52 protein-coding genes (1 of these 52 running past the window's edge) are annotated in these 57,671 nt (G+C 33.9%); 6 read left to right on the top strand and 46 right to left on the bottom strand.

Translation table 11 applies throughout. From position 1 onward, the window contains the following. Positions 1-211: the 3' end of a pyridoxamine kinase gene (locus HMPREF0446_RS00250; protein WP_006703770.1), read on the top strand. Its footprint begins 632 nt before the window's first position; only the last 211 of its 843 coding nucleotides appear in the window; its start codon lies beyond the left edge, outside the window; it ends in the stop codon at positions 209-211. A gap of 17 nt (positions 212-228) precedes the next feature. Continuing rightward, positions 229-768, top strand: coding sequence for an ECF transporter S component (locus HMPREF0446_RS00245; RefSeq protein WP_006703771.1), 540 nt, complete (start codon positions 229-231; stop codon positions 766-768). Positions 769-800: 32 nt separating this feature from the next. On the opposite strand, the gene HMPREF0446_RS00240 is transcribed toward HMPREF0446_RS00245, so the two are convergent. From HMPREF0446_RS00240 to HMPREF0446_RS00225, 4 genes are all read right to left on the bottom strand, one after another. Next, complete coding sequence (locus tag HMPREF0446_RS00240) at positions 801-1,871, bottom strand: competence protein CoiA (RefSeq protein ID WP_006703772.1); 1,071 nt, start codon at positions 1,869-1,871, stop codon at positions 801-803. Between the two features lie 137 nt (positions 1,872-2,008). Further along, entirely contained in the window at positions 2,009-2,887 is an 879-nt protein-coding gene (locus HMPREF0446_RS00235) for a DegV family protein (RefSeq protein ID WP_006703773.1), read from the bottom strand. Between the two features lie 131 nt (positions 2,888-3,018). Then, positions 3,019-8,823: a ZmpA/ZmpB/ZmpC family metallo-endopeptidase gene (locus HMPREF0446_RS00230; RefSeq protein ID WP_006703774.1), complete on the bottom strand. Its 5,805-nt coding sequence runs from the start codon at positions 8,821-8,823 to the stop codon at positions 3,019-3,021. Positions 8,824-8,904: 81 nt separating this feature from the next. Further along, on the bottom strand, positions 8,905-9,531 hold the full coding sequence (locus HMPREF0446_RS00225) for a PepSY domain-containing protein (RefSeq protein ID WP_006703775.1): 627 nt from the start codon (positions 9,529-9,531) through the stop codon (positions 8,905-8,907). Between the two features lie 150 nt (positions 9,532-9,681). Here HMPREF0446_RS00225 and HMPREF0446_RS00220 point away from each other — a divergent pair, with 150 nt between their 5' ends. Continuing rightward, positions 9,682-10,326 (top strand): YigZ family protein, encoded by a 645-nt coding sequence (locus HMPREF0446_RS00220; RefSeq protein WP_006703776.1) that lies wholly within the window; start codon positions 9,682-9,684, stop codon positions 10,324-10,326. A gap of 84 nt (positions 10,327-10,410) precedes the next feature. Here HMPREF0446_RS00220 and HMPREF0446_RS00215 read toward each other — a convergent pair whose 3' ends face one another. The 22 genes from HMPREF0446_RS00215 to HMPREF0446_RS00120 all read right to left on the bottom strand — a co-directional run bounded on the left by HMPREF0446_RS00215 (position 10,411) and on the right by HMPREF0446_RS00120 (position 37,410). Beyond that, complete coding sequence (locus HMPREF0446_RS00215; RefSeq protein ID WP_006703777.1) at positions 10,411-12,156, bottom strand: ABC transporter ATP-binding protein; 1,746 nt, start codon at positions 12,154-12,156, stop codon at positions 10,411-10,413. Next, on the bottom strand, positions 12,149-13,885 hold the full coding sequence (locus HMPREF0446_RS00210) for an ABC transporter ATP-binding protein (RefSeq protein ID WP_006703778.1): 1,737 nt from the start codon (positions 13,883-13,885) through the stop codon (positions 12,149-12,151). Before HMPREF0446_RS00210 ends, HMPREF0446_RS00215 begins: the two co-directional genes overlap by 8 nt. Next, a complete protein-coding gene (locus HMPREF0446_RS00205) occupies positions 13,882-14,358 on the bottom strand; it encodes a MarR family winged helix-turn-helix transcriptional regulator (RefSeq protein ID WP_006703779.1) in 477 nt (158 codons plus the stop codon). Before HMPREF0446_RS00205 ends, HMPREF0446_RS00210 begins: the two co-directional genes overlap by 4 nt. A 425-nt stretch (positions 14,359-14,783) precedes the next feature. Continuing rightward, positions 14,784-14,957, bottom strand: a complete 174-nt coding sequence (locus tag HMPREF0446_RS08420) for a DUF6903 family protein (RefSeq protein WP_006703780.1) — start codon at positions 14,955-14,957, stop codon at positions 14,784-14,786. Then, positions 14,957-17,188, bottom strand: coding sequence for a 1,3-beta-galactosyl-N-acetylhexosamine phosphorylase (gnpA, locus tag HMPREF0446_RS00200; RefSeq protein WP_006703781.1), 2,232 nt, complete (start codon positions 17,186-17,188; stop codon positions 14,957-14,959). Before gnpA ends, HMPREF0446_RS08420 begins: the two co-directional genes overlap by 1 nt. A gap of 15 nt (positions 17,189-17,203) precedes the next feature. After that, positions 17,204-18,085, bottom strand: a complete 882-nt coding sequence (locus HMPREF0446_RS00195; protein WP_006703782.1) for a carbohydrate ABC transporter permease — start codon at positions 18,083-18,085, stop codon at positions 17,204-17,206. A gap of 10 nt (positions 18,086-18,095) precedes the next feature. Further along, complete coding sequence (locus HMPREF0446_RS00190; RefSeq protein WP_020991217.1) at positions 18,096-18,980, bottom strand: carbohydrate ABC transporter permease; 885 nt, start codon at positions 18,978-18,980, stop codon at positions 18,096-18,098. 162 nt (positions 18,981-19,142) lie between these two features. Beyond that, the gene (locus HMPREF0446_RS00185; RefSeq protein WP_006703784.1) at positions 19,143-20,486 is read right to left on the bottom strand and encodes a carbohydrate ABC transporter substrate-binding protein; all 1,344 of its coding nucleotides are present in this window, start codon (positions 20,484-20,486) and stop codon (positions 19,143-19,145) included. 253 nt (positions 20,487-20,739) lie between these two features. Beyond that, on the bottom strand, positions 20,740-20,913 hold the full coding sequence (locus HMPREF0446_RS08530; protein ID WP_006703785.1) for a hypothetical protein: 174 nt from the start codon (positions 20,911-20,913) through the stop codon (positions 20,740-20,742). Then, the gene (locus tag HMPREF0446_RS00180; protein ID WP_006703786.1) at positions 20,903-21,583 is read right to left on the bottom strand and encodes an NAD(P)H-dependent oxidoreductase; all 681 of its coding nucleotides are present in this window, start codon (positions 21,581-21,583) and stop codon (positions 20,903-20,905) included. Before HMPREF0446_RS00180 ends, HMPREF0446_RS08530 begins: the two co-directional genes overlap by 11 nt. Before the next feature lie 5 nt (positions 21,584-21,588). Continuing rightward, entirely contained in the window at positions 21,589-22,725 is a 1,137-nt protein-coding gene (locus HMPREF0446_RS00175; RefSeq protein WP_020991216.1) for an amidohydrolase, read from the bottom strand. 355 nt (positions 22,726-23,080) lie between these two features. Next, the gene (locus tag HMPREF0446_RS00170) at positions 23,081-24,829 is read right to left on the bottom strand and encodes an ABC transporter ATP-binding protein (RefSeq protein WP_006703788.1); all 1,749 of its coding nucleotides are present in this window, start codon (positions 24,827-24,829) and stop codon (positions 23,081-23,083) included. After that, positions 24,823-26,574, bottom strand: coding sequence for an ABC transporter ATP-binding protein (locus HMPREF0446_RS00165; RefSeq protein ID WP_006703789.1), 1,752 nt, complete (start codon positions 26,572-26,574; stop codon positions 24,823-24,825). The genes HMPREF0446_RS00170 and HMPREF0446_RS00165 overlap by 7 nt, the downstream gene beginning before the upstream one ends. 330 nt (positions 26,575-26,904) lie before the next feature. After that, positions 26,905-27,975 (bottom strand): DUF6930 domain-containing protein, encoded by a 1,071-nt coding sequence (locus HMPREF0446_RS00160; RefSeq protein ID WP_006703790.1) that lies wholly within the window; start codon positions 27,973-27,975, stop codon positions 26,905-26,907. 142 nt (positions 27,976-28,117) lie between these two features. After that, positions 28,118-29,065: a carbamate kinase gene (gene arcC / locus HMPREF0446_RS00155; RefSeq protein WP_006703791.1), complete on the bottom strand. Its 948-nt coding sequence runs from the start codon at positions 29,063-29,065 to the stop codon at positions 28,118-28,120. Positions 29,066-29,103: 38 nt separating this feature from the next. Then, entirely contained in the window at positions 29,104-30,444 is a 1,341-nt protein-coding gene (locus tag HMPREF0446_RS00150; RefSeq protein ID WP_006703792.1) for a M20 family metallopeptidase, read from the bottom strand. A gap of 70 nt (positions 30,445-30,514) precedes the next feature. Next, a complete protein-coding gene (locus HMPREF0446_RS00145; RefSeq protein WP_006703793.1) occupies positions 30,515-32,056 on the bottom strand; it encodes a YfcC family protein in 1,542 nt (513 codons plus the stop codon). A gap of 90 nt (positions 32,057-32,146) precedes the next feature. Continuing rightward, the gene (gene argF, locus HMPREF0446_RS00140; RefSeq protein ID WP_006703794.1) at positions 32,147-33,160 is read right to left on the bottom strand and encodes an ornithine carbamoyltransferase; all 1,014 of its coding nucleotides are present in this window, start codon (positions 33,158-33,160) and stop codon (positions 32,147-32,149) included. Positions 33,161-33,227: 67 nt separating this feature from the next. Next, positions 33,228-34,445 (bottom strand): arginine deiminase, encoded by a 1,218-nt coding sequence (arcA, locus tag HMPREF0446_RS00135; protein ID WP_006703795.1) that lies wholly within the window; start codon positions 34,443-34,445, stop codon positions 33,228-33,230. 557 nt (positions 34,446-35,002) lie between these two features. Continuing rightward, positions 35,003-35,323, bottom strand: coding sequence for a hypothetical protein (locus HMPREF0446_RS00130; RefSeq protein ID WP_020991215.1), 321 nt, complete (start codon positions 35,321-35,323; stop codon positions 35,003-35,005). 87 nt (positions 35,324-35,410) lie between these two features. After that, positions 35,411-36,148: a prepilin peptidase gene (locus HMPREF0446_RS00125; protein ID WP_006703797.1), complete on the bottom strand. Its 738-nt coding sequence runs from the start codon at positions 36,146-36,148 to the stop codon at positions 35,411-35,413. Positions 36,149-36,234: 86 nt separating this feature from the next. Then, on the bottom strand, positions 36,235-37,410 hold the full coding sequence (locus HMPREF0446_RS00120; protein ID WP_006703798.1) for an AI-2E family transporter: 1,176 nt from the start codon (positions 37,408-37,410) through the stop codon (positions 36,235-36,237). A 139-nt stretch (positions 37,411-37,549) separates the two neighbouring features. On the opposite strand from HMPREF0446_RS00120, the gene HMPREF0446_RS00115 reads away from it, so the two are divergent. After that, the gene (locus tag HMPREF0446_RS00115) at positions 37,550-38,554 is read left to right on the top strand and encodes a lactonase family protein (protein WP_006703799.1); all 1,005 of its coding nucleotides are present in this window, start codon (positions 37,550-37,552) and stop codon (positions 38,552-38,554) included. 65 nt (positions 38,555-38,619) lie between these two features. Here the strand turns inward: HMPREF0446_RS00115 and HMPREF0446_RS00110 are convergent, their stop codons facing one another. Next, the gene (locus tag HMPREF0446_RS00110) at positions 38,620-39,120 is read right to left on the bottom strand and encodes a PTS sugar transporter subunit IIA (RefSeq protein WP_006703800.1); all 501 of its coding nucleotides are present in this window, start codon (positions 39,118-39,120) and stop codon (positions 38,620-38,622) included. Positions 39,121-39,279: 159 nt separating this feature from the next. On the opposite strand from HMPREF0446_RS00110, the gene HMPREF0446_RS00105 reads away from it, so the two are divergent. Beyond that, positions 39,280-40,104 carry an undecaprenyl-diphosphate phosphatase gene (locus HMPREF0446_RS00105; RefSeq protein WP_244875067.1) on the top strand — a complete coding sequence of 275 codons (825 nt, stop codon included), beginning with the start codon at positions 39,280-39,282 and terminating at the stop codon, positions 40,102-40,104. A 239-nt stretch (positions 40,105-40,343) separates the two neighbouring features. Here HMPREF0446_RS00105 and HMPREF0446_RS00100 read toward each other — a convergent pair whose 3' ends face one another. The 19 genes from HMPREF0446_RS00100 to HMPREF0446_RS00010 all read right to left on the bottom strand — a co-directional run bounded on the left by HMPREF0446_RS00100 (position 40,344) and on the right by HMPREF0446_RS00010 (position 56,775). Continuing rightward, positions 40,344-40,724 (bottom strand): RidA family protein, encoded by a 381-nt coding sequence (locus HMPREF0446_RS00100; RefSeq protein WP_006703802.1) that lies wholly within the window; start codon positions 40,722-40,724, stop codon positions 40,344-40,346. Between the two features lie 11 nt (positions 40,725-40,735). Further along, a complete protein-coding gene (locus HMPREF0446_RS00095) occupies positions 40,736-41,944 on the bottom strand; it encodes a MalY/PatB family protein (protein WP_006703803.1) in 1,209 nt (402 codons plus the stop codon). 153 nt (positions 41,945-42,097) lie between these two features. Then, on the bottom strand, positions 42,098-42,739 hold the full coding sequence (locus HMPREF0446_RS00090) for a CBS and ACT domain-containing protein (RefSeq protein ID WP_006703804.1): 642 nt from the start codon (positions 42,737-42,739) through the stop codon (positions 42,098-42,100). A gap of 2 nt (positions 42,740-42,741) precedes the next feature. Continuing rightward, a complete protein-coding gene (locus HMPREF0446_RS00085) occupies positions 42,742-43,446 on the bottom strand; it encodes an ABC transporter ATP-binding protein (RefSeq protein ID WP_006703805.1) in 705 nt (234 codons plus the stop codon). A 2-nt stretch (positions 43,447-43,448) separates the two neighbouring features. Beyond that, positions 43,449-44,222, bottom strand: a complete 774-nt coding sequence (locus tag HMPREF0446_RS00080) for an ABC transporter ATP-binding protein (RefSeq protein ID WP_006703806.1) — start codon at positions 44,220-44,222, stop codon at positions 43,449-43,451. Further along, the gene (locus HMPREF0446_RS00075) at positions 44,219-45,184 is read right to left on the bottom strand and encodes a branched-chain amino acid ABC transporter permease (RefSeq protein ID WP_020991214.1); all 966 of its coding nucleotides are present in this window, start codon (positions 45,182-45,184) and stop codon (positions 44,219-44,221) included. The genes HMPREF0446_RS00080 and HMPREF0446_RS00075 overlap by 4 nt, the downstream gene beginning before the upstream one ends. A 9-nt stretch (positions 45,185-45,193) precedes the next feature. Next, positions 45,194-46,066 carry a branched-chain amino acid ABC transporter permease gene (locus tag HMPREF0446_RS00070; RefSeq protein ID WP_211228170.1) on the bottom strand — a complete coding sequence of 291 codons (873 nt, stop codon included), beginning with the start codon at positions 46,064-46,066 and terminating at the stop codon, positions 45,194-45,196. A gap of 125 nt (positions 46,067-46,191) precedes the next feature. Then, positions 46,192-47,355, bottom strand: coding sequence for an ABC transporter substrate-binding protein (locus tag HMPREF0446_RS00065; RefSeq protein WP_020991213.1), 1,164 nt, complete (start codon positions 47,353-47,355; stop codon positions 46,192-46,194). 423 nt (positions 47,356-47,778) lie between these two features. Continuing rightward, complete coding sequence (locus HMPREF0446_RS00060; protein ID WP_006703810.1) at positions 47,779-48,963, bottom strand: class I SAM-dependent rRNA methyltransferase; 1,185 nt, start codon at positions 48,961-48,963, stop codon at positions 47,779-47,781. Then, positions 48,960-49,598: a VanZ family protein gene (locus HMPREF0446_RS00055; RefSeq protein ID WP_020991212.1), complete on the bottom strand. Its 639-nt coding sequence runs from the start codon at positions 49,596-49,598 to the stop codon at positions 48,960-48,962. Before HMPREF0446_RS00055 ends, HMPREF0446_RS00060 begins: the two co-directional genes overlap by 4 nt. Before the next feature lie 8 nt (positions 49,599-49,606). Beyond that, entirely contained in the window at positions 49,607-51,013 is a 1,407-nt protein-coding gene (locus tag HMPREF0446_RS00050) for a sensor histidine kinase (RefSeq protein WP_006703812.1), read from the bottom strand. Positions 51,014-51,016: 3 nt separating this feature from the next. After that, positions 51,017-51,727, bottom strand: coding sequence for a response regulator transcription factor (locus tag HMPREF0446_RS00045; RefSeq protein WP_006703813.1), 711 nt, complete (start codon positions 51,725-51,727; stop codon positions 51,017-51,019). A gap of 150 nt (positions 51,728-51,877) precedes the next feature. Continuing rightward, positions 51,878-52,084 carry a hypothetical protein gene (locus tag HMPREF0446_RS00040; protein WP_006703814.1) on the bottom strand — a complete coding sequence of 69 codons (207 nt, stop codon included), beginning with the start codon at positions 52,082-52,084 and terminating at the stop codon, positions 51,878-51,880. Positions 52,085-52,354: 270 nt separating this feature from the next. After that, the gene (locus HMPREF0446_RS00035; RefSeq protein WP_006703815.1) at positions 52,355-52,879 is read right to left on the bottom strand and encodes an NYN domain-containing protein; all 525 of its coding nucleotides are present in this window, start codon (positions 52,877-52,879) and stop codon (positions 52,355-52,357) included. A gap of 10 nt (positions 52,880-52,889) precedes the next feature. Next, on the bottom strand, positions 52,890-53,738 hold the full coding sequence (rlmB, locus tag HMPREF0446_RS00030) for a 23S rRNA (guanosine(2251)-2'-O)-methyltransferase RlmB (protein ID WP_006703816.1): 849 nt from the start codon (positions 53,736-53,738) through the stop codon (positions 52,890-52,892). Beyond that, positions 53,731-54,153: a Mini-ribonuclease 3 gene (locus HMPREF0446_RS00025; RefSeq protein ID WP_006703817.1), complete on the bottom strand. Its 423-nt coding sequence runs from the start codon at positions 54,151-54,153 to the stop codon at positions 53,731-53,733. The genes rlmB and HMPREF0446_RS00025 overlap by 8 nt, the downstream gene beginning before the upstream one ends. Beyond that, a complete protein-coding gene (cysS, locus tag HMPREF0446_RS00020; RefSeq protein WP_006703818.1) occupies positions 54,138-55,550 on the bottom strand; it encodes a cysteine--tRNA ligase in 1,413 nt (470 codons plus the stop codon). Before cysS ends, HMPREF0446_RS00025 begins: the two co-directional genes overlap by 16 nt. Next, positions 55,534-56,106 carry a serine O-acetyltransferase EpsC gene (gene epsC, locus HMPREF0446_RS00015; RefSeq protein ID WP_006703819.1) on the bottom strand — a complete coding sequence of 191 codons (573 nt, stop codon included), beginning with the start codon at positions 56,104-56,106 and terminating at the stop codon, positions 55,534-55,536. Before epsC ends, cysS begins: the two co-directional genes overlap by 17 nt. A gap of 150 nt (positions 56,107-56,256) precedes the next feature. After that, a complete protein-coding gene (locus HMPREF0446_RS00010) occupies positions 56,257-56,775 on the bottom strand; it encodes a ClbS/DfsB family four-helix bundle protein (protein ID WP_006703820.1) in 519 nt (172 codons plus the stop codon). 613 nt (positions 56,776-57,388) lie between these two features. On the opposite strand from HMPREF0446_RS00010, the gene HMPREF0446_RS08210 reads away from it, so the two are divergent. After that, the gene (locus HMPREF0446_RS08210) at positions 57,389-57,613 is read left to right on the top strand and encodes an IS110 family transposase (protein WP_020991210.1); all 225 of its coding nucleotides are present in this window, start codon (positions 57,389-57,391) and stop codon (positions 57,611-57,613) included. Positions 57,614-57,671: the final 58 nt, after the last annotated feature.

The following is a 57,671-nucleotide window of genomic DNA, read 5'->3' as shown; positions in this document are numbered from 1 at the left end:
TCCGCATCATTTTTTTGGAACTGGAGATATTGTTTCAGCTATTCTAAGCGCTTGTATTTTACAAGGTTTTTCTTTAGAAAAAGCTTTAGCGACAGCTACAACCTTTCTTGATGCTACTCTTCAAGAAACGATTACTCAAGAAAAAGATTTACAATACGGAGTTGCTTTCGAACCACAATTGCATCTCCTCACACAATTATTTCATTCATAGAAAGTAGGAATTATAATATGAAACATTATTCATTACGTGAATTAACACAAATTGCATTATTTGCCACTTTAATTTTCTTAGGAGTTCAGTTATTTAGAATTCAATTGGGACACCAATTTGTCCACTTTGGAAATGCCCTAGTCGTTGTTGGGTGCTTAGTATTCGGTAGTAAAAAAGGAGCCATTGCTGCCACTTTAGGATTAGGAATTTTCGATATTTTAAATGGATATGCAGCAGAAGTTTGGATTACGATTTTAGAATCTCTTATTGTTTGTTGGGGAATTCATCTTGTTTATGAAAAAACACTTCATCAAAATGACAAAGCTGCTAATATTATTGGAATTGGTATTTTAGCTGCTGTTATTAAAATCATTTTAAATTTAGTAAAATACACTTTCCTACGTGGAATGATTATGGGAGGACTAGCTTTTACTCCCTCATTCGTTGCAGCCTTCACTAAAATTTTAGGAACATTTGGTTCTGCTGCTTTCACAGTTATTACTGTTCCAATTTTATACCCAATTTTCAAAAAAATTCATCAAAAAATTAAAGCCTAATCCCTACTAGCAAGAGACTCAAACTTCTCTTGCTAGTTTTTTATTTTCTTCCACCTACCGTCTGGTAATAAATCCAGACCATTTGTTTCCTTCCTAATTTCTCTTAAAAATTGCTCTATCTCACATTTACAAACTTTCTCTTGATCATAACAAGAAGAAAAACGAATTTTCTTTTGGGTGACTAATTTTTTCAAATACGCATAACACTGCTGAAGCGAGAAAACTTGGTTTATTTTCAATCGTTCGATTCCCATCCATAAGTATCCCTGCCAAATAATGTTATAAGTTTTCATACTCCATGAATATTTTGGATAGTGACGGCATACCTCTAATTGATCAAACGTCCAACATTGATGATAAAGTTCTTCTAGAAATTGCCTGTTTTCTTTTTGAGTACTTAAAACAAATGCTTGCCACTCTTCTTTTGTCCATGACTGGTCTTTACTTACCTCTTGAGAAGTTTGTATCTTCTTCGACTCTTCAAAAATCTGAAAAAGTTTTTTCCAATCAAGCTTATGTAAGTTACATCGACTCTCCTGAAAAAGATACTTTCTTTTTTGAAGTTCCAATGCTAGATGATGATGGATGATCCATTCTTTATTCGTATAAAAGCATAAATAATTTCCTAATTGCGGATGATATCGAACACAATATAAACTCATCTCACACAAGTTTTTTTGTAAAAACTTCCTTCCAAGAATCCACGAGACACTTCTCCCTAAACTTTCTAAAGCTTTGGTGCGAGTCATCATTTCTTTTAGTGGAATGACACTACATTGATATTCCAATACCCATTCCTTTTCACCTACTTCAATAGTAATATCCGGAATTTGTCCAATCATAGCTTCATACCGTTCTAAGTCTACTGAATATCCTTGTTGAATAAGACTCTCTTGTAATTCTTCTTTTCCTTTTTGATGTGCCTCTGTTTCTCCATCATGCCTCGCTTGTGTTATATGCCTAAAAAAATACTCCCCATTTTTCTTTTGACAAATTTGCACAGGTTCTTCACAGGTCGGACAAGCATAATATTCTGACTTATCTAATTCAATTCCTTTATACGCATATACTAATTCTCCATTTGAATCTCGAGCAATTTTCATTCAAACCACCTCAACTATATATACGAAAAAAATCTCAAAAAATATTTTTTATTTTGAAAAATTTTTCAAATGAATACTAATGCATACAAAAAAAGATGAAAATAGAATTTAGCATTCTATTTCCACCTTACAAGTATTTAAATCATTTCTAAATTTTTCTCAATAACAATATCCCATGAACATCCTAGAGCGCCTTGCCCTAAATGTGTTCCAATAACTGGACCAAAATACGCTAGAGAAGTTCTCAATTTTGGGTATTTCTCTTGAATTTGAGCACGCCATGCTTCTCCTGCTTCTGGAGCATTTGCATGAATAATGACTAATTCATATCCATCTCCATCTGTCGTTTGAGTATCTTCTTCAAATAACTGCTCAATTCGTTTCATCGCTTTTTGTTGCGTACGAATTTTTTCCAACGCCACAATTTTCTTCTCTTCAAATGTTAAAATTGGTTTGATTTTCAACATAGAACCAACTAAGGCAGCACCAGCTGATAAACGTCCACCTCTTTGAAGATTATTCAAATCATCTACGATGAAGTAAGCTGTTGTACGATCTACTAATTGTTGAACACAAGCTACAATCTCTTTAGCAGTATATTGTTCATCTTTTGCCATCATTGCAGCAAGACGAACCGCACGGGCTTGAGGTGCACAGCTAATTCCTGAATCGATTGGATAAATCAATACTTCATCTTGTAATTCTTCAGCAACTGTCACAACTGTTTGATAAGTTCCGCTAATCCCACTGGATAAAAGAATTGGAATAATAGCATCATAATGATGGGATAATTCACGGAATAATTCAATTGTTTCACCAACTGCTGGTTGCGAACTAGTTGGAAATACCTCTGAGTTTTTTACTTTTTCATAGAAATCGGCAGTTGTCAAATCTTGTTCTTCACGATAACTTTCTTGTCCAAAAATAACTGATAGTGGCAATACATAAATATCCCACTCACGGCGTTCTTCTGGTGTCAAATACGCAGTACTATCCGTTACGATCGCAATTTTCATTTACTCGACTCCTTTTCTTAAAATTAGCAATCACGTTGCTTTCTGTAGTATACCAAAAATCCATATTTGGGGCAAACGAAGGAATTTAGAAGAGTAAAACAAAAAGACCCCGAAGGGTCTTTTCATTGAGTTTAAGGATTGAATAATTGTCCTGAGAATCCGTCTGTATTTTTAAGAAGTGCTTTGAAGACTTTTGATTTAAGCTCTACAGTTTTAGCTGTTCCTCCACCTGCTAGGTCAGCCTCAACAGCTTTATCAAATAAGGCTTTTAGTTCAGTATAATTTGTAATTTGTTTACCATCAATCTCAATTGCAGTAAATCCTTTTTCACCTTTTGCTTTCACTTCTTTGTAGTACTCTTTCTTCCAATCTTCAAGGTTAGTGAATCTTCCATTAGAAACTCTCTTGATAATGAAGTCATCACCTAATAGCTTATTATTTTCTTTATCGGCTGCACCTTGATATTTGCTAGAAGCATATCCAACAAATCCATTCTCATATCCGAAGTAACCCCACATACGGAATGTATTGTGTTTGAAGGATGCAGCACCAGGTGCACCTTGACTTGTATTACCGCCATAGATACCTGTCATCATATTCATATTGACATAAGCAGAGCTGAAGTCCGTTGGGTTATAAGTACCGTCACCAGGAGCTCCATGTTTCGTCATTAAGTTATTAGTAATTAAATCATCAATTGTATTAATTGCTAATTTTTTCTCATCCTCTGTCAACTCACGAATTTTATCGAACTGATGACCTGAATTTCCGCTACGGTATTGTCGATCCATTTTCTTGAACCAGCGACTTGTATTTCCTTTTAACTGCGGTAATACAGCATCAGCCTCAAGATGGTCTAACATCATAAGGGCATCATTATAGTTCTTCATATAGTGATCGATTTGTTCACGAGTTTGTAATTTATCAGGATCTGGGTTATACCATTGATCTCCATCATTTTGACGATGATAAGCCATGTTAATCCCTAAAGCGCCATACTCACCATTATATGTTGATTTATCAGGTGTTTGTAACATACCTTGCGCATATGCTTCAAGATCTGTGCCTTGACGATGTCTATGACCTCCAAGATATGCCATACGGTCATTTACGTGTGTTGTTTCATGTGTAAATGCTGAAATACCAAAGTCCTCTAACATATTTGTTACCATGAAGAAAACTTGTTCATCTTCATATGGATTTGCATAGACTTTAGCCATAGCTCCCATATTCCAATTAATTTGATGCCATCTATCTGTTGGACCAAATAACTCACGAATTGGTGTCGCTACCTTACCATCTGTACCATATCCACGACGACTAGCATCCTTAATACCCGCATAAGCTTGATTATCCCATACAGGTGTAGGAACCATATTTTGACTCTTAAGCAGTCTATCACGAACATTTGGAAGTGCTAGACGTGACCAGAAGTCTAAGTATGTTTGTTGAGCTTTAGCTACCTCATTGATACGTTGCTTGAATGCCTCACGATCAGCCTCAGTATTTTTACCATATTTTTCAAATGAACTATAAGCCATAGTATTATAGGTTGAAATCATAAAGATATGTGCTTTCTTCAAGTTCAATAATGGTAAAATCATACGTGCATGCATATTATTATTCAGACCATCAAAGACACGATGACGTTTATTTTTGAAATCTGGATTTGTTGTTTCTGGTTCTACAACATAAACATTTTTCGCTGAATGGATAAACCAGTCGTTAAGATCTGTATCATTTGTGAAGAGACGCATATTATACTCTAAGAAACTACGTAAATCACCTTTACCAGTATCTCCTGCAATAATTTCACGGTATGCATCTTGAGTTCTATCACCCTTTAAGTTCTTTTCTTGCGATCCAATTCGAATTAATCTGTCAATAACACTTGGTGTCTTACCATAGAAGTCTGGTTTAAACATCATCATGTTCTTAATATTCAAGTCACCGTATTCAATTCCATAATAACGATTGAGGTAAGTCAGTGCCATCATAATTTTAGCTTTATTATCTTCTACTTTCTTAAGAAGTGCTTTGATGGCTGCCTCATCACCATTTAACTGATGATCTTCATTTTCAACAAGAGCTTTTACTAATTTATCAAGATTTCCTTTTACTTCTGCAAAACTTTCTTCTAAGTATAATGCTCCAACATTACCTGTTATCGCACGAACTTCAGGAGATTCAAGAGTAATTGTATCTAATTTTGCTTTAATATCACTTAGTAATTGAGCACGGTCTTTCACCACCATATTTGGTGTGTAAACGACATCTCCTAAATCTGTAATACCATATTCTTTTACTTGTTCCACGTTTGATGTAGCCTTAGGTGACACAGCTTTTTCTTCTTTCGTACCATCAGCATAATGAATCATAATCTTATCAACATCTGATAAATCAGTTACAAATTGTCCATCTTTCATACCTGTTACTGATAATACTTCAGTCGTTAATAATTTAGAACCAGCAGGAATTTTGTTTCCTTGATTGATAATCCACTCTTTATTGTAGAACGGTTGAAGTTTTTCAACATTACGGTATGCAAGTTCACGTTCAGCATTATAATCTTGAATATCTTTATACGTATCAGCTTTTGGTTTAGTATTGTTCAGTGTATCTTCAACAAGAGGTTTAATTTCGAATTTATCAGCTGTAATTCCGAATGATTCTATTTTCTTATTGGCTTCTTCTAAACTGATTTCTTTGATTCGATTACTACGCGAACCGTTAAATGAGTGAGAACCTTCACTCACACCTGAAACAACGTAGTTTCTTTCAATCCAGTCTCTTGTATAATATCCACCTTCTACCTCTAAGTCTCTAGATCCATAGAATTCTTCACCATTTTTAACTTTCATCATTGAGACTGTATCAGCAACACGCCCCCATGTCCAGTTTTTACTAATGAATCCACCTACATCAACAGGATTTTTCACGTTAATAGTTCCTTTAGTAACAGCGTTACGAACAGATGCATACTTATCAATTCCATTAGGATCAGAACCATTATCTGTTCTAGCAACTAGTCCACCTACACGTGCTTTATCTGCAGTAATATCGGCATCTACATATGCATGATTAATATTCCCTCTCCAAAGTTCTCCGGCAATACCACCGATATCCCAAGGTCTATTACCAACTCCTGTTAGTTTACCAATAAAGGCAACATTTTTAAGAAGACCACCAACATCTCCCTTATTAACAATACCAGCAATGGCATCTTTACCTAGAATGCTACCTGTTACTTTAACATTTTCTACAGTACCATTTTTAAGGGTTCTTGATAATGCTGAAATATTATCAATCCAAGGCATATTAATATTAACGTTCCCTAAATTAATGTTTTTAACTGTACCGCCTTCAACATTATCAAACAACTGACGAGCCATATTATGAATAGTATAATGTTTACCATCAACACTTGTTAAAGTTCCACTGAATTTACCCGGTACGTATTGTTTACTTGGAGTTGGTACGTTAGCAGCATTAAGGTCTGCACCAAGTTTGAATGTACCAGAAGGATTAGCTTTCATAGCTGTTACTAAGTCGTTAAAACTATAATATACATCGCCTTCGTGAGCTTTTTGTTTTTCAAAGTAATGAACATACTCTTCACTGAAAGTATCATCTTCTCTACGTTGAACTAAGTCAGGAGCTTTCGCTACAACTTTGTACAATGTTTTTCCATCTACAACAACTTCTTCAACAGAACTTACTGCAAGTCTTGTCACTTTGTTATCGTGAGTTGTCACACGTAAGTAAAGTGGTGCAACGTTCCCTGGATTTTCATTAAGTAAGCTCTTATCTATTTCGTTTCCTGTATCATCTACACTCATTAAACTTGTTTCTTTAATGTTTTTGATTTCAACTTTTTTAAGGTCTAACTGAATTTGTTTATCTTCTAATTTTTCAGTTTCTTCTCCTTCTCCACGATCATAAATCATTGTTGTGGATAGAGTGTACCCTTGATAATATTTCAATTTATCTAAAGTAACGTTTAAATTATTTTCAGAAACCATTACTTCTTTGACAACTTTTCCATCTTTATCTTTTAACGCTAATTTGATTGATTTAATTTCTACCCCAGCTGGTTTATTCAATGTATAACTAGCTGTAGCGCTCTTCTTCAAGACATCTTTATCTGTTTTAGCCCATTCTAAAGTTGGTTTTTCTAATCCTTTTGTACCTTTTTTAATAATTTTATCTTGAGGTTGTTCGATTACTTTTTCAGTAACTGTTGGTGGTTCAGTAGTTTTTTCACCACGAATCGTTTTATACGTCTTAGTAATTTGTTTCTTGCCGTTTTTACCTTGTTGAGCAACTTCTTCTGTCCCGCGTTTTAAGGTGTCAACTTCTTGCGTTTTTGTTTCAAATGGAATCTCTACTTCTTCAGTTTCATCTACTGTTCCTTCAATCGGTTTTGTACCTTTTTTAATAATTTTAGAAATAGCAGGAGTTTTCACTTCTAGAGTTGTAGAAACAACTTTATCTGTTTCCACACCTTCTACTGTTTCATAAGTTGTTTTAGTAACTTGAATACCTGGAACACCTTGACGTTCAACCACTTCTTCATCCACATATTTTGTTTCATCCGGTACTACTTCTGTTGTGAAATCCAATTTACTTTCAGTAGATTTTTCAACTGTACTTGTTGTTACTTTATATTCTGGATTTGCTGGTTGCTCCGTAGCTTGTCCTTCTTTTCCTAGTTCTTGTGTTCCCTTAGTTGAAACTGGTTCTGTAAATTCAGGAAGTTCTGGTTGTACTAAAGCTTCACCTTGCTTCTCGCCTTCTTTTACTTCTTGAGCACCTTTTGCTTCAATTTTTTCAGTATGTTCTGGTAAAGCTGGTTGTGTTACTGCTTGGCCTTCTTTTCCTAGTTCTTGTGTACCTTTTGCTTCTACTTTTTCAGTATGTTCTGGTAAAGCTGGTTGCGTTAAGGCTTGCCCTTCTTTTCCTAGTTCCTGTGTGCCTTTTGTCACTTCTACTTTTGGTGTTTCAGGTTTCACTTCTGGAGTTGGTGTTGGCACTTCTTTTTCAACTACTGGAGCTGGTTTTGGTGTTTCCTTCTCAACTACTGGAGTTGGTTTCACTGGAGCTTCTTCTTTTGCCCCTACCCCAATAATTTGTGAAATTGGTTGTTTTGTTACTTCAGAACTTAAAACTTTTCTTGTTTCTACTCCATTCAGAACTATTATTTGAGTTTGAATTGTACGAACTCCTGCTTGTCCAGCATATAGAACACGACTCTTACCTTTTTCTAAAGTTGTATCTGCCTGTGTAATTGTCTCAAATGGAATTTCTTCAGTTGATGTTTCAATTCTTGTCTCTTCTTTTTTCGGTTCTACAGTTGTAGGAACATCTGGCGTAACTTCTTTAACAGAGGTTTGTGGTGCTTCTAATGTAGTTTTCGCTTGTTCTGGATGAGAAATTTGTTTTAGTTCTCTTTCACTTAAATAACCAACATAACGATAACCATCAATTTGTACTACTCCTTCATTAGAAGAAGTACGAATGACTTGGCTTAATTCCACTGCCACTGCTTGAGATGGAATAAATGTCGCTGCTCCTGAAGCAGTAATTAATAATGCTCCTAAAATTTTATGACGCTTTTTCTTAGAAACAACTAAAACAACACTACTAGCTGCTAATAATCCTGCAGCAGTAAATGCCATATTTTCTCTTACTCCTGTTTGAGGAAGTACTTGTTCGATTTTACGGTAAATTAAATAATATACTTCTTCATTCTGAGGTGGAACTTCCGTATGAAGAAGGGCTTTTTCTTGTTCTGTTAAATTTGCTTCGTCAACATAATGATAAGTCGATGGACTTGCAGCACTTACTGGAGTACCCATTCCAAATAATGCAGACCCAATCACAACTGACCCAGCAATTTTTTTGATTTTTCTAATAGAAAAAATTTCTTTTCTCATATTCTTTCCTTTCATTTTCTAAATAATGTGCAAACTAGCATAACATAAATACATACTGTTTCCTATTTAAGAATATACTTTTTAATCATCAATTTTTACAATTTGTTTTGTATTTGCATCTATCGTTACCTCGATTGATTTTCCATTATGATAAACTTCTACATTCCAATATAATTGACCATTATCACGTTCTAATGACCAATCTTTTAATTGTCCTCCAGAAATTTGTCCTAAAGCAATAGAAATCATCTCATCAACATCTGACAAAATAGATGTCTCAATCTTTTTATAAGCACGTTTATAAGAAATATCTCCTTTTTTACGATCCATTTCTGTTTGAACTAATTTTTGACTGTCTACTTGATAGATGAACTCATATTCTGTTGTATCATCCAATGCAGAAATTTCATAGACAATTGGCTGTACAGTCTTTAATTGAACTTTAGTGATATCTAATGAACTATATTGGCTTGTAAACACTTCTAACATTTTTTGTACGCTATCTTTATAAGAAGCTGAACTTTGAGAAGTAGACTGATTTGTATTCGTTGTTACTTGTTGGGTTGTTGAGTTTGTAATTGTTTGATTACTTTGAGTTGTTTGTACCGCTGAAGTTGTCGTTGTAGGCTGAGGTGCTGTATTAATTTGAACACAGGCACTTAATAAACTTGCAGAGACAATTGATAGAAATAATTTATTTTTTTTCATATTTTCCTCTTTCGAATTATTATTTTTAAAGCATATTAAATATATAAGAAAGCTTGTCATGTTGCAAATAAAACAGTCGAATTTCATAATATTTTTATCGTACACGTTTTATGGTACAATATGAATAAATCATCATTGAAAGGAGAGTCTATGTTAGAGCAATATAAAACTATTCATCAAGATGGGCAAAATGAAATTGAAATTAAAGGTTCACGTTTTATAGCTCATTTCAAACGTACAGAAACAGAAGAAGAAGCTCTCGAATTTATTAAAGCTATCAAGAAAGAACATTGGAAAGCTACTCATAATTGTTCAGCTTATTTAATTGGCGAAAGAGATGAATTTCAACGCGCAATGGACGATGGAGAACCAAGTGGAACAGCCGGCGTTCCAATGTTAGAAGTATTGAAGAAACAGGCACTAAAAAATACTACAGTTGTTGTAACACGATACTTTGGCGGTACAAAACTAGGCGCTGGAGGACTTGTTCGCGCTTATACCGGAGCTGTTGCAGAAGGACTTAAAGCTATTGGAATCGTTCAAGCTAGCTTAGAAACGATCTTAAAAGTGACGATCGATTATTCTACCGTTGGAAAACTAGAATACTATCTTGAAACAAATACTATTTCTGTAGTCGACAAGGAATTTACAGATGTAGTAGCAATTCATTGTAGTCTACCTGTTGAAGAAGTAGATTCTTTCCAAGAAGCTGTGATTGAACTATTACAAAACAAAGTCCAATTCGAAGAACTAGGACAACAATATATCGAAAGACTTATTTCATCAGAAGAATAAAAAAATGTGGAGCTGTTTGCTCCACATTTTTTTACTTTTCGCAGTAGCTACTGGCGTCCTCTACTACTTCAGGAAAATCAATTATTATTCAAACTGAGCTCGATATAAACCAGCATAGAATCCTTGTTTTGCTAACAATTCTTCATGAGTTCCTTGCTCAATCACATTCCCCTTCTGCATCACTAAAATCTTATCCGCATTACGAATTGTTGACAAACGGTGCGCAATGACAAACGAAGTTTTATGTTCCATAATATGATCCATCGCTTTTTGAATTTGCATTTCCGTTCTTGTATCTACGTTCGAAGTTGCTTCATCTAAAATGAATACAGAGGGTGAAGCTAAAATCGCACGAGCAATCGTTAATAATTGTTTTTGCCCTCCAGAAATATTATCCGTTTCTTCCGTAATATACGTATCATATCCATCTGGTAATTTACGAATAAAATCATCCGCAAAGGCTTGTTTTGCTGCCTGAACAACTTCTTCATCCGTTGCATCTGGACGACTATAACGAATATTTTCTCGAATCGTTCCTTTAAATAACCAAGTATCTTGTAATACCATTCCAACTTTTGAACGGAGAGAATCCACTTTATAATCTTGAATATTATGTCCATCAATTTCAATCGCTCCACTTGTAATATCATAGAAGCGCATTAATAAATTAATCACAGTTGTTTTACCTGCACCTGTTGGCCCTACAATCGCTACAGTTTCCCCTGCTTTAACATCAATATTCAAATCTTCCATTAATGTTACTTCTGGAGTATAACCAAATGAAACATGCTTAAATTGAACATCTCCAACGATAGCTGGAAGTTCTTTTTTATCGCCTTCTTCTTCCATTTCTTCTGCATCTAATAATTCAAAAATTCGCTCTGCTGCTGCTAACATAGATTGAGTTAATCCAATCATATTTGCTGCATCTCCCATTGGTTGGCTAATATTTCTCATATATTGCAAAATTGCTTGAATGCCACCGATGGTAATCATCCCTCCAGAGGCAAATAATCCACCGACAATCGCTACAAATACATAAATAATATTATTAATTAAACGAGAAATTGGGAACATCAATCCTGCAAAAAATTGCGCTTTCCAAGCATGTTCATATAACTCATCATTTAACGCTTGAAATTCTGCTTGAGAACGGTCTTCATAATTGAAGGCTTTTACAATCTCATGTCCGCCATAATATTCTTCAATATAACCATTTAAACGTCCTGTAGTTTCTTGACGATTGGCAAATGATGTCGAAGATTTCTTACCAATCATTCCAATAATAAAGAATGAAAGTGGAATCCCCAATACGCCAATAATCGCTAATGGAATATTTACCGTAAACATCATAATAATAATCCCAAAGAACGTCAAAACGGTTGTAAAAATTTGATTTGACACTTGTGAGAAAGAATCATCAATTGTTTGAATATCATTTGTTGCACGACTTAATAAGTCCCCTCTTGATTGCTCATCAAAATATCGAACTGGTAAACGTGTGAATTTTTCATCGATTTCTTTTTGTAATCGATAAATAATATCACTAGCAACACGAGACATAAAATATTTTCCTAAAAAGTTTAATCCAGCTGCTAAAAGATATAAAACCGCTAAAGTCTTCGCAATCGCAAAAACTCCTTCTAAATCAACTGAAGTATAATTAGAGGCAATATAACTTTCACTAATTAACGTCGTTGCGTCCCCTAAAATTTTAGGTAATTGTACATCTAAAATGACTGAAACAAGGGATACTACTAATACAATCGTAACAATCACACGATCAGGCTTTAAATAACTTAATAATCGTTTTAAGACAGTTTTATTCATCAGTATCCTCCATTTCTTCTAAGCTTGATTGAGAATTCATAATTTCTTGATAAATTTGGTTACTTTCTTTCAATTCATCATGAGTTCCAATTCCAACAACATTTCCTTCATGTAATACAATAATTTTTGTAGCATCTGTTACAGATGAAATTCTTTGTGCAACTACAAAAATAATAGATTGTTGATTAATTTCTGCTAAATTGGCACGAAGTTTTGCTTCTGTTTTCGCATCTAATGCTGAGAAGCTATCATCATAAACGTAGATGGAAGCGTGTTTAACTAATGCACGGGCAATCGATAATCTTTGTTTTTGCCCTCCAGAGAAATTATCTCCTTTTTGCTCTACGTGAGCATCTAGTCCTTCTTCTAAACTAGAAACAAATTCCCATGCTTCTGCTTGTTTTAATGCTTGAATCATTTCTTCATCTATTGCATGTTCATTCCCAAATCTTAAATTATCTCGAATACTTCCTTCAAATAACATACGATTTTGAGGTACAAATGCGATTTGCTCGCGTAGTTCTTTTTCGGTAAATTCTTTAATATTTACACCATTCATTAACAACTCTCCAGAAGTTGTATCTAAGAATCGCATTAATAAATTCACTAGTGTTGATTTTCCTGCTCCTGTTGAACCAATAATTGCAATTTTTTCTCCAACTTTTGCCGTGAAGTTCACATGGTTTAACATCGCTTTTTCTGCTCCTTCATATTTGAAAGAAACATCTTTAAATTCTACTGTATCAATTTTTTCTAAACCATAATCTTCGCTCACAAATGTTTGAATATTTTCTTGCTCTAATACTTCATTAATCCTTTTTGCAGCTACAAGCCCTTGAGGAATCATAATGAAAATAAAAGATAGCAATAATAACGCTATTAATACAAGAACAGAATATTGAATAACTGCCATCAAAGCTCCCACTTCTAATTGAGACGCTTGAATTAAATGAGCTCCTACAAGAACAACTGCTAAATTCGCAAAATTAATCGTAATCATCATTAATGGCATAATTAAACTAAATTTAATATACATACCGAAGATTAATTTACGATACTTTTCATTCACTTGATCAAAACGTTCTACTTCATACTCGCTCTTATTAAAAGCACGAATCACACGGATACCCGTTAATGAATCACGAATAATTTGTGTTAATGTATCCGTCATTTGACGCATAATGGTAAAGTCTTTTGAGACTGCTTTGACTAATAGTGCTCCTACAATTCCTAAAAATGGAATGGATCCTAATAATACTAATGACAATGTAAAATTCATACGAACAGCAAGAATAATAGAACCCACTAACAATAATGGAGCCATTAATACCATACTCATTGAAAATCCTAATGTTTGAGCTAAACTTTGGATATCTCTTGTTGTACGATTAATATAAGAAGATGTTCCAAACTTTTGGAAATCTTGCGTTGAGAAATGTTGAATTTTTGTAAACATACTCAAACGTAAATCTTTTGATAATCCCGCAGAGAATTTTCCGATAAATCGAACGACTAAAATTGATAACACTAAATCTAAAGTCGAAGTCAGTAACATGAATCCCCCCTGTTGTAAAATCACCGCTTGGTTTTGTTTTAAAATCCCATTGCTTACCAAAGAAGCTAAAATCGTTGGAGATAGTAAACTTGAACCCACTTGTAAAATCGTTAAAATCACAATTCCTGCTAATAATGCTCGATATTTATGAACATGATTCATGATTTGTTTCATTCATTTTCTTCCTTTCTATATGAGAGTGTTTCGATTGGAATACTTTCAATCGTATTAATCATTTTATGGATAACATTGAAAGCTTGTTCCAATTCTTCTTTTTCTTGAGTTGCTAATATTTTTTGAACCATTTCATGATTTCTTTTAGAAATAATTTTTCCAACTTCTTTTCCATAATCTGTCAAGGTTACTAGTGTTACTCGTTTATCTTTTGGATCATTCATACGAACGATATACCCATGTTTTTCTAATGAATTGACGAATTGGATGGCTGTTGAAGATTTAATTTCATAAAAGCAGCTAATGTCTTTGATGGTTAGAGTTTTATCAAATTCTGATTCGTAATAATATAAGAGAACTAAGACATTGTTTTCCCGTATTGTGAGGTTAGGAGCAATACTTCTGAAAACATTTAGATGTTCAATTCTTAAAAATAATTTGAGAATGTCGTCAAAAATTTGTTTATTTGTCATGCAATCTCTCCTTTCGATTTTTCTTTATTAAAGTGTAACAAAGAAAAGGTAGGTAGTCAACCTACTTAATATACGGAAATGATATTTTCACTGTAGCATTGGACGCCAGTAGCTTCGCTTTGCGAATCTCTTGGCTAAAATTTGAGCCTGAAGTCTCAAATTTTCCAGTAAAATAATCCATTATTCAATGGATTATTTTACCTTTGCTACGGTGAAAAATTTCTTTCCTCATCGATATACAATTTTTACGTGTATTTAATAAAAATCGATATTAACGAAATTACAAGGACGGTAGCAGCCCTTGCAGTCTCATGCCTAAAATTCGAGCCTTGGTCTCGAATTTTCCTTAAGTATTTCCCTCTCTTTTTTGCATGCAAAAAAGGACAAGAACTGTTGTCCTTGTCCTTTTCTTCTTTATTTTCTTTTTACGAGTTGCTATATGGACGGTTATAATCCCATAATATAGCTAACAAGCCTACTAGAGCTACTAACATTGTGGCAACTCCTGGTTTTCCAACCATTTGATGTCCTTTAATTAACATAATTAAGAAGACAATGATTAAGACTACTCGTATCCATATTCTAACTTTTGGATTCATCACATATGCTCCCATCTAATTTCACTTGGATTCATGATCACTGTTTCATGATTTCCATGGCCATCATAAACTTCAGTTTCTTGTGCTTCATTTGTATTATTGACAATTGCATACAAGCCTTTTTCAGGATATGCATGAACTTCAACAGATAAATTAGAAGAATACCATTTTTTGAATTCTTGTTCTTTAGCAGCTGCATAATATAATGCACGAAGCAATAATCTTGTATTTTCTGGGCTATAAGGTAGACCTGCAAGATATACTCCACGACCTTTTCCATAAGGGTTAGCTGCTAAATGAATTTCACCAAATTCTTTTCCTTCAGCATTTGCTGGCATTACAATACCTTCTACTTCTTGAGAAACTTTTGGATTGCTGAATTCTAATACTTCTGTATTTTCAGTCAATCCATAGACATTCTTCATTCCTTCTCCGAAATCGATTTTGCGTACATCTTTAATATCTTCTGTAATGAAGTGAGTGTCTAATTCTTTTGTAAAATATTTATCAGTAGATAAGCTATATCCCATTTCGCGTTCTACCCCTAGAACATCTGCTAATTGGAAATATCTACCTTGATGGTGAACAGCTGTCGGTTCTCCTACTCCAACAAATCCTCCACCGTTATATACAAATTCACGAATTTTAGTTAGTAGTTCTGGATTTTTCCAAACATCCCCACCACTGAATGCAGTTCCGGCATCACCAGCATTAATAATTACATCTACGTCTTTTAAGATATCTGTTGTTAAAATATCTTCAAAGCTAATGAATTGAACATCAACACTGGCACCACTTAACGCTTCCATAATTCCTAAATACGAATAAATTTGTTTATATGGTAATTCATGTGCCACCATATGAGATTGCCAAGTACGTAATTTACCCCAAGCATTTAGAATAGCAACTTTTAAACCAACATATGGTTTTGTATGTTTTACAACATCGTAAATCTCTCTAAATTCATCCGTTACTTGTTCAATATAGTCAACAAATTTAGGGAATTGGTATGCTAAACTTAAGTAGCCTCCATATCCAATACGGTCAACTGGATTTCTCATAATTGCACGTCTTGCTGATAACCAGTTTTTATTCGCTTCAATGGTTGGATCATTTCCTTCTCTAAATACATCTGGGAAGAAGTATGGTAAGAATCTTCCTTCAGTGTATTTCACATGAGGAATATCAGAAATCATACGTAAAGTTGCTCCGCCCCCTACGGAACCAACTACTGCGTCTAAACCAATTTCTTTGAAATATTTTCCATAAGGCTCTGTTCCAATCCAGTTATCCCCTAAAAACATCATTGCTTCTTTTCCTGCATCATGTGCAAGATCTACTAATTTTTTCGCTTCTGTTGCAACAAATTTTTGGATAAAGTCGATATAGTCTAAGTAAGCTTTACTTGGTGTTCTAAATGTAGAATTATAATACCCTTCATCCACAATATCTTCCGCTCTTAAGCGATAGCCTTTTTCTTTTGCAAAAGCTTCTAAAGCCGCTACAGAAACGCTAGCTCCATATCCAAACCAATCTACAAATTTTTCTTTTCCTAATTGATTGAAAATCAATGTGAAGTGATAGAAGAAAGTTGTAAAACGTACAACATCTGTATCTGGATTTTCTTTTAGCCAATTTTTTAAATAAGTTTGCATATATTCATTAGAAGCCGGTTGACGGACATCAAATGGAATATCGTGTGGAACATTTCCCCAATTATTTGTAATATGATTATACATTTGAGTTGGATCCCAAATAGCATATACTAAAAATGATACCGTATATTCATGAAAAGCTTCTGCTCCATGAACTGTAACAATATTTCTTTCTTTATCTAATACCCAATTTTCAACACTAACCACTTTCCCCGTTGTACGGTCGATGACTTCCCAATATAATTTTTCATCATGAACGTAATCTGGTTGAACTTGATCTGTAAAATATCCATCCATAAATGGAATTTCTAATTCACTTGAAGTTGCTAGATGGAATTTAGACATCACATAAATTTGTTGGCATTCTTCCATATGCTTTTCAGCAAATTCATTATGATTTCTTGCAACAAAATAAGTTGTATAAATTTTTGCATCTAATTGTTTTGTTGCTTCATCTAATTTAGTACCATCACTATCTCGAATGGCATCTGCTCCCCAACGTTCAATCAATTCTTTTGTTTCTTTCAAAAAATTAGCTTGACTTGGTAATGTTAAACGTCCCTTCGTTTTGCTCATGGTGTTTCTCCTCTCCTACTCTTTAGAACCACCTAAGGTCATTCCTTGTGTTAATTTATTTTGAACAAGAATATATAGAATCAATGTTGGTAACATTACTAATACCATCCCTGCGTACATTTGACCATATTGCGCTGCACCACGTTGTGCTTGTAATAAGTTTTTCAACCCTACTGGCAATGTTTGATTTTTACCAGGCATTAATGTTAATGCAATAATATATTCATTCCAAAATGATAAGAAGTTAAATAAAATTACTGTAATAATACTTGGTCTAGCCATTGGAGTCATAACTTTGAACATTGTTGTAAAATATCCTGCACCATCAATAGCTGCTGCTTCTTCAAATGTTGTCGGTAAAGTTTTGAAGAAGTTTGATAATAAGTAAATTGTAAATGGTAATGATGTAGCAGCATAAACTACTGCAAGTACAAAAATATTATTTAAGAAGAAGCCATTTGCGATTCCAAATGATTTTAATCCTTTATCCCAATCTAGTAGCATTAAAAAGATTGGAACAACAATATAGTTTACGTTAATGAATAATCCACCTTTTAGAAGTGTATTAATGAGTTTGCTTCCAGGGAATTTAAATCTTGCTAATACATAAGCAGCTGGAATCGCAACAGCTACTAAAATGATTAATGCTAATGCTGTTACAATAACAGAATTTAACATATAATCTCCCATTTTTGCACTTGTCCAAGCATCAATAAAGTTTTGGAAATAAAATCCTTTAGGTGCTGTCCATGGGCTACCATAAAACTCACTATTTTGCTTAATTGATGCGACAAATACCCAACCAACAGGCACAATAATGGAAATGGCTAAAGTAATTAACGCTACATAAATAAATGCTTTATATAAGCGTTCAAATGAACGAGTTTGCATTTTCATAATATGCCTCCTAATATTCTAGAATGTCACGTTTTGTAATGTGACTAACGATACCTGATAATCCAAATGAGAAGATAAATACAACTACCCCAATTGCCATACCATAACCAAAGGAAGAGTTTGTATAAGCTTGAGTAAACATGTAGCTTAAGAATACTTCTGTTGAACCATCTGGACCACCATTTGTTAAAATTTGTACTAATAAGAAACTTAAGTTAATCGTACTAATAATGAAGAATGTTAATGTTGTACGAATACTATTCCAAATTAACGGCAATGTTACATTGAAGAATTTACCAATTTTTCCTGCACCGTCTAGATCAGCTGCTTCATATAAGCTAGATGGAATATTTGCCATCCCAGCCATATACATTACCATATAATACCCAATTGCTTGCCAAATTAAGGCAAAAGCTAAAGAATAAATGACAACTCCTTGGTCTCCCAACCATAAACGTTCCAATGCTTTTGGTAAAATGGCATTTAATAAACCACCATTTGGATCATAAATCGCTGCAAATAAACCAGCAATAACTACGATTGATAAAATGTTTGGAATATAGAAAATAATTCTAAAGAAATTATTTCCACGAATTTTCTCAGTTGTTAAAATTGATGCAAATAACACTGCTAAAACAACTGTTACAATCGTTACAATAACAATTAATAAAATCGTATTTTGAATAGTTCTTGAAAAATTCTCATCTTTCCATAAAGTTACAAAATTATCAAACCCTACAAATTGTTTGTTCTTTGAAAATCCACCCCAACGATACATGGACATTCTAAACACTTCAATCGTTGGATAAATTAAGAAAGTAAGAAATAATATAATGGCAGGTAATATACATGCTAGGATAAATCCTGCACGCTCTTTTTTCCGACGATTATTCATCTTCATGCTCCTATCTTTTATTTAAGTATAAAATAAAGCTGGGAATGGCTACCTCCTGAAAGAAAACTCTTGGAACTCTGAAACTACTTAAAACTGAGTTTATCTTTCCGGAAGAGCCCCTTTTCCCAGCTCCTTTTCTATCCATTCACACTAGTTGAAGAATTATTTTTCTACAGCCGCACCTAATTTTTGGCTTACTTCTTCAACTGATTTTTGCCAATCTGCTACAGATTTTTGACCAGATGCTACAGAGTCGATTTGACCGTATAATGTTTCTTTCATGTTTACACCTTCAACTGGTTTTGTAGCAACAAAGTTACCATTGATAACTCCATCTACTTCATCTACAACTTTGTATAAGCTTTGTAATTCAGCAGGTAATTTGCTTGTTACACCTTGAATTGGTTGAGCAGCATTGTGTTTAGCAAAGATTGCTGCTGCTTTATCAGAATATAAGAATGATAAGAATTCTTTAGCTTCTTTTTTGTTAGTTGCTGCTTCTGGAACCCAGATGTGTTCGAAGAATGAGTAAACGAAACGTTTGCCACCTTTTTCAATTGCTGGAGCAGCATTCATAGCCCATTTGAATCCATCAGCACGAGGAGCATCTTTCATTTCTCCAACTACCCATGTACCATTTGGCATGAATAAAGCTTTGTTATCTAATAATAATTGTTGGTTCTTAGTAAAGCTTTGTGGGTTAGCATTGGCTACTGTTGAAGGTTCAACATTTTTCACTAATTCGCCTAATGCATTAAACGCTTTAGTTGCTCCTTCAGAAGCAAAGATTCCTTTTTCATAGCTCATTGCTTTGTTGAATAAGTCAACGCCACCAGCATTTGCTAATAATGCAGGGAAGAAGCTATCTAAGTATCCAGTTGTTGGATAAGTAAATAATGAGATTCCTTCTGCTTTTGCTTTTTCTGCTAATTCTTTCATAGCTGGCATATCTTTTGGAACTTCCCAGCCTTTTTGTTCAAATAACCCTTGGTTATAGAATAAACCAGTTGGTGCATAGAACATTGGAGCTAAGTAGTGTTTTCCATCACGATATGGATCTGTAACTGTAGAACCTAATACACCGTTTAATAATTTTTCAGAAACTTTTTTATCTTCTCCGTATACTTTCATATCGAATAAGTCAGAGATATCTGCTAAAGCTTTTTCTTTAATTAATGTTTCTGGTAAAGCTTTTTTACGTCCTAATGCAAGCATTACAACATCTGGGAAATCTCCCGCTTTCATTTTTGGTGAAAGTTCATCTTCTAATTCTTTACTAGATTGTAATTCAACTTTAACATTTGGATTTGCTTCTTCATAAGCTTTAATTAATTCAGGCCACATTTCTTTTCCATAACCTGATTCAAGAGCTGCTAATTTAAGAGTTTTCTTTTCTCCTGATTTAGTTTCTGCTGGTTTGTCAGTAGTTGTTGTTTTATTATTACAAGCTACTAATCCAACAGTCGCTAATAACGCTGCACTTGATAACATTAATTTCTTTTTCATAAATATTCCTCCTGTTTTCTCGAAAATTCTTCATTTTCGAAAGGTTATTCTTTTTTTACCTCGACATCATAATACTATGAATAAAACGTTTACACAACTATTTTGTTGCTATATTTTATAACAATATTGTTTTTTATAAAATAAAAACAGGAAAGAATCTGATTATGTTATAAATCGAATTCTTTCCTATAAATCTTTTATATTTTATCTATATACTTTTTATTCAATCGGTAAATAATCATTCTTTTAATGCTTACCACTCTTTCGGACTCCATAATTGTCCATCCAATTGTGCCTTATAATGATCTACTCGCTGTTGTTGTTCCATCAATAATTGTTTACAAGCTTCTAAAAAAGCTCTTTCTTTATAATCTTGACATTCTTCTTGCCAAGTAGCAATTTGTTCTTCCATCCATTTAGAATCCATCTGCTTCATTCCCCATTTCTGAAAGCATCATCACTAATTCTTCTCTTTCTTGTTGCAATTCTACAATCCACTCTCTTACTGACCCTGTATGAGTATTTGAATATTGCTCTAACTTCTCCAACATCCATTGTTCTTTTTCACTAAAATAATGCGAACCATTTTCTAAATAGTACAGATAATCCACTAATAATTGTTGCTTTTGAGTTTCTTTTAAATACTGAAATTGATAAATGATAAATGGTGTTTGATAGTTCCATCCTAATTGATTGGCTAACGCTTGATAAGGTCTCAGTAACTCTTCGATTCCAAATCCTACTGAACCACCCGCTGCATATCGATCTTTCTTGGCACCTACTGTAACTACAATTCCCAGTTCTTTCTTTTTCCCTTTTTGTGATAAATTCAACGTCAATACTTCATCCATCCATTGCTTCATCACACTTGGACATTGATACCAATAAAATGGAAATTGAAAAATAATTCTGTCTGCTTCTTGAAGACAAGCTCGTTCTATTCTCTTATCAAAATGATTATTTTCTTGTTCTGCTAAAATCGATTCTAAATGACGAATTTGAATCCGTTCTTCTCCTTTAATGGCCGCTAGTAAAAATTGCTGGGAAGAGGATTGAGCTACATCAGGATGACTCATAATAATTAATGTTTTAGTCATTAAATTTACCCTTTCTGATATTGATTTAGTAAAGCTTGACTATTTTCTACAAAATAAGAAATCGCATATTGTAACGCTGCATCATCTACTACAAAAGATGGATGATGCCATTCATAAGGACAACCTGTTCCGATAAACGCAAAACATCCTGGAACATATTCCATATAATTCGCAAAATCTTCTGCTCCCAATGTTAATTCAGGAGTCACAATTGTCGCAAATTGTTCTGTTGTTTCTTTTACAATGTTAGTCACTTCTTCATCATTATCTACAACTGGCGGTGTCATAATCCATTCCATATGTGCTTCTTGTCCATAAACAGCTGCCATTTGATGCACCATATGATCCATTAAACTGCGAATTTTCTCTTGATCCTTTTTATAAAAAGTACGAATTGTTCCTTCAAAGAAAACACGCTCTGGAATAACATTCCAAGTATTTCCCCCTTCAATATGAGAAATACTTAATACTGTAGGTGACAATGGTGAAACATGACGACTTACAATCGCTTGTAAATTCGTAATAATTTGACATGCAGTAACAATTGGATCATTCCCATTATGTGGAGCAGCCGCATGCGTTCCTACACCTTTTAATTCCACAGAAAATTGTCCCACAGCTGCCATTAGTGGTCCAGATTTAATCCCAATTGTTCCAACTGGTAATTCAGGCTTATTATGGAATCCAATAATTGCATCGACTCCCTCTAATACACCTTCAGCAATTAAAGCACGAGCACCTCGATTCATTTCTTCTGCTGGCTGAAAAATGAATCGAATTTTCCCGTTTAAGCTTTCTTCTTTATCTTTTAAAATTTTCGCAGCCATTAATAAACTAGCTGTATGAAAATCATGCCCACAAGCATGCATCACTCCATCATGCTCTGAACGATAGTCTAAATCCGTTTGTTCATAAATTGGTAATGCGTCCATATCTGCACGAAGCGCAATAACGGGACCTTCTTTCGTTCCAATTTCAGCAACAACACCTGTTGGTGTTTTTAAAGGACGATAAGAAATTCCCCATTCTGTTAATTTTTCTTGAATATATGCAGTTGTTTTAAATTCTTGTTCGGATAATTCTGGATAACGGTGTAATGTTCGTCTCATTTTCACTGCTTCTTGAATCCATTCTTCTTTCATAACAATCACCTCTTGAAAATCACTTATTTTCATTTTACTACAAACAAAGTAAAAAAACATGAGGAAACGCTTAAAGCTTCCTCATGCTTACAATAAATACTACGGGAATAGAAATCGATTTTATCTGATGTAGTGGTAGACGCCAGTAGCCCCTACGGGTATCTTGGCTACTTCAGATAAATTTTCAAACGTACTCTTCTCTACTTTCGTTAAGAAAAGAATAGACTTCCTACAGTAGCTCGAGTACTATCAGCCACACAGGCTGATAGTACTGGAAAATTCGAGACCTTAGGCTCGAATTTTAGCCAAGAGACCCAAAGGGGCTACTGGCGTCCAACGCTACATCAGACAAAATCTAATTCTTTTCCACTTGCAGGCGGTACATCTGCGCGTACATTCCGTCTTGTTCAACTAATTCAGCATGATTCCCCTGTTCAATAATCTCACCCTTATCCAACACGAAAATTTTATCCGCATGAACAATCGTAGATAAACGATGCGCAATCATAACTGTCGTACGATCCTTCGACAGAACTTCCATTGCCTGCTGAATCATTCCTTCCGTTTGCGTATCCACATGAGAAGTCGCTTCATCCAACACTAGAATCGTTGGATTAAACGCTAACGCTCGCGCAAAAGAAATCAACTGACGCTCCCCAGACGAATACTCCGCCCCTTTATCTTGAATCAGTTTATCCAACCCTTCTTCAGAACGCTCTAAAATATGTTTACCTCCGACTTGAATCAACGCATTTTCCATCATTTCAGTGGTAATTTCTGGATTCTCCATCCCAATATTACTTCCTAAAGTTCCAGCAAATAAATACGGATCTTGTAGCACAATCCCCATCTTCTCACGCACTTTACGCTGATTCGATAAAGCAATATTTTGATGATCAATCCAAATTTCTCCATCCGTTGGGTCATAAAATCTAAATAACAAATTCATAATCGTCGATTTCCCGGAACCAGTATGCCCTACAAAAGCCACTGTTTCACCTGCTTCAATCGTGAAGGAAATATTTTTCAAAACAGGAGTTTTTCCATCATAAGAGAAAGATACATTTTTAAATTCTACTTTCCCATCTTCCATGACAAAATCAGCATCTCCTGATTTCTCGATTGGTGTTTCCATTAATTCAATCACTCGGCCACCCGCTGCAAAAGCATGTTGCAATCCCGCAAAAATTTGTACTAAATTATCAATCGGATCATAGAGACGATTAATATAGTCCACAATCGCATAAATAAATCCAGCCGTTAATCCTAATGTTCCTCCTAAATATTTCACACTCAAATATAAAACGGCAAACATTAAAGTAACATTTCTTAGGAACCCGACAACACTCCAAGCTAAGAAAGACTCTACCTTTAATTCTTCAAGACCAATTCCTTTCCACTCTTGAACAATCTCTTCATACTCTTTATTCACTAGTTTTTCTTGTTGAAACACTTGAATAATAGACATTCCTTGAATGATTTCATTTAATTTCCCATTCATATTACTAAAACTCTCACGAAGAGGTCCTGTAAAAGCTCCTGCCTTTTTACTAAATACTACTTGCCATAAAAGAATAGCTGGAATGACTAATAATAAAGCAGCTCCTAATCGAATATTAAGAGAAAAAATAACAACATAAATACCAACAATAATGATAATACTATTTAAAACATTAGCAGTTGCTGCAACAAAGAAATTTTGACGAACAACTTCTGTATCATTCGTAATTTTTGACACAACTTTCCCTGCTGGTAAGGAATCAAAATAACGAATCGGCAAATGTTGAATTTTATCAAATAATTCATCTCTTAAACGTTTTGTTAAACGATTCGACATTATACTTAAGATAAAGCGTCCAAAATAAGCCGATAACGCTGAAATGAGCAATAAGCCAAAATAGACTACGGCAAATTGAGTAATCTGCCCCCAATTAATGACACCTGAATTTTCTGATGGTGTAATCACCAAATCAATAAATTGTTTTGCAACAATCGGTGCATAAACTCCTGAAGCTGAAGCGAGTAATAATAAAATAAATCCAATGAAAAAGGAACGTTTTTCATAACGAATATAGCTTAATAACCAAAAAATTGTTTTTAGCATTCTTCGCTCACCTCTCCTTCTCCTAATTCTTGTTTCAAGTATTGTTCATAATACCAACCTTTTTGTTCGAGTAATTCTTCATGAGTTCCCCTAGCAACAATCTGACCCTCTTCAAATACTAAAATGCAATCTGCATGTCGAATCGCCGATAATCGATGTGCTGTGATAATATTTGTTTGATCAAGTCTTTCTGATTTTAGATGATCCACAATTTGGTTTTCTGTTTTAGCATCAACAGCTGATAGGGCATCATCGAGTAATAAAATTTCAGAATTTCTCAGTAAGGCACGAGCAATGGATAATCTTTGTTTTTGCCCACCACTTAAAGTAATCCCTTTTTCGCCAATTATTGTTTCCAATTGTTCTGGCATACGACGAATATCTTCCGCAATGGCAGCTTGTTCTAACACATCCCACACAACTGGCTCTGTTACTTCCTTATTAGCAAGTTTCAAGTTTTCTAAAATACTTTTAGAAAATAGCACATGTTCTTGTGGCACATAAGCCATTAAAGCATCCACCGATTGACGTTTCCAATGAACCAATTCCTTTTGATTCAGTAAAACTGTTTCATGATGATAAGGATATTGATGTAAGAACTGTTTTAGGAAGGTTGTTTTCCCTGAACCTGTTTTTCCAACAATTCCAATCGTTTGTCCTTTCTTAATACTAACTGTAATATTTTTCAATGTAGGGCTTTCTTCGCCAGGATAAGTAAAGGAGAAATTTTCAAAACGAATTTCTTCGAATTGCCCTAATTCTTCCTGTCCATCTTCTTCTAAATCATCACTTGTTTCGAATAGTTCAAAAATTCTTTCAAACGAAACTTTTCCTTGTTGAATCATTACGACAATGTCTCCAATTAAATACAATGGAAAGACTAATAAACCGATATAAATTGGAAACGAAACTAAGCTCCCTAATAAAATTTTCCCTTCTTGAACAAGTCCTCCACCATAAATCAACCCAATCAACATACAAATTCCTACAACTACTTGTGCTAATGGAATAAATAACATTCCCAATTTAGCTACTGCAATATTTTTTTGAAGAGAATCTTCTGTTTTCTGCTGGAAAATTTGACTCATCCTATCTTCTTGCCCATAAGCTCGAATGACATAAGTACCATCAATCATTTCTAATACTTCTGCATTCATATCAGAAATAGCCTTTTGAGCATCCCCATACACTATTTCAATTTTATCCGTTAAACGATAGAGTGCATAGGCTAATACCGGCATTGGTAAAACGGAAATTAGGGTCAACTCCCACCAAACATTCATCACCATATTCGACAAAACGGATAAAGTAATAAAGAGTGCATTTAGAAACGCATATACTCCAAACCCTACTAAAGTCCCAATTGTCTCAAGGTCTTCGCTTGAACGAGTTACAATATCTCCGACTCTAAACTTCGTATAAAATGGTGCTTTTTTCCATAATAATTGCTTCATCGTCCCTAATCGTAAATTTGTAATATAGTCAAAACGTGCAAACCAAATCCAATACATTAATGCAGAGTCTAATACATAAACCCCTACTAATGATAGGAAAAAGAACCCTATATATCCCAAAAGTTGTGATTGCGTCAACGATTGATCCACAATCGCATTGACAATTTGTCCTAATATTTTTGCAGGAACGACTAATAAATAACTATTTAAAATCGCACTACATACAATAATGACATATCTCACCCAGTGCTTCTTAAAATAAACTCCTAAGTGTTTTACAATGACTTTCATATATCCTCCTTACTCCCACAGAGATTTGACAAAAAAAGACTAGTTCCGTATACATGTATACACAACTAGTCCCTCCACTTTTATCTATGAAAAAAAGCTAACTACCTACTACAGCAGACAGTTAGCCTCATTTCGCAAAACCAAAAATAATTAAAGTGAGTATATTAATACATTGTCATATTCTGTAAGGAGATTTTAGTTGTTTTGTTCAATTGTTGATGTTTTCCATTTAAGTTGTTCATTACAACTACCTCCTTCATATTATTTGTTAAACACTTTTGCTTAACACACTCATCGTACACCTAAATAAGATTTTTTGCAAGTGAATTTTTACACGCTTATCCCATTTAAATTTAAAAATGATACAATTCTTTCTTCTTGTGTTAATCGATTAAACGTTGGTAAGTTATCTACCTGTTTAATTTTAATCGACATTCTTTTTGCTAATGGGCTTAAGACATTACTTAAATAAACTCCAAATAATCCCGAAACTAAAATCGTTGTTGGTTTAAATTGAAACTCTGCAAACATTTCTAAAAATTCTTCTTGAATGGCTTTTGGATCAATCGTATTCATTAATTTTGTATAAGCAACGGCATCTTTATCCGCCATTTCAATGACAAATGGAATGTTTTGTTTCGAAATTTCCGAACTTACTAATTCTTGGACTCCAATTCTAACTTGCATCGAAACATTTACAGTCACTTCAATTCGTTCCATAAATTTAGCAAACTCAAACTCAGAAATTTGTAATTCAGCTGGTGTATTTGAAACATAATATTGATATTTTGGAATATCTTTTAAAGCTAACATGTTTTCTTGTTGAACATAATTTACATCTTTTGTTCGTTGATTAAACGTAAATACTGGGTAAGTTTGATAATAGTTTTTTTGTTGTTTATTCCAAACTAACTCTAATTTTTCAAGATTTCCTTCTTGTAAAACTAGGGTGAATACTTGTTCAACAAATTTTCTATTTTGATTCGTTACAGCTGTACTTTTTCCAATATTTTCTTCAGTAAAATTTAAAATATTCGGTAATACTTCAAATTTCTCAACTTCAATTCCTAATCTTTCCATTCTTTGAATCTCAGTATCATAAATAATTGATTTCTTGTCAAAACGAATTTGAATGCCTTTTGATAACCATTGTAAATCCAATTCTGATTGACGAGTTGCTCTCTCTAAACGACATTTCTTTTCAATTGTTGTTACAAATGCTAACTCTTCTTCACTTTTTAATAATTGAATCACTAAACCTTTCCTATGATTCTTCTCAAATTGAAATACGAATTTTGTTTCACCTTTTAATGTTCTAAAAACAACATGACCTTTTTTAGATGAAATCTTATTTAATTCTTGCTCTATTTGCAAGGCTAATGCATACATAGATGAAGTCATCTAATCCTTCTCTCTTTAATAAATTTCCTATTAATATTACCATAGTTTAAATGAAATATCATTGTATTTATAAAATTAATTGCATAAAAAAAGGATTAACGGTCATTCCGTCAATCCTTTTGTCTCTTAATGTCTAATAAAATTAGCCAGCAACAACTTGTGTACCGCCATCACCTTTTAATACTTCAGCGATATTTTCTAATGAAGTAATGATAGCTTTACCTTGTGGATAGTTTTCAACAAAAGCAATAGCTGCTTCAACTTTTGGTAACATTGAACCAGGTGCAAATTGATTTTCTCCAATATATTTTTTCAATTCGCTAGTTGTTACAGTTTCTAATTTTTGTTGATCTGGTTTATTGAAGTTTACATAAACATTGTCAACACCTGTTAACACGATGAATAAGTCTGCTCCAACTAATTCAGATAATGTTTGACTAGCAAAGTCTTTATCGATAACTGCTTCAACACCTGTTAAAAATTTAGTTTCTGGGTCTTCAACAACTGGGATACCTCCCCCACCTGCTGTAATTACAACAGTACCTGAAGCGATTAAGTTTTTAACTGTATTTACTTCTTTAATTCCAACTGGTTTTGGTGATGGAACTACTTTACGGTAGCCACGACCTGCATCTTCTTTAAATGTTGCACCAGTAGCTTCTGCTTGTTCTTTAGCTTCTTCTTCTGTTAAGAATGGTCCAATTGGTTTAGTTGGATTTGAGAATGCTGGGTCGTCTTTTGAGACGATTACTTGTGTTACTACTGCAGCTACATCTTTTTTAATGCCACGTGCTTGTAATTCATTTACTAATGCATTTTGTAACCAGAATCCGATTGATCCTTCTGTCATCGCAACACATGTATCTAATGGCATTGCTGGATTTTTTTCTGAGTCAGCTGCTGCTTGTTGTAATAATAAGTTACCAACTTGTGGTCCATTACCGTGAGTAACAACTAATTCATCGCCATTTTCAATGAATTGTACTAAGTATTTTGCTGTTTGAATTAATGCTTCTTGTTGAGCTTTTGCTGAAGCATCTGATGATAAAATTGCGTTACCGCCTAACGCTACTACGATTTTACGTGACATTTTTATAAACTCCTTTATGATTGAATTTCAATCTTATACTATTTTTTACCGGCTAATCGATATACTGCTTCTGCATAAATATCCATTGAACCAAATATATCTCTTAACGACATTTTTTCATTTTCCATATGGAATGTAATTGGTGAATCTGGGAATACTGCTCCATAAGCGACACAATTTTTCATTGTACGAGCAAATGTTGCGCCACCTGAAGATTGTGGTAAATGAGTTGTATCTCCAGTTTTTTCTTGATAGACAGCCATTAATGTATCGACTAGAACACTATCTAATGGTACATACAATGGTCCTAAGTAATCAAACTCTTCATATTCTAATCCAAATTCTTTTGCCTTTTCAGATAGAGTTTTGACAATTGTATCTTTATCTGCTAGTACTGGGATTCGGATATCAATACGAATTTCTGATTTTTCTGATGTAATCGTCAATCCTGCGACATTGAATGTTAAACCACCCGATGGTTCATCTTCAATTTTTCCTAAAATACTACTACCTGTAGCATCTTCTCCAACTACTTCTGAAATAAACGCTAGTGCTGAATGATCAACAACTGAGTGAAGTCCCTTAACTAAGCGAACCAATGCATTCACACCAAGTGGTGCATCTTTTGCATGTTTAGAAACTCCTAAAACAGTTACTTCATCTTCATGTGTTTCATATTCAAATTTTAATGAAGATAATTTTTCTACTACTTGAGAGAAATACTCTCCTTTATAAGATGCTTTTCCTGGAACTACATTAAAAGCATCTCCTGAATGAAAGTCTAAGACGCTGCTTCCTGGTCCATACAATTTCACTTGTAATAAACCTTTTTCAGCATATGTTAATGGGAATTCCGCATCAGGTGCAAATCCCATTGTTGCTACTTCTTCTAACTCGCCATAACGAGCTAAACAACGCCATAATGTTTCTTCATCAGTCCCAAAAATGAATCGGATACGTTTGTCAAATTCCACTCCTGCATCCATTAATGCTTTTACCGCATATAAGGCTGCCATTGAAGGGCCTTTATCATCTTGAGTTCCTCTTCCATAAAGGAAACCATCTTTTAGAACAGCTTCAAACGGTGGAGTGTCCCAATTATTCAAATCTCCTGCTGGAACAACATCCAAGTGACATAGAATTGCTAAAGACTCTTCGCCACTTCCAACTTCAGCATAAGCATAATACCCTTTAGGATCAATGTATGTACTAAAGCCAAGTTCACGACATAAAGCTAATGCATCTTCTAATGCGAATTGAATATCTCTTCCAAAAGGAGTGTCTCCTTCACCTTCATTTAGGACAGAAGGAATACGGACCAATCTTTTAATTGATTCAATACATTCTTCTTTATGTTTTTCTGTAATAAATGTGCTCATCGTATCCTCCTTAAGAATAAGAAATCCCCCCTTTAATTCGAGGGGAGTTCTTTTAAAGTTATTTTACTAATTAAATATTAATGAATGTTCCTAAGATTAATAATAGGATTGAAACGCCCATTACAATACCTACTAATTTAGCAACAAATTTCCACCAAGTTGTAATTTCGATACGTCCTAATGCTAATGCACCCATTACGATACCAGAAGTTGGTGATAGTAAGTTTAGTACCCCATTTGCTGATTGGAAAGCAGTAATTACTAATGATTGAGATACATTTACGAATTCTCCTAAAGGAGCTAAGATACCAATTGTAGCACCTGCTAAACCTGAAGAAGAAGGAATTAAGAATGATAATGGTAAGTAGAAGATGTATGTTAATACAATAAATACTTGCGCTGATAAACCTGATAATGCATTTTCACCAAAGTTCAAGATTGTAGCAGTAATCATACCATCGTTCATAATTACTTGAATACCACGAGCTAATGCACAGATTAAGGCAACACCTAATAAATCTGCAGCACCAGTCATAAATACTTGAATGAATTTTTCTTCTTTCATTCTGTAAGTAATACCTACTAATACAGCCATCATTAAGAATAACATTGTAATTTCAGGGAAGTACCATTCACCTAAAGGTAATGATTGACCAAATACTTGACCGATAAATGGAATACCAACGATAACTTCATTGATTTTTTCAAATACATGAATGTTAAATTTAGCCCATGGAATTAAGCTTAAGATCATAATAATGAATGTTAAAATAAATACTGTTAATACAGCTTTTTGTTTTCCGCTTAACTCAGCATTAGTTTGTTCAACATTGAAGTAAGTTAAATCAGCTTCACGAGTTGCATATGTGTAAGATTTAGAATGATCTTTTTCAACTTTACTTGCATAGTTATATACATAGAATGCTGAAATTGCCCACATTACAACGAAGAAGATTAAACGTAATCCAATACCTTCCGCAACACTAATACCAGCTGCATCTGAAGCAACCCCAGTTGCGAATGGGTTAACTGTTGAAGCTAAACATCCAATTTGAGAACCAACTAACACAATCGCTACCCCAGTAATTGTATCAAAACCTACAGCTAACATTACAGGAACAATTAATGGATAAAATGCCATTGTTTCTTCACCCATACCATAAGTTGTTCCACCTAACGCGAATAAGAACATTAATACTGGAATTAACGCTTTTTCACGTCCTTTATATTTACGAACGATAGAAGCAATCCCTACATCAAGTGCTCCTGTTTCAGTTACGACTCCTAAGAATCCACCTACCATTAAAATGAAGAAGGAAACTTGAATTGCACCTTCTGTTTTAATTCCAATTTCATTTGGTTGGCCTTCGTTTAATTTATGGTCACGTCCTAACATACCATAAACTGGAGCCATGACAACATCATAGAAACCTTGAGGGTTTGAATCAACTTGTTGATAAGTACCAGCGATTAAGTTACCATCTTCTGTTTTATCATATTGTCCAGCTGGAATAATCCAAGTAAATAAAGCCATAATTGCAATAATAATGAATAAAACAGTATATGAAGAAGGCATTTTAAAACCTTTTTTTTCAGCTACTTGTTCAGCCATAATAATATCCTCCATCTATCTATAAAAAAGGCCATTCTAATTCTGATTCAACATCAGAACCAGAATGGCTTTCTATGTTACTTTTTGTTATTAAACTTTGTTTACAAATAAGTTACCTGCAGTTAAAGCCATGATTGCTTTAATTGAGTGCATACGGTTTTCTGCTTGATCGAATTGACGAGCATATTTACTACGGAATACTTCATCAGTAATTTCCATTTCTTTAATGCCGAACTCTTCAGCAATTTTTTTACCGTATTCTGTTTCAGTATCATGGAATGCTGGTAAGCAGTGTAAAACGATTAAGTCTTCGTTTTCAGCTTTACGAACTAAGTCCATGTTGATTTGGTAAGGTTGTAATAAGTTTACACGTTCAGTGAATTTGTCTTCTTCACCCATTGATACCCATACGTCTGTGTATAATACGTCTGCACCTTTAACAGCTTTTTCAGCTTCGTCAGTAATTAATACACGAGCGCCGCTTTCTTTAGCATATCCTTCAGCTAAAGCAACGATTTCTGGTTCTGGGAATAATTCTTTTGGTGAGAAGATATGAACATTTACACCTAAGATTGCACCTGTTACTAATAAGCTGTTTGCAACGTTGTTACGTCCGTCACCACAGTAAACTAAAGTTAATCCTTCTAATTTACCAAAGTTTTCTTTAACAGTTAAGTAGTCAGCAATCATTTGTGTTGGATGCCATGCATCTGTTAATCCGTTCCATACAGGAACACCAGCGTATTTTGCTAAGTCTTCACAGACTTGTTGGCTGAATCCACGGAATTCGATTCCATCAAACATACGGCCTAAAACTTTAGCAGTATCTTCCACTGATTCTTTTTTACCTAATTGGATATCATTTTTACCTAAATATTCTGGGTGAGCACCTAAGTCAATTGCTGCAGTTGTGAAAGCTGCACGAGTACGAGTAGATGTTTTTTCGAATAATAAGGCAATGTTCTTACCTTCTAGGAATTTATGTGGAACACCACGTTTTTTCAAATCTTTAACGTGTGCTGAGAAATCGATTAAATATTCAATTTCTGCACGAGAAAAATCTTTTTCTTTTAAAAAGCTACGGCCTTGGAACACTTGTGTCATATTTGGAATGACTCCTTTCAAAATTGTAATTCTAAATTAATTATATTATAAAAGATTTTATTTTAAATTATAAATCTTCACGTTCGAATGGCATTGACATACAACGTGGGCCACCACGACCACGAACTAATTCACTTCCGCGAATCTTGTGTAATTTAATACCATATTGTTCAAGGATTGCGTTTGTTACAACGTTACGGTCATATACAACTACTTCCCCTGGTGCAATTGTTAATGTATTAGAACCATCGTTCCATTGTTCACGAGCGGCTTCTACAGGGTCGCCACCACCACAAGGAATTAATGTTACAGAAGGTACGCCTAATGCTTTAGCTAATACATTTTCTAATTTATCTTCAGTTAATTCAATGTTAAGCGCACCATTTTCTCCTTTTGTAATAGAGAATACTTTTAATCCGCCTTGAATTTCTGGATGGATAGTAAATTTATCATAATCAATATGTGTAAATACAGTATCTAAGTGCATGAATTTACGGTTTTCACCAATTACGAATGCTAACACTTGTTTGAAATCAGTTTCAGCAAATAATTTTTGAGCAATTTTTTCAATTGAACGAGCATCTGTACGTTGAGAAATACCTACAGCTAATACTTCTTTAGAAAGAACTAACTCATCTCCACCTTCGATACGAGTATCTTCAGTACGGTTGTAGAAGAATGGAACTTTTCCATTTCCATAAACTGGGTGATAAGTGAAAATATATTTACCGTAAATTGTTTCACGATTACGTGTATCTGCATACATGTGGTTTAATGAAACACCGTTCGCCATCGTAGCAAATGGATCACGTGTGAAGTATAAGTTTGGCATTGGATCTACTACAAATGGATAATCTGTTTCGTACATACCTGCTAAAGTTGTAGCTTCTGCTTGAACTTCAGTTTTACGGAACCCTTCCATTGTTTTTAATACCAAATCAAATGTTGGTAATGATAGTAAGTGTTCTTTAATAGCTTTTTGAGAAGCAACACTTGCTACACCTGCTTCTGATAACCATTCATCTACGAATTCTTCGCGAACGCCACCAGCATCAATTGCTTCAGCTGCTAATTGCTCTAAGTATAAAACTTCTACTCCAGCATTACGAAGAGTTTCAGCAAATGCATCATGTTCCTTTTGAGCATCTTCTAAATATGGAATATCATCGAATAATAAACGTTCTAGATAGTCTGGCATCAAATTTTCTAACTCTTTACCTGGGCGATGCAAACAAACTTTCTTTAAGCGTCCAATTTCAGAAAATACGTGAATTGGGTTTGACATAATAGCCACCATCCTAATTAAAAATTTGAACAGTTATGAATTCATAGCTTAGGAAATAGAACAATAAGTTGATCGGTCTTAATTTTTAGTACCATTTCCTTATGCACCTATCTTACAGCTAAATGAATTCGTTTTCAAGTTAGTTTTTAGTTAAAATATTTTTTATGAATTTATTCTGACATTTGAAATCAAATGATTTTTTTCACTTTTTATTTTTCATTTTCTTTCATTTTATTTTCAATGTTTTCCCTATCAATTAAGCATTAAATCAATTTTTTAAAAACGTTTTTAAATATAACTTTCACAAGAAATCATTTTCTTTTTGTGAAATATTTTTTCATGCTATTTTTTATATTTTTTATTTTTGAAAACTCTTATTTTATATAATTTATCATTAACTTTTCTAATCACTTTTTAATCTTGTTCAGTTATATTCTTCTTTTTCTTTCTATTTACCGATTTTTAATATTCATTTCTTTTATTTTCTCGGAACATTTAGAACATATGGTATAAAAAAGACGATAGCCTATTCTTCTATCGTCTTTACATTCTTAAAATTATTTTCGATCATCGATTTTTCGAATGAAACTTCCTAATAAATTCCCAACAAGAGAAATTACTCCATATACTCCTATATAAAAACTAGCTGTTTCATTGTAAAAAATAAAAATCGTTGGAATAAAAAGTACCATTACCAAAATAGAATACACTAAAGAAAACAAATATTTTATACCGTATACAATGGCACTTAAAAAACACACAAGAGGAAATAGTATCCATAACATTAACATTTTACTTTCTCGGTCGATTAAGGGTAATCCATAAAAAGTTAACGCAATGATTAGTAGATAAGCGAATTGATTTATTATTTTTTTCATATCCTTCACTCCTAGTTTTTATTGTTCTATTATAAATCATAAAAAATAGTTCTTTCAATATAATCTTATACTTCATCTCCTTCATCTTCACCAACCAAACCATTCCACACCTAAAATCATCACTAAAACTTGGGCTATCACAATAAAAGGAACAAATGCAACTCTTTCTATTCGCTCTTTTTTAATAATTAGCAGCAACCCCAATATTCCTCCACCTACTACAAATGAAAGTAATCCAATAAGTACAATTTCTTTGATGGGATACCACAAGGCAACTGTCGATAAATAATAACAATCCCCCAGTCCAAACACTTCTTCCTTCCATAGTAAATAACCTACTATATAAATCCCCCCATATAATCCCAGTGCCACCAACGTTGATAGAAAGTATAAATTCTCTAATAAGCTCAACAACCCAATTACAATATGAAGTAATCCGACTATCGCTAAGCCTTTCGGATAAATTACTTGCTCTTGTAAATCCGTTAAACTACAAAAAATTGCTAGGCTCATTAATAGCCACAGATCCAGCAATACCGTCCATTCTCCTTCATTCCAAATTCCTGTCGTGAGCATGAATATACAGCCAGATATAACTTCTACAATCCAATAACGAGGTGAAATTTTTCTCCCACAATAACGACATTCCCCTCTTAGCCAGATCCATGAAAGAACTGGAACCAAATCTTTCCAACTTAATTCATGCAAGCACTTGGTACAATGAGAATGTCCTCTTATAAAATCTTCTTCCTTTTGTAGTCTTAAAGCCACTACATTCAAAAAACTTCCGACACAAGATCCGACTATAAAACTTATAAACCACATAAAAAAACACTCCTTTCGATTTAGCTATCCGTTATAAACTCTCTACTTATAACTATGCTTTTTTTCGAAAAAAGTGTTTTTTATTTTTATTCTTTCACTAAATTTTCTTCTGTTTTTGGTTCTTCTACATACAAACCAGAATATTCTTTATACCAATCAAAAATATGACTAATAATAACTTTTAAAACAGCATAACCAGGAACTCCTAACAATAGTCCTACTAGACCAAAAATTTTACCAGTTGAAAGTAACACGACTAAAATTGTCACCGGATGCATTTGTAATGAGTTTCCTAAAATTAATGGAGAAACAATTCTTCCTTCTAATGTTTGCTCAATAACAAATACAATGAATACTTGAACAAACATCCAAGGGGAAATAACAAAACCAACAATTAACGCAGGTAAAATTCCGAAAAACGACCCCACATATGGAATGACATTTAATGCTCCTGCTAAAATCGCAATTGTCACACCATACGGTAAACCAATAATCGCATATCCAATCGAGAACATAATCGCTACCGCAATGGCTACTGTTAATTGTCCTCTAATATAAGAACTAATTTGTTGATTCATTTCCGTTAATACGATGCTCATCCGTTTACGAGAACGAGTTGGGAAAACCTGAAGTACTGCAGGTAAAATTTTCTCCCCATCTTGTAATAAGTAGAATAACAGAATTGGCATTGTAATAATTCCAATCATAAATTCTCCAACAGCTCCAACAACATTTCCAATCCCACTAAATGTAACATTCAATAAGCCATTCACTCTTGTTCCTAATGATTGTAAGAAATCCATATTAATTCCGTTTAATTGTTCTTGTACTGCTGAAAAAGTATTACTTTGTACCACACGTTCGACTTGTTGACTAATAATCTGGTAATAAATTGGTAATTGAGTCACTAATTCTCTCAACTGTTTTTCTACAATAGGAATAAAACTAAAAATAGCTGCTAATAATAAGACAATCAATAAAATAAAATTTAATAGAATTGCCACAGATTTATGAACGCCCTTTTCCACTAGAAAATCTTGAATTGGTTTAACCATATAAAATAAAATTCCCGCACCTACCATTGGAAATCCAATAATCGAGAAAAATCCTTTTAATGGAGAAAAAAGGTAAGAGATTTTAGTAAAAACAAAAATATTAATTAAAAGGAGTAAAATCACTAACAATGTATTCACTAATCGATTATTCAAAAACCATTTCCAAAACCATGTTTTTGATGAAGTTGTATGTTCGAATTCTTCCATTCAAGGCACCTCGTTTTCTAAAATTTAGCTCTAGTGTATCATATTTTCAACTAAATAAAAATTTTTGAGAAGGAATTTTTTATTTTTTTTAAGAACCGTGCTACTATATTCTCAATGATACATTAAGGAGTTGATTGATATGACTGAAAAATTCTTTCTAGGGACTTATACAAAACGTGTCAGTAAAGGAATTTATTCTGTTCAATTAGATACTGAAAAAAAACAATTCTCAAATCTAACATTAGAAGCTGAAATTGAAAATCCTACTTATTTAGCATTGAATGCTGACCATTCATTACTAGCAGCTGTTTCAAAGGAAGAAACTGGTGGAATAACGGTATTCAACACACAAGTTGCAGAGACTCTCACAAAAGTTTCTCACTTTCATGATACAAAAGCTGTTCCATGTTATATTGCATTTAATAAGGAATCCAATCATCTTTTAGCTGCTAATTATCATGAAGGACATGTTTCTTCTTACAAATTTGACGCAGCAGTAACATTAACCGATCGCGTCATTCATCCTTCTCTTGAAGATAAGCAACCGCATGTTCATTATACGGACTATACACCTGATGAAAAATGGATTGTGGTCTGTGATTTAGGTAGTGATATTGTAGTTACTTATCAACAAAACGGAGAAAAACTTCAACGTGTTTCTACATATAATAGTAGAAAAGGAGCTGGGCCTCGTCATTTAGCTTTCCACCCTACTCTGCCCATTGCTTATTTAATTTGTGAATTGAATGCTAGTATTGAAGTATTAGCGTATGACGCTATAAATGGAAGCTTTACTTTTATTGAACAGCACTTATTAACAACATCGGAACAACAAGCATGGGGTGGAGCTATTCATCTGACAAAAAATGGGAAATTCCTATACGCTAGTAATCGTGGTTATGATCGTATTTATGTTTTCCAAGCGCACGAAGAAACAGGCTCGCTAACTTTCGTAGCTGATTATGATACTTTTGGAAGTGTACCGCGTGATTTCCATTTAAGTAAGGATGAACGCTTTATCGTCATTGGACATCAAGAATCCGACAACTTAACACTATATGAACGTAATATTGAAACGGGAACATTATCCCTTTGTCAAAAAGACTTCTTCGCACCAGAAGTAGTTTGCGTCATTCCGTTTTAGACAAAAATATAACTCCCCTGAAAACCTCAGGGGAGTTTCTTGTAAAATTGTTCATAAATTACTGATTATAAGTTAACTGTTGCTTCACCAATTTTAGAAGATGCTGATGCATCTCCTGTTGTAATTGATAAGTTTGCAATTTTATCCATATTTGTTAAAGCTACAATCATAGGAGTATCTTTACCTGCTGCTTTTACCGCTTCTAAATCTACAGTAGAAATCACGGTATTTTGATCTACACGTTGCCCCACAGTTACAACTGTATCAAAAGGAGCCCCTTGTAATTCAACAGTATCAATTCCCATATGCAGTAACACTTCTACGTCATTATCTGTTTTAATTCCTACAGCATGTTTTGTTGGAAAAACATTAATTACTTCCCCAACTACAGGTGAAGTAATCACTCCAAAAGTTGGTAATACGGCATAACCGTCTCCCATGAATTTTTGAGAAAATACTGGGTCATTAATTTCTGTGATTGCTACTACTTCTCCTTCAGCAACTGCAAATAATTCTAATTCAGGGGTTACTTCTTTTTTTGCTTTCTTTTTGAAAAATCCGAACATCTAATCATCCTTTCTATTTATTTACCGCTAGTATAACATATTTCTGAATTTTTTTTGAATAAAAACGCTATTCCTTTTATATTTTTTTAGATTTTTATAGAAATTTTACTCGTAAACCTTTATACTTACATTCAGACATAATAAAGGAGTGATATTTTGATTACAATTATTGAAATCATTAAAACAATAATTCTTGGAGTTATTGAAGGAGTAACAGAATGGTTACCGATTAGTAGTACAGGACATTTAATTTTAGCGAATGAAATTTTACAATTGGACGTTAGTTCGAAGTTTCAAGATATGTTTAATGTAGTCATCCAACTTGGCGCTATTTTTGCCGTTGTGATTTTATACTTTAACAAATTAAATCCATTTGAAGGTAAAAAAACTCGCAAAGAATTTTTAGCGACAATTGAACTATGGAAAAAAGTGATTATCGGTTGTATTCCTGCTATCGTTGGTGGATTATTATTAAATGACTTTATGGATGAATACTTTAATAAAGCAATTGTCATTGCAACAACTTTAATTGTTTACGGGATTGCATTTATCGTCATCGAGCGTCGTCATAAAACAGTTGAACCTCGTATTCATTCATTTGAAGAACTAGATTATGTAACAGCGATTAAAATTGGTTTATTCCAAACTCTAGCTTTAATTCCAGGAACTTCTCGTTCAGGTTCTACCATCTTAGGGGGATTATTAGTAGGAACAAATCGTTTTGTTGCGACAGAATTTTCTTTCTTCATGAGTATTCCAATTATGTTTGGAGCTAGTGGACTTAAATTATTAAAATTTGGATTCCACTATACAAGTGCAGAATTGATTATTTTATTAGTGGGATCAGTAGTTTCTTTCTTCGTTTCACTAATTGTTATCAAATTCTTATTAAGCTATTTAAAACGAAACGACTTCCAAGCATTTGGTTGGTATCGTATTATTCTTGGGATTATCGTATTAGCTAGTTCGTTTTTCCTTAAATAACAGTCGAAAAGTCATTTTATTGTAGTATTAGGACGTCAGTAGCTTCGCTTTGCGAATCTCTTGGCTAGAAATCGAGCCTTAGTCTCGATTTCCCCTGTAATAGAAGCTCTCGCTTCTATTACTCATACTACTATAAAATGACTTTTCTCTTTCCAATCATATTTAATCCTTCCCCATTTTAAATATTGTATCATCACTAAAAAAGCCAGCAGAAATTTCTGCTGGCTGTTTTTTCCCCTTTATTGACAAGCGACTGCTTGGATTTCTACTAGTGCATTTTTAGGTAATGCTGCTACTTGGAAAGCGGCACGTGCTGGGCAATTTTCTTTAAAATAAGTCGCATAAACTTCATTCATTTGTTGGAAATGAGCAATATCACTTAAATAAATCGTTGTACTAACAACATTTTCTAATCCCATACCTGCTTGTTCTAAAATTGCTTGAATATTTTTCAATGATTGATGTGTTTGGCTAATAATATCTTCTCCTGTAAATTCTCCGGTTTCTGGTGCAATTGGTAATTGTCCTGAAACGTACAAGAAATTTCCTGAACATAATACTCCTTGCGAATAAGGTCCAATTGCTGCTGGGGCTTTATCTGTATGAATAATTTTTTTCATTTTTCTCTCCTTTAAATAAATACATATTTTTTCATTCTCTCACAAGCTTCTTGAATTCTTGTAAATGGTAATGCTATATTTAACCGGATATGAGTTGGGCCATTAAAAATTCTACCATCTTGCCAAGCCACTCCCACATCTGATCCTCGTTTTTGTAATTCATCAATCGTGATTCCATTTTTTTCTAAATACTCCTTACAATCGATAAAAATTACATAGGTACCTTCTGTGTTTGTCACGGATACTCCTTCGAAATGATCCCGAATGAAGTCACAAACATACGTCATATTTTGATACAATACTTCTCTTAATTCTTCTAGCCACTCATAACCTTCTGGTTGATAAGCGCCCATTAATGCATGCATCGATAATACATTCATCACATTATAATGAGACTTACTACCTTTTGCATTAATTCTATCACGTAATAGATCACTATAAATAATATGATAAGCAGCTACTAAACCAGCTAAGTTAAATGTCTTACTTGGTGCATAAAATGCAATCGTACGATTCTTAGCATCTTCAGACACACTTTGAGTTGGAATGTGTTTCACTCCCGGCATCACTAAATCCGACCAAATCTCATCAGAAATGACCGTAACATCATATTTTTGATAAATGGCCATTACTTTTTCTAATTCTTCACGATTCCAAACACGACCTGTTGGATTATGTGGAGAACAAAAAATAGATACATGAATATGATGTTTGCGAATTTTTTCTTCCATATCTTTATAATCGATACGGTAAACACCTTCTTCATCTTTTACTAATGGACTTAATACAATATGATAACCATTATTTTTTAAAACTTCCGTAAATCCTCCATAAGTTGGACTATGCACTAAAATAGAATCTCCTGGCGAAGCAAAAGAAGTTAATGCTGAAACAACTCCTCCTAACACACTATTGTGATAACCAATATGTTTTGCAGTTAATCCTTCAACTTGATGATGAAATTGGTGCCAACGAATAATGGCATTATAATATTCTTTTGGTTGCATAAAATATCCAAAAATCGGATGTTCTAAACGTTCTTTCATCGCTTGAATCGCAGTTGGAACTGTCGCAAAATTCATATCTGCAATCCACATAGGAATTACATCGAATCCTTCCTTGGGTGGGTTTGGTGCTTTACCTGGAATCAATCCTAATCCGTCAACAGCCATCGCATCTTGTCCATGACGGTTTATTTCTGTTGTAAAATCATATTTCATCATATTTCTCCTTTAACCCTCTAGTGTAGTAGTACTAGTATAGCAGAAATCTTCCATTGAACAAAGAAAAGCTTCTAGATTCTATCAAACAAAGAAATAGACTTTTCCAGTCGCAAAATCCTCTGCCACATTGAAAAGTCTATGATTCATTTTCTATTTTCTCATTGAAGAGATAATTCTATATCCTCTTTGTGCGATAAAGTCTGCTACTTCATCTGGATTTTCAGAATCTACATGAAGTACTACTTGTACTTTCCCTTCACGGTGATATACAGAAATTGTATCGACATTGACATTATTGTCACGTAAAACATTTGATATTTCTTCTAAAGGACCAGGTTTATCTTCATTAATTTCGATAAATAAACGAGATCCTGGGGTATTATAACCTGAAATATCAATGAACGCATCCATAATATCTTTGTCAGTAATAATTCCTACTAAGTTTCCTCTTGATTCAAGAACTGGTAAAACGCCAATTCCTTGTTGTCTCATAATTGAAGCAGCTTCTTCTAAGACAGCAGTTGGTTTTACAGTAATGACTTGTTTCAACATAATATCTTTAGCAGTTGTTTTGTTTAATAAGTAATTTAATTCATGCACACTTAAACTTGTTGCCATTGAAGGTGAGTTTTGAGCGACTAATTCAGCTGTTAATAATCCTACTAATTTGTCTCCTTCAACGACTGGAAGACGATGCACATCATGTTCTTTCATTAAATCTAATGCTTTCATAACAGTTGTTGTTGGTTCAACCGTTATTAAGTTTGTTGACATATAATCTTTTACTTCCATGATTATCCCCCTAAATATGCTTTTTGAACATCTTCACTTTCAAGTAATTCCTTACCTGTACCTGATAATACCACAGATCCTGTTTCTAATACATACCCTCTTGTTGCAATCGATAACGCCATTTTCGCATTTTGCTCGATTAGTAATACGGTAGTTCCTTGTTTTTGAATTTCTTGAATGATATTGAAGATTTCTTTAATGAAAATTGGTGCTAATCCCATTGATGGTTCATCTAATAACAATAATTTTGGACGAGTCATTAACGCACGTCCCATTGCTAACATTTGTTGTTCCCCACCTGATAATGTAGCAGCATCTTGATTTTTACGTTCTTCTAAAATTGGGAATCTCTCAAAGATTGCTTTCATATCTTTTTGGATTTCCTCTTTATCATTTCTTAAAAAAGCTCCTAAATCTAGGTTCTCTTTTACTGAAAGTCCTCTAAATACGTGACGACCTTCTGGAACTTGTGCTAAACCTAATGAAACAATTTTTTTAGCAGGTAATTTCGTAATATCTTGACCTAAATATTCAATTGTTCCAGCACTTGGACGTACCAAACCTGATAAAGTTTTTAAAATGGTTGATTTTCCGGCACCATTAGCACCGATTAGAGAAACAATTTCTCCTTCGTTAACAGTAAAGCTTACATCTTTAACGGCTTGAATCATGCCATAATGTACACTTAAATCTTTTACTTCTAACATGATTACTCTCCTCCTAAGTAAGCACGAATAACATCAGGATTTTTCTTAATTTCTTCTGGTGTTCCATGTGCTAATAATCTTCCATATTCTAATACATATAGGCGTTGGCAAATTTCCATCACTAATGACATATCGTGTTCAATTAATACAACTGTTAATCCGAATTGTTCTTGGATTTGCGCAATTAATTTTGTTAGATTTGCTGTTTCTTGTGGGTTCATCCCCGCAGCAGGTTCATCTAAAAATAAAATTTTTGGTTTTGTTGCTAAGGCACGAACAATTTCTAATTCACGTTGTTGTCCATAAGCTAAGTTTTTTGCTTTATCTTGAGCAAATGATTCTAAGTTGAAAATTTTTAATAATTCTAGCGCTTCTTCTTTCATCATTTTTTCTGTTTCATAATAAGCTTTTGTTCTGAATAAACTTGAGAATAATGAATTCCCTTCATGCGCATGCATCGCTACCATTACATTTTCTAATACTGTTAAATCTTTAAATAAACGAATATTTTGGAAGGTACGTGCTAATCCTAATTCTGTAATTTTATTAGGTGCAATTCCATTTAATAATGTTTTACCATTTTCAGTTTCTAATTCAATAGTTCCTTCTGTTGGAACGTATACCCCTGTTAAAAGGTTGAAGAATGTTGTTTTACCGGCACCATTTGGTCCAATTAATCCAATTAATTCTCCTTTTTCAGCTTTAAGAGAAACGTTTGAAACAGCTGATAATCCACCGAAATTTTTTGTTAAACCTTTTACTTCTAATAAACTCATTCTGTTTCTCCTTTCTCTTTTTTCTTCAATTTATTACTTAAGAATGTGCCGAAACGGAATTCCCAAGTTCCTAACAATCCACCTGGACGGAAGATCATAATTAAGATTAACGCTACTGCGTAAATAATCATACGTAATTGTCCAAATGGTTGTAAGAATGTATTAATAATTCCAAGTAAAATTGCTGCTACAAATGAACCTGTAAAACTACCGATTCCTCCGAATACAACAATAATTAATACATCAATTGATTTCATAAATGTAAAGTCACTTGGTGTTACTGTTCCTAAATAAGTGGCTGTTAATGTTCCACCAATACTTGCTGTAGCTGCTCCAATGATGAAAGCTAACATTTTATAGCGAGTAACATTTACCCCCATTGACTCTGCTGCAATTTCATCTTGTAATACAGCATAAGTCGCACGACCTGCACTACTATTAGCATAGTTTAATACTAAAATAGTTGTTAAAACTAACGCAATATAAACAATTGTCCATGTTGTTGTTAATGGAACCCCACTAATCCCTGCAGCACCATTTGTAATTTTCATATTATTTAATGCTACACGAATAATTTCTGCAACTCCTAATGTTGCAATGGCTAAGTAGTCCCCTTTTAAACGAAGTGTTGGTAAACCAACTAAATAAGCAATCACGATTGAAATGACTACTCCAACTACCATACCAGCAAATAAACCAGCTAAACCACTAACCGCTTTACCGATAATAGCAGCACTATAAGCACCAATCGCAATAAATCCAGCATGCCCTAGTGAGAATTGACCTGCAACCCCCAAGATTAAATTTAATCCGACTGCGAAAATAATATTAATCATGATGTTAATAAAAGTACTTTCATAATAGAAATTAATCACTCCTACTTGAACTAACACTTGAAGTAATAAATAAATGACTACTGCAGAAGCTAACCAAATAAGATTTTTCTGATGAAATCGTTGCATGTTTCTCACCTACACTTTCTCTTTAACATTTTTACCAAACAAGCCTGCTGGTAATACTAATAAAATAACAAATAATAGGAAGTAAACTACTCCATCTTTATATGGAGAAAATCCTAAATAGCTAACTAAAGTTTCTAATAAACCAATGACATAGCCACCAATCATAGCACCTGGAATACTACCAATTCCACCTAATACCGCTGCTACGAAAGCTTTCAACCCAGGTACAATCCCCATTGTTGCAGAATACGTATTGTAGTATAAAGCTACTAATACCCCTGCAATCCCTGCAAGACTTGAACCTAATGCAAAAGTAAATGAAATCACTTGATCCACATCAATCCCCATTAATTGAGCTGCATCTTCATCAACTGCAACTGCACGCATAGCTTTCCCCATTTTTGTGTAATGAACAATGAATTGTAATAATGCCATTAAAATGACTGTTGTAGCAAAAATTAAGATTTGCTTCCCATTAATCGTAACATTGCCAAATAAAGTGTAATTTGTTGTTCCAAAATCAGATGGGAATGGACGAATTTCCGCTCCGAATAGATAACTCATTACATTTTCAAGTAAAAATGAAACCCCAATTGCTGTAATCAAAGCAGCAACACGAGTTGAACGTCTTAAAGGTTTGTACGCTACTCTCTCAATTACTACTCCTAAAACAGCACAGCTAACCATTGCTAATAGAAGAGATAAGAAAATATTTAACCCCAATCCATTCATTGCATAAAAACCAACAAACGCACCCATCATATAAACATCACCATGAGCAAAGTTGATTAATTTAATTGTTCCATAAACCATTGTATAGCCAAGTGCCACTAAAGCATAAATACTTCCTAGCGCAACCCCATTGACTAATTGTTGTATCAATAGCTCCATTTTAAGCTCCTTTCTCTTTAAAACCGAATTTTTCTGATATTGTTCTTAATTTGCCTATCATGTGAAAAAAGAGGCGGGGTTCCCCAACTGCCTCTCTTTCCTCAACATTTTATATATTATTGTGCTGAATATTCTTTCGCACTTACTTCTTCACCATTTTGGAATTCGATAACAACTGCTGATTTTAGTGGAGTGTGATCTTTACCCATTGTGAATGTACCAGTAACACCATCAAAATCTGTAGATTCTGCTAAAGCTTTTTTAATTGCTTGAGCATCAGTTGAACCTGCTTTTTCAATAGCTTTCATTAATAATTGTGCTGCATCATAAGCTAAGGCTGAGAATGAATCTGGTGTTGTATTATATTTTTCTTTATAAGCTTTGATAAATTCTTGAACATCTGCATCTGTACTCTTAGCAGAGAAGTGAGCTGTATAGAAGACATTTGTTAAGTTTGCTTTGTTACCCGCTAATTCTGCTAATTTCTCACTTGATAATCCATCTCCACCAACGATTGGTTGAGTAATTCCTAATTCACGAGCTTGTTTGATGATTAAACCAACTTCTTCGTAATATCCTGGGATATATAATACATCAAATGATTTTGATTTTAGTGAAGTTAATACTGCTTGGAAATCTGTATCTTTTGATTGATAAGTTTCTTTTGCAACAATTTGTCCACCGATTTTAGCATCTGTATAAGTTTTTTCAAATGCTTCTGATAAACCTTTTGAGTAGTCACTTGCTGAGTCTTGTAAAATTGCTACTTTTGCATTTGGGAATTTTTGGCTTACAAATCCTGCTCCTACAACCCCTTGATAATTATCAGAGAAACATACACGGAAGATGTAGTCATATACTGATTCTGGGTTTTTCGCATCTTTTAATGTAATTCCGTCCCCTGTTGTTGCTGGGAATACAGCTGGAATCTTCGCTTGTTCCATGATTGGAATTGAAACTTGAGCATCTCCTGTTGTTGCTGGTCCGACAACCCCAACAACTTTTTCAGAAACTAATTTTTTAGCAACAGAAGCTACCTCTGTTTTTTCTGACTTGTTATCGTAAGATACATATTTTAATTCTTTATCTAATAACTTTCCTTTTTGTTCAACGGCTAATTTAACAGCGTTATCCATAGCTGAACCATAAGCGGCAACGTTACCTGTTAACTCGAAGTTACCCCCAAGTTTTACTGTGTTACCATTTGATGCACCACCTGCACTACATCCTGCTAAAATTGCTGCTGATACCAATCCTAATCCAAATTTTTTTAAATTCATCATAATCCCTCATTTCATAATCTGTTTTTTTAAGTGATGAGAAGATTATATAATATTCTGACAATTCACGCAATTGTTTTTTTTAATTTTTTTGAAAAATTTTTAAACTTTTTTTAATTGTTTTTTAATTCCTGACAACTTAACGCTTACATTTTGTGAAATCCATCATTTTGATGAAAGATAGATTTCTTATTTCCATAAACTTGTCTTTTATACTACATCAGGAAATCCCATACCTTTACGCAATTTCCCCCATATAAAAAAAGTAGGAATTGACTTCCCGTAGTAGTATCGGTAATAGAAGCCACAATGCTTGTGGCTTCTATTACTGGAAAAATCGAGACCTAGGCTCGATTTTTAGCCATGAGATTCGCGATAGCGAAGCTGCTGGCGTCCATTACTACTAAATTAGGAAGTCTATTCCTACACATCCATTTCTATAAAAATCACCTTCAAATAATCACTCAACGGTGTATGTGGTGCCACTGGAAAATCCATCGGCAATTTCTTCTGGTGCGCTATACGATACCTTCTTCCAGAAGAGCGAAGCCCCTTATGAATCATCTCTAAAAATTGCTTCTCTGAAACATTGGCCGCATTCGTCGACAAAATTAAAGTCCCCTTCTTAGCCGTTAACGGAACTAATTGCTCTACTAACCCTGCATAATCCTTCGCAACCGAAAAAGTTCTCTTCTTTGTACGAGCAAAACTAGGAGGATCTAAGACAATCGTATCAAACGTTAAAGCCTTCTTTGCTGCATATTTAATATAATCAAACACATCCATTACATAAATCTTTTGCTCAGATACATTAATTCCATTTGCCTCGAATTGTTCCCTAGTCTTCTCTAAACTTCGATTGGCAACATCCACACTCGTTGTTTGAACCGCACCACCCATTGCTGCAGCTACAGAAAACGCTCCTGTATAACTAAATAAATTCAAAATGGTTTTCCCAGCACTATAGTCATCTCTTAACAACGTACGAACTTCACGTTGATCTAAAAAGATACCTGTCATCAATCCTTCATCAAGATACGTTGCATAACGAACCCCTTCTTCTTGAACAATCAGTGGCTCACTCGCCTTCACTCCTCTTACAAATTGACTTTCCGGTAATTTATCTTTTGAAGCATAACGAATTTTTTCATAAATACCTCGGATACTTGGAATTGCTTCTTGTAGTTGTTCTACTATCAACTCTTTCCATTGATAAATTCCTGCACTATACCATGAAACTACTACAAATCCATCATACCAATCAATCGTAATTCCACCTAATCCATCTCCTTCTCCATTAAATAGACGAAAAGCTGTCGTACTTTCATCCATCAGTAAAGAAGAACGTTTTTGTGCTGCCTTTTGGAAGATTCCTTTTATAAATTGAGGAGTTAATTTTTCACCATCTTTTTTAGAATAAACCCATCCAATCCCTTTATGTTGAAACCCTACATAAGCCATTGCTAAAAATTCTTTCTTTTCATCACAAACACGAACACATTCGCCTTCTTTTGCTTCGAGAGTTTTTGCTAAATCCTCTTGATTTAATAAAGGAGACCCTTTTTTCACTAATTTAGCTGCTTTCGTTTTTAAAATGATTTCTTTCATAATTCTAATCTCCTTTTTCTTTCTTGATATTTTTTATAACACCAATATCCCAAAACACTTCCCAACGCATTACAAATCACATCATCAATATGAGTGACACCTGTTGAAAATAACCATTGACTAATTTCTATTATAAGAGAGATAGATAAACCAGCCCAAAAAGATAGTTTATAATGACTTTTCTCCTTTAATAAAATCCCACAAAATAAACCCATTGGCATAAACCAAATAATATTCCCAAATACATTATAATATGCTGCAAATAGTGATCCATGTGTAAATAGTTTTACACTATCTACAAAAGGTATCCAATAAATGTCTTGCAAAGGTCGTGGTGAGATCCTCATTAGATTAAAAATACTCGATTGTCGAAAAATCGTAATATTTAATAATACGAGTAAATAAAAAATAAACAAATGAAGATAACTCTCTAATTTCCAATCAATCTTTTGTTTGTGATATTTTCTAAATAAGAGAGAAATCGACCATACTCCCAGCCATCCAATAAAGAATATGAGAGCATGATCGATACTATTCATTAAAAGACGAATCAAAGGGAAATGATTTATTCGTCCGTCCAATAACTGTTCTAGCCATTGATAGATTGGTTCTAATAACAACATTTCCCGATTCATCCCTTTCCTTATTCTTTTTCTTCTTTTCCAGGGAATGTAAGTGTAAATGTCGTTCCCTCGCCAATTTCACTTTCTGTCTGAATTGTTCCATGATGACTGTTCATTAATGAATGAACAATCGCTAACCCAATTCCAGATTCCCCATATTTTGTACTCTTTCTTGAAACATCTGCTTTATAAAATCTTTCCCAGATTGCTTCCACTTCTTTTTTACTAATTCCAATTCCATCATCAATAATTTGCACAATGGCATTCGACTCTTCATTCCAACCTTTAATAAGAATATGACCTTTATCCGTAAATTGGTTCGCATTTTTCGTCATATTCACTAAAATTTGAATAAAGCGATCATAATCCGCATAAACTTTAAAATCTTCTGGACATTCACAACGTAAGTCATTCCCCTTATTTTTAGCCAATTCTTGCAATTGATCGACAACATTTTGTAAAGCTTCTGCTCCTGAGAAATTTTGCTTCACTAATACAATTTGATCGGAACGAATTTTCTCATAATCTAGATTTTCATTCACTAATCGGATGAGACGTTGTGTTTCATTCGTAATTAATTCTAAACTTCGCTCGCGGCGAGATTCAGGAATCATATGGTGAATTAACCCTTCCAATAATCCATTCATCGTTGTTAGTGGTGTTCTCATCTCATGAGCTACATCCATCATTAATTGACGTCTTAAATTCTCTTGTCGTTCAATTTCTTGTTCAGATTTCTGTAATGACTCTGCCATCTTATTAAAGTCCATGACTAAATCATCAAATTCATCTCGTTTTTGAGTCGGTAGCGAAATATCATAATTTCCTTCAGCAATTTCGTGTGTCGCTTTTCTTAAGCGATTAATCCTTCTTGTTTGATAATTGGCAAATAAGACACTCAGAATAACTCCTGCCACTGCTGCTGATGAAAATCCTACTAAAATAGAATTTCGTAATTCTGCCATTTCCGTTTCAATACGACTTAATGGACTAGAAATCGCTAGAAAACCATTATAAGTTTGATTATTAAAAATCGGATAATAAATCGTCACTAAATCAGCTGCTTCACCTACAAAGTTATGCTTTGTTTGCTTCATATTAATTGCAGAACCATCTTGAAGATGTTGTAATTCATCATCAGATAATGAACTTTTAACATTTAATACTGTTGCTGGATAAGTCATTTTATTTTCTTTATCAAAAATCGCAACTCCTAAATGTTCATCTTTCAACAAGGATAAGCTGCTATTAATTTGTTCAGCTGTTAAATCATTTACTAAAATCGCTTTGGCATATCCAAATAGTTGTTGCGACCGTTGCATGAAAATTTTATTCGTCATGACATTATAAAACAATAATCCACAAACAACAACGGATACTAATACAACCGATAAAAATCCTACTAATTGTTGGTAAAAATATTTCATCTTCTAAATCCCACTATCATCAAATTTATATCCTACACCCCATACCGTTTGAATAACATGAGGTCCTACTGCTTCGATTTTTTGACGTAATTTTTTAATATGTGCATCAATCGTACGCTCATCCCCGTAAAATGGATCTTCCCAAATCTTCGTTAATAAGTGTTCTCTTGAGAATACTTGACGAGGATGTTGTGCCATTAAGACTAATAAATCAAATTCTTTTGGAGTCAAGCCATCAATTTTCACCCCATCAATAAAGGCTTCATGAGTTCTTGTATTAATCGAAACATGTTTGGTTTCTATATCAAATTGTCCCGAATTTGTTGGAGTTTCACTAGAAATTCCTCGTCCAATACGACGATGTAATGCTTTAATACGAGCCATCATTGTTAATGGACTAAATGGTTTTGCCACATAATCGTCGGCACCAATTTCTAACCCAATGACTTGGTCACTTTCTGAATCTCTTGCTGTTAACATGACAATTGGTACTTGCTCATTCATTTGACGAATTTGACGACAAATTTGCATGCCATCCATTGAAGGTAAATTTAAATCTAAAATCACTAGATCCCATTTATCTTGATGATTCACAAAGGCATCATAGCCTTCTTTTCCATCATGATAAAACTCTGCTGTCCACCCCTCTTTTTCAAAAAACATTTCCATCATTTCACATACTGCTTCTGTATCTTCAATCATTAAAATATGCATCTTACTTCCCCCTTTTTGGATGATTTCACACTTAGTATACCTTAATTTTATGAATCCGTTAACTAGAAAGTATGAAGATTTTGTGAAGATGAAAAAGAGACGACCGAAGTCGCCTCAGAATTTTCGTTTTATTTGAGCTTTAGTAGTAATTTAATGACGTTTTTTAAAAATTTTCCAGCAAATGATCCCAACAATAATAACGAACACTGTTCCCACAATCATCATCGCTCTAAAATGCTCGACAAAAATAACTCCACTAGGCCTTGGATCTGAATTTTCACTTTCCATTGCCAACACAGTCGAACTTCCTAAAGTTAATACCAACATTCCTAGTAATAAAGTGATTATCTTTTTCATGTTGTTCTCCCCCAATCTTCATGTTCAATCATTGCATCTTACTATTTTATATCGTATATATCGTTGTTATTTATGTATGAAAAATTCACTATTAAAGCATTCTTCCTAGGTCAACAATCAACACTTATGTTTTCATCTACCCCTCCTGTTATATAACTTCTATATTTCGATTCAATTGTACTGCAACAAACACATTTTGTAAACGATTACTTTTTATGAAATACAAAAGAGCCAAGTTCACCCACTTAGCTCTTTCTCATCTATAAACTTTCAATCTTTTTCTTGTAATTTGAATCGTAAAATATTCAATTTATCCATTTGTTCATCGCTCCATGGTGAACGACGTCTGGAGATTTCTTGATATTGTCTAGATAATTGATCTTGCTTTTTCTTACTTCTTTGAATTTCTTTAAAAAATTCTCTTGCAGATTTTCTTAAAGCACCCTTTTGAAAAATGACCCATTGTTCTGCTAAATCACTCGTTGCTACAGACACTTGAATGACTTGCGTATTCATTTCGCTAACTGTTCTCTCAATATATTCATCTGCCGTTTCATCTTCTGCTGTAAAAATAACTTTTACTTGAGAAGATTCAAATGACTGAGTAATGCCAGGAACAAATTGTGCATCAAAAACAATCCACACTTCAACGTGTTCAAATTTTCTAAAATTGGCGCAATGATGGATAAGTAAATCACGAGCACTTTCTAAATCACCTTGTTTTTTTAAACTCACTAATTCAGGCCATGCTCCAATCATATTATATCCATCAATAATATATAATTGTTTCTTCATAAATCACCTATTAATGACGAGAGCGAAAAACTTCATACATCATTAAAGCACTTGCGACACTCGCATTTAAACTTTGAACATGTCCGGTCATCGGAATCGTAATCATCTCATCTACGGCATCTTTAACAATACGAGATACACCTTTTCCTTCATTCCCCATGACAATCGCAATTGGACCTTTTGTATTCCATTGACGATAATCCGTCCCTTTCATATCTGTTCCAAACACCCAAACGCCACGTTCTTTTAATTGTTCAATCGTTTGAGTTAAATTCGTCACACGAACAACGGGAACATGCTCGATAGCTCCAGTAGAAGCTTTCGCTACAGTAGATGTTAAAGAAACACTTCTTCTCTTCGGAATAATAATGCCGTGAACTCCTGTAGCATCTGCCGTACGTAAAATACTTCCTAAATTATACGGATCTTCAATTCCATCTAAAATTAATATAAATGGATCTTCATTTTTTTCCTGAGCCTTTTCAAAGACATCTTCTAAAGTTGCATATTCATAAGCTGCAATTGAAGCAACCACTCCTTGATGGACAACTTCCCCAACGAGATCTTGTAATTTAGCTTTCGGTACATTTTGAATTTGAATCCGGTGTTCTTTTGCTAAATCAATAATCGGTGTAATTTCCTTTCCAGATAAAGCTTCTTGAACCCATAATTTATTCACACGTTCTGGTTGTTGTAACGCTTCTCTTACTGCGTGACGTCCATATACAAAATCTGTGGACTCTTGCTCATTCGAAGAACTTTCCGGTGTATATTTTGGGCGAGGTGCTTTAGCCTCTTTTTTGAAGCCCTTTGGTTGACTTCCTTTTCTTCTATTCGAGTTTCTTTCTTGTCTAGCCATGTTTTTCCTCCACTTGTTGAATACACCATTCGATGACTTCCTCTAATCGCTCTTTTTGTCCACTTAAATATAAATAGCCAATCATCGCTTCAAATCCTGTAGACATACGATAAGTAATAACATCTGCATTCTTCGCCTTTGTATGACTCTTAGCATTTCTTCCACGTTTAAAGTATTCTAATTCTTCTTCTGTTAAAAATGACTCGTTATCCAACATTTGTTGAATTAAACTTGCTTGAGCCTTGGCAGAAACATAACGAGTAGCTTCACGATGCAAGATATTTGGTTTCGTCTTTCCTGTTCTCAATACATGTTGACGAATATATAATTCATAAATACCGTCCCCCATATAAGCTAGTGTTAAGCCATTTAATAAATGCCAATCTTTAATGATTTCCATTATACTCTTCTCCATCTTGTTCCTTGAGCAGTATCTTCTAACACAATTCCTTGAGCTTTCAATAATTCTCTAATTTCATCGCTTCGTGCAAAGTTTTTCGCTTTTCTTGCTTCTAAACGTTCATCAATTAATGCTTGAATGTCATCATCTACTAATTCTTCTTGAACTTCTTTCATTCCAAAAATCGCAAATAACTGTTCAGCTTTTTCTAATAATTTTTCTAAAATTACACGGGATACTATTTCACGTTCTAAATAAACATTCCATTCTTTCACGAATTGATATAACACTGTCATTCCGTTAGCTGCATTAAAATCATCATCCATTTCTTCTTGGAATTTTCCTTCTAATGCTTCAAAACTAGCCCATACATCTTGATCATCTTCTAATGATTCAACTGCCTGTTCTAAACGATAACGTGTATTGCTAAAAGTTGTTTGAATTTTTGACACATTGGCTGTTGCTTCTTGCAGTGAAGACTCACTGAATTTCAATGGTCTACGATAGTGGGCACTTGCTAGGAAGAAACGTAAAATTTGAGGGTCAATTTCTTTAATAATATCGTGAACTAATACGAAATTACCAAGAGATTTACTCATTTTTTCTCCATCTTCCCCCATTGTTACAAAGGCATTATGCATCCAATAACGAGCAAACGGATGGCCTGTTTTTGATTCACTTTGCGCAATTTCATTTTCATGGTGTGGGAATGCTAAGTCTTGTCCACCACCGTGAATATCAATGGTATCTCCTAAATGTTTTGTTGCCATTACGGAACATTCAATATGCCAACCTGGACGACCTTTGCCCCATGGAGAATCCCAACTAATTTCCCCTGGTTTTGCACTTTTCCATAGAGCAAAATCTAATGGATTTCTCTTTTTAGCATCATCTGCACTTTCCGTTCTTTGACTAGCTCCTACTTGTAAATCTTGAATACTTTGATCACTTAATTTTCCATAATCTTTGAATTTTTCAGTGATGAAATATACATCTCCACCAGATTCATAAGCGGCTTCTTTTTCGACTAATGCTTCTACAAAGGCAATAATATCATCCATTGTATTCATAACGGTTGGATTTAAAGTTGCTTTTTTAACGTTTAGAGCTGCTGTATCTTCATAAAAAGCTTCAATATATTTTTTAGAAACTTCTTCAGGTGTCATTCCTGTTTCATTCGCTGCTTTAATAATCTTATCATCCACATCTGTAAAATTCGAAACATAGTTCACATCATACCCACGGTATTCAAAATAACGACGGATTGTATCAAATGCAACCGTACTTCTCGCATTTCCAATATGAATATAATTGTAAACAGTTGGTCCACAAACATACATTTTTACAATGCCAGGTTCTAGTGGTTTAAATTCTTCTTTTTGACGTGTTAAAGTGTTATATACTTGAATCATAATTTCCTCCATATAATTCTGTGATTTCTCGTTCTTCTTTTGAATGAATTCGAACAACTTTAGCAGGTAATCCTACTGCTGTTGTATGAGCTGGAATATCTGATAATACTACTGCTGCTGCACCAATTTTGGCACCTTCTCCAATCGTAACTGGTCCAATTACTTGAACATGAGCAGACAATAATACTCCATCTTCAATGGTTGGGTGACGTTTTCCCGTTTGCTTTCCTGTTCCACCTAATGTAACACCGTGAAACATTTTTACATCATCTCCGATAATCGCAGTTTCACCAATAACGATTCCCATTCCATGGTCAATAAAAAAGCGACGACCAATTTGAGCTGCCGGATGAATTTCAATTCCAGTAAAAAATCGACTAAATGTACTCAGCATACGAGCAAGAAGTCTACATCGGCAAGTAGTATGTAACCAGTGTGCTAGTCGATGCAACACAGTCGCATGATAGCCTGGATACGTTAAAATAATTTCTAAACTACTTCGTGCCGCTGGATCGTTCTTTTTATAGGTTTCCATATCCTCTTGAAAACGTCCCATCTCCTCACTCTCCTTTACTAGTACTATTTTTTTATTATAGCATATTTTCTACTGTTTTTTCGCTTTCTCAAATTAAGAAACAAAAAAACAGTAAACCTTTTTTGATTTACTGTTGCTAAAACTATTATATTCAATTATACAAACTGAAATTTAAAGTGCTATCTTCTTCCATTTTCTGATTTTTGTTCTGAAAGTTCCAAAAGGTGCAACTGTATTCACATGAATAAATTTATATACTTCCCATACTGCTGTTTTAGTTGCTTCATCAGCCCATTTTCTCATATGTGGTTTAAATAATTCTTCCTCACTCAACGAATCAATCATTACACAAATAGAATTAACATTTTCTTTTAATTTTAGTTTTAACTCTTGTATAGATAAATGAGCATAAGTATCCGTAAACCACTGATATAATTCACCAAGTTGATTCCATTTGAATTCATTTGATGGTGTTTTTACTTGCAGTCCATTTCTTTCATCTTTCTCCCATTTAAGAACTAAGCTTGTCCAACCTACCTGATAAGCAAGATTTTCAGCGGGAGTTCTATCGACTTCATCAAATCTCTTATCTTTTAAACTTTCCGGAATATCCTCAAATTCTGAAATATATTTACCAAATGCTTTATTTATTTCAAGTTTGAGTTCTTCTTTATTTTCGTATGCTCTCAAAAGCTCACCTCTTCAACTCTAATTTGTTTCACTCAATATTCCCATGATATTATAGTATATTCTTATCAAGTTTTATAGGTCTAACTCTTATTTTTTTACCTGTGTTAGTTTTCTGTTTTCTTTCAGTAATTTCTCTATACAACTTCTAACTCTTTCAGCTTGTTCAACTTCTTTTCGTAGGTTTTGCTTTCTCCTAAATGTTCTTTGAGGTATTTTTAGCCATGAGATTCGCTTTTGCGAAGCTGCTGGCGTCCTTCGCTATATTACGTAAATCATCCTAATATACATCCCTCATCAAAAAAAGTAGAAAACAGAAAATGATTTTTTGATGCTGCATTAGCAATATAAGCCACTCCATTTGTGGCTTATATTGCTGGGAAAACGCCAAGACGGTTTCACCGTCTTACTCATGACAGAAACAAAATTTGGTATTATACTTACGTTAGAGAACAATACTAATCCGTTCGAATTATTGGGGAATTGTCGTTCCTGTCGGGAAAACTGGATGAACAGGGGTCATGAGAAAACTCGATTATGCTTAGAGCATGAAAATAAAATTACATTTTACCTCCTGTTCCATTGTTCTTTAACAAGTAGAATAGGAGGTTTTATTATGCAAGTAATGCACCCAATATGTTGTGGAATTGATGTACATCAAAAATCCATTGTTTGTTGTATTTTAGATGGTCCTCTAACTTCAAATGAACCTAAAAAATATCAAACAACCTTTGGTACCACAACTAAAGAATTAAAAGCAGCTCTTGATTGGATACTTGAACATCAAGTTACGCATGTTTTCTTCGAAAGCACAGGACAATATTGGATTCCTCTTTTCTAATATCTTCTCAGATTCCGTACTTAGAATTAGTCCTTGCAAATCCGCAACATATTAAAAA

The organism is Granulicatella elegans ATCC 700633, assembly GCF_000162475.2.
Lineage (GTDB): Bacteria > Bacillota > Bacilli > Lactobacillales > Aerococcaceae > Granulicatella > Granulicatella elegans.
This window is presented reverse-complemented; position numbering and strand designations above follow the sequence as displayed.

Coding starts and splice junctions, on each gene's coding strand:
- HMPREF0446_RS00245 (WP_006703771.1), top strand. CDS start 229: ATGAAACATTATTCATTACGTGAATTAACACAAATTGCATTATTTGCC.
- HMPREF0446_RS00240 (WP_006703772.1), bottom strand. CDS start 1,871: ATGAAAATTGCTCGAGATTCAAATGGAGAATTAGTATATGCGTATAAA.
- HMPREF0446_RS00235 (WP_006703773.1), bottom strand. CDS start 2,887: ATGAAAATTGCGATCGTAACGGATAGTACTGCGTATTTGACACCAGAA.
- HMPREF0446_RS00230 (WP_006703774.1), bottom strand. CDS start 8,823: ATGAGAAAAGAAATTTTTTCTATTAGAAAAATCAAAAAAATTGCTGGG.
- HMPREF0446_RS00225 (WP_006703775.1), bottom strand. CDS start 9,531: ATGAAAAAAAATAAATTATTTCTATCAATTGTCTCTGCAAGTTTATTA.
- HMPREF0446_RS00220 (WP_006703776.1), top strand. CDS start 9,682: ATGTTAGAGCAATATAAAACTATTCATCAAGATGGGCAAAATGAAATT.
- HMPREF0446_RS00215 (WP_006703777.1), bottom strand. CDS start 12,156: ATGAATAAAACTGTCTTAAAACGATTATTAAGTTATTTAAAGCCTGAT.
- HMPREF0446_RS00210 (WP_006703778.1), bottom strand. CDS start 13,885: ATGAAACAAATCATGAATCATGTTCATAAATATCGAGCATTATTAGCA.
- HMPREF0446_RS00205 (WP_006703779.1), bottom strand. CDS start 14,358: ATGACAAATAAACAAATTTTTGACGACATTCTCAAATTATTTTTAAGA.
- HMPREF0446_RS08420 (WP_006703780.1), bottom strand. CDS start 14,957: ATGAATCCAAAAGTTAGAATATGGATACGAGTAGTCTTAATCATTGTC.
- gnpA (WP_006703781.1), bottom strand. CDS start 17,188: ATGAGCAAAACGAAGGGACGTTTAACATTACCAAGTCAAGCTAATTTT.
- HMPREF0446_RS00195 (WP_006703782.1), bottom strand. CDS start 18,085: ATGAAAATGCAAACTCGTTCATTTGAACGCTTATATAAAGCATTTATT.
- HMPREF0446_RS00190 (WP_020991217.1), bottom strand. CDS start 18,980: ATGAATAATCGTCGGAAAAAAGAGCGTGCAGGATTTATCCTAGCATGT.
- HMPREF0446_RS00185 (WP_006703784.1), bottom strand. CDS start 20,486: ATGAAAAAGAAATTAATGTTATCAAGTGCAGCGTTATTAGCGACTGTT.
- HMPREF0446_RS08530 (WP_006703785.1), bottom strand. CDS start 20,913: ATGGATTCTAAATGGATGGAAGAACAAATTGCTACTTGGCAAGAAGAA.
- HMPREF0446_RS00180 (WP_006703786.1), bottom strand. CDS start 21,583: ATGACTAAAACATTAATTATTATGAGTCATCCTGATGTAGCTCAATCC.
- HMPREF0446_RS00175 (WP_020991216.1), bottom strand. CDS start 22,725: ATGAAAGAAGAATGGATTCAAGAAGCAGTGAAAATGAGACGAACATTA.
- HMPREF0446_RS00170 (WP_006703788.1), bottom strand. CDS start 24,829: ATGCTAAAAACAATTTTTTGGTTATTAAGCTATATTCGTTATGAAAAA.
- HMPREF0446_RS00165 (WP_006703789.1), bottom strand. CDS start 26,574: ATGAAAGTCATTGTAAAACACTTAGGAGTTTATTTTAAGAAGCACTGG.
- HMPREF0446_RS00160 (WP_006703790.1), bottom strand. CDS start 27,975: ATGACTTCATCTATGTATGCATTAGCCTTGCAAATAGAGCAAGAATTA.
- arcC (WP_006703791.1), bottom strand. CDS start 29,065: ATGTCACGTAAAATCGTAGTAGCGTTAGGCGGTAACGCAATTTTATCA.
- HMPREF0446_RS00150 (WP_006703792.1), bottom strand. CDS start 30,444: ATGAGCACATTTATTACAGAAAAACATAAAGAAGAATGTATTGAATCA.
- HMPREF0446_RS00145 (WP_006703793.1), bottom strand. CDS start 32,056: ATGGCTGAACAAGTAGCTGAAAAAAAAGGTTTTAAAATGCCTTCTTCA.
- argF (WP_006703794.1), bottom strand. CDS start 33,160: ATGACACAAGTGTTCCAAGGCCGTAGCTTTTTAAAAGAAAAAGATTTT.
- arcA (WP_006703795.1), bottom strand. CDS start 34,445: ATGTCAAACCCAATTCACGTATTTTCTGAAATTGGACGCTTAAAGAAA.
- HMPREF0446_RS00130 (WP_020991215.1), bottom strand. CDS start 35,323: ATGAAAAAAATAATAAATCAATTCGCTTATCTACTAATCATTGCGTTA.
- HMPREF0446_RS00125 (WP_006703797.1), bottom strand. CDS start 36,148: ATGTGGTTTATAAGTTTTATAGTCGGATCTTGTGTCGGAAGTTTTTTG.
- HMPREF0446_RS00120 (WP_006703798.1), bottom strand. CDS start 37,410: ATGGAAGAATTCGAACATACAACTTCATCAAAAACATGGTTTTGGAAA.
- HMPREF0446_RS00115 (WP_006703799.1), top strand. CDS start 37,550: ATGACTGAAAAATTCTTTCTAGGGACTTATACAAAACGTGTCAGTAAA.
- HMPREF0446_RS00110 (WP_006703800.1), bottom strand. CDS start 39,120: ATGTTCGGATTTTTCAAAAAGAAAGCAAAAAAAGAAGTAACCCCTGAA.
- HMPREF0446_RS00100 (WP_006703802.1), bottom strand. CDS start 40,724: ATGAAAAAAATTATTCATACAGATAAAGCCCCAGCAGCAATTGGACCT.
- HMPREF0446_RS00095 (WP_006703803.1), bottom strand. CDS start 41,944: ATGAAATATGATTTTACAACAGAAATAAACCGTCATGGACAAGATGCG.
- HMPREF0446_RS00090 (WP_006703804.1), bottom strand. CDS start 42,739: ATGGAAGTAAAAGATTATATGTCAACAAACTTAATAACGGTTGAACCA.
- HMPREF0446_RS00085 (WP_006703805.1), bottom strand. CDS start 43,446: ATGTTAGAAGTAAAAGATTTAAGTGTACATTATGGCATGATTCAAGCC.
- HMPREF0446_RS00080 (WP_006703806.1), bottom strand. CDS start 44,222: ATGAGTTTATTAGAAGTAAAAGGTTTAACAAAAAATTTCGGTGGATTA.
- HMPREF0446_RS00075 (WP_020991214.1), bottom strand. CDS start 45,184: ATGCAACGATTTCATCAGAAAAATCTTATTTGGTTAGCTTCTGCAGTA.
- HMPREF0446_RS00065 (WP_020991213.1), bottom strand. CDS start 47,355: ATGAATTTAAAAAAATTTGGATTAGGATTGGTATCAGCAGCAATTTTA.
- HMPREF0446_RS00060 (WP_006703810.1), bottom strand. CDS start 48,963: ATGAAAGAAATCATTTTAAAAACGAAAGCAGCTAAATTAGTGAAAAAA.
- HMPREF0446_RS00055 (WP_020991212.1), bottom strand. CDS start 49,598: ATGAATCGGGAAATGTTGTTATTAGAACCAATCTATCAATGGCTAGAA.
- HMPREF0446_RS00050 (WP_006703812.1), bottom strand. CDS start 51,013: ATGAAATATTTTTACCAACAATTAGTAGGATTTTTATCGGTTGTATTA.
- HMPREF0446_RS00045 (WP_006703813.1), bottom strand. CDS start 51,727: ATGCATATTTTAATGATTGAAGATACAGAAGCAGTATGTGAAATGATG.
- HMPREF0446_RS00040 (WP_006703814.1), bottom strand. CDS start 52,084: ATGAAAAAGATAATCACTTTATTACTAGGAATGTTGGTATTAACTTTA.
- HMPREF0446_RS00035 (WP_006703815.1), bottom strand. CDS start 52,879: ATGAAGAAACAATTATATATTATTGATGGATATAATATGATTGGAGCA.
- rlmB (WP_006703816.1), bottom strand. CDS start 53,738: ATGGCTAGACAAGAAAGAAACTCGAATAGAAGAAAAGGAAGTCAACCA.
- HMPREF0446_RS00025 (WP_006703817.1), bottom strand. CDS start 54,153: ATGGAGAAGAGTATAATGGAAATCATTAAAGATTGGCATTTATTAAAT.
- cysS (WP_006703818.1), bottom strand. CDS start 55,550: ATGATTCAAGTATATAACACTTTAACACGTCAAAAAGAAGAATTTAAA.
- epsC (WP_006703819.1), bottom strand. CDS start 56,106: ATGGGACGTTTTCAAGAGGATATGGAAACCTATAAAAAGAACGATCCA.
- HMPREF0446_RS08210 (WP_020991210.1), top strand. CDS start 57,389: ATGCAAGTAATGCACCCAATATGTTGTGGAATTGATGTACATCAAAAA.